Annotated in this window: 45 protein-coding genes, 5 tRNA genes and 5 pseudogenes (2 of these 55 cut by a window edge); 33 read left to right on the plus strand and 22 right to left on the minus strand. The window is 56.8% G+C overall.

Features of this window, described 5'->3' with window-relative positions; all coding sequences use genetic code 11:
- On the minus strand, positions 1–1,228 hold the 5' portion of the coding sequence (fusA, locus tag NY406_RS00360; protein WP_260534563.1) for an elongation factor G. Its footprint begins 851 nt before the window's first position; the window shows 1,228 of its 2,079 coding nt (coding positions 1–1,228); its start codon is at positions 1,226–1,228; its stop codon lies beyond the left edge, outside the window.
- Positions 1,229–1,479: 251 nt separating this feature from the next.
- On the opposite strand from fusA, the pseudogene eno reads away from it, so the two are divergent.
- The 16 genes and pseudogenes from eno (at position 1,480) to rpoC (ending at position 18,730) form a co-directional block, all read left to right on the plus strand.
- Positions 1,480–2,792: pseudogene (gene eno, locus NY406_RS00365) on the plus strand (phosphopyruvate hydratase).
- 87 nt (positions 2,793–2,879) lie between these two features.
- On the plus strand, positions 2,880–3,176 hold the full coding sequence (locus NY406_RS00370; RefSeq protein WP_260534565.1) for a septum formation initiator family protein: 297 nt from the start codon (positions 2,880–2,882) through the stop codon (positions 3,174–3,176).
- Between the two features lie 204 nt (positions 3,177–3,380).
- Positions 3,381–5,465 (plus strand): (E)-4-hydroxy-3-methylbut-2-enyl-diphosphate synthase, encoded by a 2,085-nt coding sequence (gene ispG / locus NY406_RS00375; RefSeq protein ID WP_260534568.1) that lies wholly within the window; start codon positions 3,381–3,383, stop codon positions 5,463–5,465.
- Positions 5,462–6,253 (plus strand): SDR family NAD(P)-dependent oxidoreductase, encoded by a 792-nt coding sequence (locus NY406_RS00380; protein ID WP_260534570.1) that lies wholly within the window; start codon positions 5,462–5,464, stop codon positions 6,251–6,253. Before ispG ends, NY406_RS00380 begins: the two co-directional genes overlap by 4 nt.
- A gap of 169 nt (positions 6,254–6,422) precedes the next feature.
- Positions 6,423–6,495: transfer RNA gene (locus NY406_RS00385), tRNA-Thr, on the plus strand.
- A 16-nt stretch (positions 6,496–6,511) separates the two neighbouring features.
- A tRNA-Tyr gene (locus NY406_RS00390) sits at positions 6,512–6,593 on the plus strand.
- Positions 6,594–6,613: 20 nt separating this feature from the next.
- Positions 6,614–6,686, plus strand: a tRNA-Thr gene (locus NY406_RS00395).
- A 23-nt stretch (positions 6,687–6,709) separates the two neighbouring features.
- Positions 6,710–6,782, plus strand: a tRNA-Trp gene (locus NY406_RS00400).
- 53 nt (positions 6,783–6,835) lie between these two features.
- Positions 6,836–7,027 (plus strand): preprotein translocase subunit SecE, encoded by a 192-nt coding sequence (secE, locus tag NY406_RS00405; RefSeq protein WP_260534572.1) that lies wholly within the window; start codon positions 6,836–6,838, stop codon positions 7,025–7,027.
- A 27-nt stretch (positions 7,028–7,054) separates the two neighbouring features.
- On the plus strand, positions 7,055–7,630 hold the full coding sequence (gene nusG / locus NY406_RS00410) for a transcription termination/antitermination protein NusG (RefSeq protein ID WP_260534574.1): 576 nt from the start codon (positions 7,055–7,057) through the stop codon (positions 7,628–7,630).
- A 54-nt stretch (positions 7,631–7,684) separates the two neighbouring features.
- On the plus strand, positions 7,685–8,110 hold the full coding sequence (rplK, locus tag NY406_RS00415; RefSeq protein ID WP_260534577.1) for a 50S ribosomal protein L11: 426 nt from the start codon (positions 7,685–7,687) through the stop codon (positions 8,108–8,110).
- A gap of 66 nt (positions 8,111–8,176) precedes the next feature.
- Positions 8,177–8,866 (plus strand): 50S ribosomal protein L1, encoded by a 690-nt coding sequence (gene rplA, locus NY406_RS00420; protein WP_411267094.1) that lies wholly within the window; start codon positions 8,177–8,179, stop codon positions 8,864–8,866.
- A gap of 24 nt (positions 8,867–8,890) precedes the next feature.
- Entirely contained in the window at positions 8,891–9,409 is a 519-nt protein-coding gene (gene rplJ, locus NY406_RS00425) for a 50S ribosomal protein L10 (protein WP_260633712.1), read from the plus strand.
- 55 nt (positions 9,410–9,464) lie between these two features.
- Complete coding sequence (gene rplL / locus NY406_RS00430; protein ID WP_260534581.1) at positions 9,465–9,845, plus strand: 50S ribosomal protein L7/L12; 381 nt, start codon at positions 9,465–9,467, stop codon at positions 9,843–9,845.
- A 415-nt stretch (positions 9,846–10,260) separates the two neighbouring features.
- Positions 10,261–14,166 carry a DNA-directed RNA polymerase subunit beta gene (gene rpoB / locus NY406_RS00435; RefSeq protein ID WP_260534583.1) on the plus strand — a complete coding sequence of 1,302 codons (3,906 nt, stop codon included), beginning with the start codon at positions 10,261–10,263 and terminating at the stop codon, positions 14,164–14,166.
- Positions 14,167–14,257: 91 nt separating this feature from the next.
- A complete protein-coding gene (gene rpoC / locus NY406_RS00440; RefSeq protein ID WP_260534585.1) occupies positions 14,258–18,730 on the plus strand; it encodes a DNA-directed RNA polymerase subunit beta' in 4,473 nt (1,490 codons plus the stop codon).
- A 616-nt stretch (positions 18,731–19,346) separates the two neighbouring features.
- Here the strand turns inward: rpoC and accC are convergent.
- From accC to efp, 3 genes are read right to left on the minus strand one after another with little or no spacing between them, the layout of a single operon-like run.
- Entirely contained in the window at positions 19,347–20,690 is a 1,344-nt protein-coding gene (accC, locus tag NY406_RS00445; protein WP_260534587.1) for an acetyl-CoA carboxylase biotin carboxylase subunit, read from the minus strand.
- Between the two features lie 19 nt (positions 20,691–20,709).
- A complete protein-coding gene (gene accB, locus NY406_RS00450; RefSeq protein ID WP_260534589.1) occupies positions 20,710–21,186 on the minus strand; it encodes an acetyl-CoA carboxylase biotin carboxyl carrier protein in 477 nt (158 codons plus the stop codon).
- A 51-nt stretch (positions 21,187–21,237) separates the two neighbouring features.
- The gene (gene efp, locus NY406_RS00455) at positions 21,238–21,804 is read right to left on the minus strand and encodes an elongation factor P (RefSeq protein WP_260534591.1); all 567 of its coding nucleotides are present in this window, start codon (positions 21,802–21,804) and stop codon (positions 21,238–21,240) included.
- A 233-nt stretch (positions 21,805–22,037) separates the two neighbouring features.
- On the opposite strand from efp, the gene NY406_RS00460 reads away from it, so the two are divergent.
- Entirely contained in the window at positions 22,038–22,313 is a 276-nt protein-coding gene (locus NY406_RS00460) for an HU family DNA-binding protein (protein WP_260534593.1), read from the plus strand.
- A gap of 95 nt (positions 22,314–22,408) precedes the next feature.
- Positions 22,409–23,413 (plus strand): acetyl-CoA carboxylase carboxyltransferase subunit alpha, encoded by a 1,005-nt coding sequence (locus tag NY406_RS00465; RefSeq protein ID WP_260534595.1) that lies wholly within the window; start codon positions 22,409–22,411, stop codon positions 23,411–23,413.
- A gap of 177 nt (positions 23,414–23,590) precedes the next feature.
- On the opposite strand, the gene NY406_RS00470 is transcribed toward NY406_RS00465, so the two are convergent.
- The 3 genes from NY406_RS00470 to NY406_RS00480 all read right to left on the minus strand — a co-directional run bounded on the left by NY406_RS00470 (position 23,591) and on the right by NY406_RS00480 (position 26,982).
- Positions 23,591–24,619 carry a 2-oxoacid:ferredoxin oxidoreductase subunit beta gene (locus NY406_RS00470; protein WP_260534597.1) on the minus strand — a complete coding sequence of 343 codons (1,029 nt, stop codon included), beginning with the start codon at positions 24,617–24,619 and terminating at the stop codon, positions 23,591–23,593.
- A 3-nt stretch (positions 24,620–24,622) separates the two neighbouring features.
- A complete protein-coding gene (locus NY406_RS00475) occupies positions 24,623–26,506 on the minus strand; it encodes a 2-oxoacid:acceptor oxidoreductase subunit alpha (protein ID WP_260534598.1) in 1,884 nt (627 codons plus the stop codon).
- Positions 26,507–26,718: 212 nt separating this feature from the next.
- Positions 26,719–26,982 carry a hypothetical protein gene (locus NY406_RS00480; protein ID WP_260534600.1) on the minus strand — a complete coding sequence of 88 codons (264 nt, stop codon included), beginning with the start codon at positions 26,980–26,982 and terminating at the stop codon, positions 26,719–26,721.
- 349 nt (positions 26,983–27,331) lie between these two features.
- On the opposite strand from NY406_RS00480, the gene alaS reads away from it, so the two are divergent.
- From alaS to NY406_RS00495, 3 genes and pseudogenes are all read left to right on the plus strand, one after another.
- A complete protein-coding gene (alaS, locus tag NY406_RS00485) occupies positions 27,332–29,989 on the plus strand; it encodes an alanine--tRNA ligase (protein WP_260534601.1) in 2,658 nt (885 codons plus the stop codon).
- Positions 29,990–30,014: 25 nt separating this feature from the next.
- Positions 30,015–30,507 (plus strand): annotated as a pseudogene (locus NY406_RS00490) (ferredoxin family protein).
- Between the two features lie 20 nt (positions 30,508–30,527).
- Positions 30,528–30,815, plus strand: a complete 288-nt coding sequence (locus NY406_RS00495; RefSeq protein ID WP_260534602.1) for a ferredoxin family protein — start codon at positions 30,528–30,530, stop codon at positions 30,813–30,815.
- Positions 30,816–30,899: 84 nt separating this feature from the next.
- On the opposite strand, the pseudogene NY406_RS00500 reads toward NY406_RS00495, so the two are convergent.
- The 6 genes and pseudogenes from NY406_RS00500 to NY406_RS11245 form a co-directional block, all read right to left on the minus strand.
- Positions 30,900–31,639: pseudogene (locus NY406_RS00500) on the minus strand (SDR family oxidoreductase).
- The gene (locus NY406_RS00505; RefSeq protein ID WP_260534604.1) at positions 31,639–32,946 is read right to left on the minus strand and encodes an FAD-dependent oxidoreductase; all 1,308 of its coding nucleotides are present in this window, start codon (positions 32,944–32,946) and stop codon (positions 31,639–31,641) included. The pseudogene NY406_RS00500 and the gene NY406_RS00505 overlap by 1 nt, the downstream one beginning before the upstream one ends.
- On the minus strand, positions 32,943–33,347 hold the full coding sequence (locus NY406_RS00510; RefSeq protein WP_260534606.1) for a GtrA family protein: 405 nt from the start codon (positions 33,345–33,347) through the stop codon (positions 32,943–32,945). The genes NY406_RS00505 and NY406_RS00510 overlap by 4 nt, the downstream gene beginning before the upstream one ends.
- A 16-nt stretch (positions 33,348–33,363) precedes the next feature.
- Positions 33,364–34,791, minus strand: a complete 1,428-nt coding sequence (locus tag NY406_RS00515) for a UbiA family prenyltransferase (protein ID WP_260534608.1) — start codon at positions 34,789–34,791, stop codon at positions 33,364–33,366.
- A gap of 148 nt (positions 34,792–34,939) precedes the next feature.
- Positions 34,940–35,716: a phosphoserine phosphatase SerB gene (gene serB / locus NY406_RS11240; protein ID WP_411267082.1), complete on the minus strand. Its 777-nt coding sequence runs from the start codon at positions 35,714–35,716 to the stop codon at positions 34,940–34,942.
- Positions 35,677–36,162, minus strand: a pseudogene (locus NY406_RS11245) (ACT domain-containing protein); the annotation flags it as partial. The pseudogene NY406_RS11245 and the gene serB, both read right to left, overlap by 40 nt.
- 240 nt (positions 36,163–36,402) lie before the next feature.
- On the opposite strand from NY406_RS11245, the gene NY406_RS00525 reads away from it, so the two are divergent.
- Both NY406_RS00525 and NY406_RS00530 read left to right on the plus strand, forming a co-directional pair.
- A complete protein-coding gene (locus tag NY406_RS00525; RefSeq protein ID WP_260534610.1) occupies positions 36,403–36,648 on the plus strand; it encodes an addiction module protein in 246 nt (81 codons plus the stop codon).
- Complete coding sequence (locus NY406_RS00530) at positions 36,635–36,946, plus strand: type II toxin-antitoxin system RelE/ParE family toxin (RefSeq protein ID WP_260534612.1); 312 nt, start codon at positions 36,635–36,637, stop codon at positions 36,944–36,946. The genes NY406_RS00525 and NY406_RS00530 overlap by 14 nt, the downstream gene beginning before the upstream one ends.
- A gap of 548 nt (positions 36,947–37,494) precedes the next feature.
- Here the strand turns inward: NY406_RS00530 and guaA are convergent.
- The 3 genes from guaA to NY406_RS00545 form a co-directional block, all read right to left on the minus strand.
- A complete protein-coding gene (gene guaA / locus NY406_RS00535) occupies positions 37,495–39,045 on the minus strand; it encodes a glutamine-hydrolyzing GMP synthase (RefSeq protein WP_260534614.1) in 1,551 nt (516 codons plus the stop codon).
- A gap of 30 nt (positions 39,046–39,075) precedes the next feature.
- Complete coding sequence (locus NY406_RS00540; RefSeq protein ID WP_260534616.1) at positions 39,076–41,310, minus strand: penicillin-binding protein 1A; 2,235 nt, start codon at positions 41,308–41,310, stop codon at positions 39,076–39,078.
- A 90-nt stretch (positions 41,311–41,400) separates the two neighbouring features.
- Positions 41,401–42,324 carry an alpha/beta fold hydrolase gene (locus tag NY406_RS00545; protein ID WP_260534618.1) on the minus strand — a complete coding sequence of 308 codons (924 nt, stop codon included), beginning with the start codon at positions 42,322–42,324 and terminating at the stop codon, positions 41,401–41,403.
- A 237-nt stretch (positions 42,325–42,561) separates the two neighbouring features.
- Here NY406_RS00545 and NY406_RS00550 point away from each other — a divergent pair, with 237 nt between their 5' ends.
- From NY406_RS00550 to NY406_RS00575, 6 genes and pseudogenes are all read left to right on the plus strand, one after another.
- On the plus strand, positions 42,562–43,227 hold the full coding sequence (locus tag NY406_RS00550) for a DedA family protein (protein ID WP_260534620.1): 666 nt from the start codon (positions 42,562–42,564) through the stop codon (positions 43,225–43,227).
- A gap of 66 nt (positions 43,228–43,293) precedes the next feature.
- Positions 43,294–43,367, plus strand: a tRNA-Pro gene (locus NY406_RS00555).
- Positions 43,368–43,430: 63 nt separating this feature from the next.
- Positions 43,431–43,907 (plus strand): GyrI-like domain-containing protein, encoded by a 477-nt coding sequence (locus NY406_RS00560; RefSeq protein ID WP_260534622.1) that lies wholly within the window; start codon positions 43,431–43,433, stop codon positions 43,905–43,907.
- Positions 43,908–43,975: 68 nt separating this feature from the next.
- Positions 43,976–45,457 carry a phytoene desaturase family protein gene (locus NY406_RS00565; RefSeq protein WP_260534624.1) on the plus strand — a complete coding sequence of 494 codons (1,482 nt, stop codon included), beginning with the start codon at positions 43,976–43,978 and terminating at the stop codon, positions 45,455–45,457.
- Between the two features lie 80 nt (positions 45,458–45,537).
- Positions 45,538–46,790 (plus strand): annotated as a pseudogene (locus NY406_RS00570) (putative DNA modification/repair radical SAM protein).
- Between the two features lie 5 nt (positions 46,791–46,795).
- Positions 46,796–47,533 (plus strand): TIGR03915 family putative DNA repair protein, encoded by a 738-nt coding sequence (locus NY406_RS00575; protein ID WP_260534626.1) that lies wholly within the window; start codon positions 46,796–46,798, stop codon positions 47,531–47,533.
- A gap of 6 nt (positions 47,534–47,539) precedes the next feature.
- Here the strand turns inward: NY406_RS00575 and NY406_RS00580 are convergent, their stop codons facing one another.
- Positions 47,540–48,385, minus strand: a complete 846-nt coding sequence (locus NY406_RS00580; protein WP_260534628.1) for an ABC transporter permease — start codon at positions 48,383–48,385, stop codon at positions 47,540–47,542.
- The gene (locus NY406_RS00585; protein WP_260534630.1) at positions 48,321–49,130 is read right to left on the minus strand and encodes an ATP-binding cassette domain-containing protein; all 810 of its coding nucleotides are present in this window, start codon (positions 49,128–49,130) and stop codon (positions 48,321–48,323) included. The genes NY406_RS00580 and NY406_RS00585 overlap by 65 nt, the downstream gene beginning before the upstream one ends.
- A gap of 153 nt (positions 49,131–49,283) precedes the next feature.
- Here NY406_RS00585 and glpK point away from each other — a divergent pair, with 153 nt between their 5' ends.
- From glpK to NY406_RS00600, 3 genes are all read left to right on the plus strand, one after another.
- Positions 49,284–50,735, plus strand: coding sequence for a glycerol kinase GlpK (gene glpK / locus NY406_RS00590; RefSeq protein ID WP_260534632.1), 1,452 nt, complete (start codon positions 49,284–49,286; stop codon positions 50,733–50,735).
- A 19-nt stretch (positions 50,736–50,754) separates the two neighbouring features.
- The gene (locus tag NY406_RS00595) at positions 50,755–50,967 is read left to right on the plus strand and encodes a cysteine-rich CWC family protein (RefSeq protein ID WP_260534634.1); all 213 of its coding nucleotides are present in this window, start codon (positions 50,755–50,757) and stop codon (positions 50,965–50,967) included.
- A gap of 184 nt (positions 50,968–51,151) precedes the next feature.
- Complete coding sequence (locus NY406_RS00600; RefSeq protein ID WP_260534636.1) at positions 51,152–51,481, plus strand: cytochrome-c peroxidase; 330 nt, start codon at positions 51,152–51,154, stop codon at positions 51,479–51,481.
- On the opposite strand, the gene NY406_RS00605 is transcribed toward NY406_RS00600, so the two are convergent.
- Genes NY406_RS00605 through NY406_RS00620 form a run of 4 tightly spaced genes read right to left on the minus strand, consistent with a single transcriptional unit; the run spans position 51,468 to position 56,741 of the window.
- Positions 51,468–53,309, minus strand: coding sequence for a B12-binding domain-containing radical SAM protein (locus NY406_RS00605; RefSeq protein WP_260534638.1), 1,842 nt, complete (start codon positions 53,307–53,309; stop codon positions 51,468–51,470). The two genes, NY406_RS00600 and NY406_RS00605, sit on opposite strands and share 14 nt — an antisense overlap.
- A complete protein-coding gene (locus NY406_RS00610; RefSeq protein WP_260534640.1) occupies positions 53,306–55,102 on the minus strand; it encodes a YcaO-like family protein in 1,797 nt (598 codons plus the stop codon). Before NY406_RS00610 ends, NY406_RS00605 begins: the two co-directional genes overlap by 4 nt.
- Before the next feature lie 7 nt (positions 55,103–55,109).
- Positions 55,110–56,459 (minus strand): radical SAM protein, encoded by a 1,350-nt coding sequence (locus NY406_RS00615; protein WP_260534642.1) that lies wholly within the window; start codon positions 56,457–56,459, stop codon positions 55,110–55,112.
- A 60-nt stretch (positions 56,460–56,519) separates the two neighbouring features.
- Positions 56,520–56,741: a hypothetical protein gene (locus NY406_RS00620; RefSeq protein ID WP_260534644.1), complete on the minus strand. Its 222-nt coding sequence runs from the start codon at positions 56,739–56,741 to the stop codon at positions 56,520–56,522.
- A gap of 302 nt (positions 56,742–57,043) precedes the next feature.
- Here NY406_RS00620 and NY406_RS00625 point away from each other — a divergent pair, with 302 nt between their 5' ends.
- Positions 57,044–57,671 carry the 5' portion of an SDR family oxidoreductase gene (locus tag NY406_RS00625; RefSeq protein WP_260534646.1) on the plus strand. The gene runs 212 nt beyond the window's last position, so 628 of the gene's 840 nt are visible here — the first part of the coding sequence; the start codon lies at positions 57,044–57,046; its stop codon lies off the right edge, out of view.

The following is a 57,671-nucleotide window of genomic DNA, read 5'->3' on the forward strand; positions in this document are numbered from 1 at the left end:
TGGCCGAGGAGAGTACCGGTTCCGGAAAGATGATCGGGCTGATCCGGCAATCCACCCCTTTGTCGGCGAGCGTGTCGTTGGTGTGCGAGTTCTTTAGCTTGACCACCATGCCGATGTCGCCTGCCAGCAGCTTGTCCACCGGAATCTTTTTCTGTCCCAGCATTGTGTAGACCTGCCCGAGCTTTTCGAGTTGACCGGTCTGGACGTCGATCAGTTCGTGTCCGCTCTCAACGTGCCCCGAATAAACGCGAATGTAGGAGATTTCGCCCACTCTCGGCTCCGACATGGTTTTGAAAATAAAAGCGATGGTCGCGCCGTCGGGATCGGGAGGCAGCAGCTTTTCGTCGTTCATGACCGAGCAGAACGCATGTTCCGGGCCGCGCTCGATGGGAGAGGGGCAGATGTTGACGATGGCGTTCAGGAGTCTTTCGGAGCCGATGAGGTGGAGCGGGGAGGTGCAGAACACGGGGAAGAAGGTTCGGGTGATGAGGGCCGATTTGATGCCGGCCCGAAGCTCGTCTTCGGTGAGCGTGCCGACCTCGAAAAAGTGGTTCATCAGCTCCTCGTCGGTTTCGGCGACCGCTTCGACCAGTTGCTGGTGCAGCTCTTCGGCCTTTTTGCGGTACAGGTCGGGAATCTCGGAAACCACCATGCTGTCGGGCTTGTCGGGGTTGAATTCGAGCTGCTTCATCAGAAGCACGTCGATCAGGATGTGGTGTCCGAGTCCCTCCTCAGCCGGAAACTGGATCGGCGTGACCTGGCTACCGAAGTGGTCGCGCAAGGCGTCGATGGTCGTGTCGTAGTCCGCGCGGTCGGCGTCAAGCTTGGTGAGCACGAACATGGTCGGCTTGTAGTACTCCCTGGTGTACTCCCATACTGTGTCAGTGCCGACCTCTACGCCAGTTGCCGCATTGACCGTGATCAGCACCGTATCGGCGACCCGCATGGCCGATTTGACGTCACCGTGGAAGTCGAGCAGTCCCGGGGTATCGATGATGTTGATTTTCTTCTCATTCCATACGCCGTGAATGAGGCTGGTGTTCAAACTGTGCATTCTCTCTGTCTCGTCGGCAGCGTAATCTGACAGAGTCGTACCCTCTTCAATGCTGCCGAGCCGGTTAATGACTCCCATGCAGAGGGCGAACGATTCGCACAGCATGGTTTTTCCGGTGCCGGAATGGCCGGTAACGACAATGTTCCTCAATTGATCCATTGGAACAGCTTGCATGTCTTTACTCCTTTCTTGGATTGGTTTAACGGAGCCGCCTGCTTTTGGCGATTTCCAGACTGACAGAGCGTCGCGCGGAAGAGTCAGTCTCGGGCAGCATTTGAAAACTTAGTGAAAAAAAGTGGCCTTCGCTACCCGGCGGGAGGGAAACCTATTTTGTTATCGATAAAATGAGATACGATTTCCGAACAATGAGCACCATTGCGTATCTTTTCAGTTCTGTTCTTCATTCAATTCTAAATACCCGAACCATGTCAGTCATCACCAGGATTCACGCTCGTCAGATCATGGACTCGCGCGGCACCCCGACCGTTGAAGTCGATGTCTATACCGAAAGCGCTTTTGGTCGCGCGGCCGTGCCAAGCGGCGCTTCGACGGGGGTTCACGAAGCGGTCGAGCTGAGGGACAAGGACAAGAGCGTTTTTCTCGGCAAGGGGGTGCTCAAGGCTGTCGAGAACGTCAACACCCTGATCAACGATGCTTTGCTGGGTATGGACGTGACTGAGCAGGAGGCTATCGACGCGAAGCTCATCGAGCTTGACGGTACGCCGAACAAGTCGAAACTCGGCGCGAACGCCATTCTCGGCGTTTCACTCGCCTGCGCCAAGGCCGGAGCCGAATATTCGGCCCTGCCGCTCTATCGCTACATAGGCGGCACGACGGCTAAAACCCTGCCGGTGCCGATGATGAACGTGCTCAATGGCGGCGCGCACGCCGACAATACGGTCGATTTTCAGGAGTTCATGATCATGCCGATCGGCTTCGAGCGCTACTCCGATGCGCTCCGGTGCGGGGCAGAGGTGTTTCACTCACTCAAGTCACTCCTACACGATCGCGGCCTGAGCACGGCGGTGGGTGATGAAGGTGGATTCGCTCCGAACGTCGAGTCGAACGAGCAGGCCATCGAGCTGGTGATCGAGGCCATCGGTCTGGCCGGTTACAAAGCGGGAACTCCGACCGACAAGGGCGGACTTGGTGACGGTCACGTGATGATTGCGCTCGATCCGGCCAGCTCCGAGTTTTACGACGCCGAAAAGAAAAATACGTTTTCAAGAAATCCTCCGGACGCGAACTTTCGTCAGAAGAGATGGCGAGCTACTGGGCCGACTGGGCGAGCCGCTATCCGATCATCTCCATCGAAGACGGCATGGCCGAGGATGACTGGGAGGGCTGGAAGATGCTCACTGAGAAGATCGGCGGTCGTGTCCAGCTTGTGGGCGACGACCTGTTCGTGACCAACAGCAAGCGCCTCGCCGAAGGCATCGGGAAGGGCGTTGCCAATTCGATCCTCATCAAGGTCAATCAGATCGGCACGCTCACCGAAACACTTCAGGCCATCGAGCTGGCCAAGCGCAATGGCTACACCTCGGTCATCAGCCATCGCAGTGGTGAAACCGAAGACATCACCATCGCGCAGATCGCCGTGGCGACCAACGCCGGGCAGATCAAGACCGGCAGCATGTCACGCTCCGACCGCATGGCCAAGTACAACGAGCTTCTCAGAATCGAGGAAGCGCTTGGCAGCACGGCGGTCTATCCTGGGATTACGGCCTTCCGGGTCTGACGGCGGCGGATTGCTGTTTTTGGAACCATTTCGAGGCGCCATGCCTGTCGATCTGGCAGGCATGGCGCTGAAAACTGCTACTGGCTCATGACAAAATACCTGACGGAACTCTGGGACCTTATCCGGCTGAATCCGAAAAAGTCCGTGATTCGGCTCCTCCTCGCGCTTGCGGCCATCGGGTTCGTCTTCGGAGACTACGGCCTTGCGACCCGCATCAGTATGGAGCTGGAGAACCGGAAGCTCGAAAAGCTTCAGGCCGAAGAGCAGGAAAAGATCGTTGAACTTCGCAGCACGATCAAAAATGCCTACCAGCCTGACAGTGTCGAAAAGGTCGCACGGGAGCGTTTCAACTTCCACAAAAAGGCGAGACCGTTTTTATTATAAGGGAAAAGTGACGCTGGACATGGACTGAGAGTGGACGTTGTGGCCAGATAGTGAACCCAAAGGCATAGCCTGCCCGGTTTTCATCTTTTATTCACAATTCGGCATTTATTGTTCTCTTTTCCCCCGTCTTTCCCCCGGTTTTTATTTATCCCGGCCATTGGCTACCTTCAGGATCATCTTCAATCACTTTCAACCAGCCTTCTTATGAGCGAAGAGCGCCTTGTTTCGGGCAATGTCATCGATTATCCGACACCGGTGTACAGTTATCGCCGGCGAGTTACCAGGGAAGTGCCCTTCGGGACGATCTCCCTTGGCGGATATTTGCCGATTCGGGTGGAGTCCATGACCACCGCTCACACGATGGATACGGCGGCTTCGGTGGAGCAGTGCCGGCGCTTGTACGAGGCGGGGTGTGAAATCATCAGGTTAACCGTGCCGACCGAGAAGGATGCGGAGAATCTCAAAAACATCCGTGAGCAGCTCCGGCGGGATGGTATCGATACTCCCTTGGTGGCTGATATTCATTTTTCAGCCAAAGCTGCAATGAAGGCGGTGGAGTTCGTCGAGAACATCCGCGTCAATCCGGGCAACTACGCTACCGGCGCGAAGTTTTCGAGCGAGGAGTACACCGATGAGGAGTATCGCGCCGAACTTGACAAGGTGCGCGAGGAGTTCACGCCGCTGGTGCGGAAGGCCAAGGCGCTCGGCGTTTCGATGCGCATTGGCACCAACCACGGCTCGCTCTCCGACCGTATCGTGAGCCGCTACGGCAACTCGCCCGAAGGCATGGTCGAGGCGGCGCTCGAATTCTCCCGAATCTGCGAGGACGAGGGCTATTACGACCAGCTCTTTTCGATGAAGTCCTCGAACGTCCGGGTGATGATCCAGGCCTACCGGCTGCTCGTCGCCCGCGCGGATGCGGAGCTGCGTTACGCCTATCCGCTGCATCTTGGTGTGACCGAGGCGGGCGATGGCGATGAAGGGCGCATCAAGTCGGCGATGGGCATCGGCGCGCTGCTCGAAGATGGCCTCGGCGACACTATTCGCGTGTCGCTGACCGAGGATCCAGTCAACGAAGTGCCGGTCGGTTTCGCTATCGTCAAGAAATACAACGATATGCTGCTGGTGCGGGGTGACCGGGCGCATCTTCCGGTCAAGCACGTGGTCGAGCACGAACGCAAGAACGCCGGGCATGTGCAACTGCCGTTCGAGCCATTCAGCTACTCGCGGCGCCCTTCCATCAGCATCGATGGTGCGGGCATACCGGTCGGAGGCGATGCCTTGCCCGGGGTTGAAACTGCCGCCCATGCGCCAATTACCGATACGGAATCGCTCCGCGAAGAGATTCTCGGGAGGCTCGATCCGGACAAGCCAGCGGACGCGATCCGCTCGGAGCTGGTGAGCGTTGGGGTCGGCAGCGCCGAGGATATTCCCCTGCTTGAGGGGCTGCTCGATTCGCTTGGTGGTTTGCGCGAAAAGATCGTCGTTTCGACTGCCGATACCTCGATTGTCCCGGCGCTGTTGCCGCTCTGCGGACGGGTGCGGGTCGATATTGTCGAGGGTGAAACGCTTGGCACCGGCTTGATTGAATCGCTCCACGATCGGAACGCCGCTATCGAGTTCTGCTTTATCCACGAAAAATCTTCGGAGAATGTGCCTGCCGAGGTGCTGGTGCGTCTCGCTGCCAAGCTGAAAGCGAGAGGTTTGCAGCGGGTCATGCTCTCTATCGTTTCCGATGCGCCGCTCTATTCTACCAGAAAGCTCGCGCTCGAGCTGAAAAAAGCCGGGATCGACTATCCGCTCGCCGTGCGTTACCGTCGGCTCGACGGGGAGCGTTCCGGCGTGCTGATCCAGAGTTCCATCCAGGCGGGCACGTTGTTCTGCGACGGCATCGGCGACCTCATTGCGCTTGAGACAAATATGCCGGCCAGCGAAGAGGTGAGTCTCTGCTTCAACATCCTTCAGGCGGCCAGAATCAGGATGTCCAAAACCGAGTTCATCTCTTGCCCCGGATGCGGCCGAACCTACTTCGAGCTTGAAAAGATCACGGCGCTCATCAAGCAGCGGGTCTCTCACCTCAAAGGCTTGAAGATCGGCATCATGGGCTGCATCGTCAACGGCCCCGGCGAAATGGCCGACGCCGATTTCGGCTACGTCGGCTCCGGCAAGGGGCGCGTCAGCCTCTACGTCGGCAAAGAGTGTGTCGAGGAGAACATGCCGGAGGCAGAGGCGCTTGAGCGGCTGATTGAGCTGATCCGGCAGAACGGCAAGTGGGTCGATCCTGTATGAGCTTTTATACGCTGATTACGGGCGCGTCCACCGGTATAGGCAGGCGACTTGCCGAAGAGTTTGCCCGAATGGGTGACAACCTCGTGCTGGTTGCCCGCTCGCAGGATAAGCTCGACACGCTGGCTGCGGAGTTGCGTCGCTCATGCGATATTGAGGCGCAGGTCTGCTGCCAGGATCTTGCTGAGGCTGGCGCGGCGTCGAAGGTTTTCGGATTCTGCGAGGAGAGAGGGCTTGCCATCGACAAGCTGGTCAACTGCGCCGGGTTTTCCATAGCGGGCAACTTTGAGCGGATGGACGAAGAGGCGTTCGTGCAGATGGCCTCGGTCAATATGGTCGCCGTGGCCGCGCTGATCCGCCGGTTTCTTCCGGCGATGCGCGCCCGCCGCCGGGGCGCGGTGGTCAACATCGCCTCGCTGGCAGGATTCCAGGGCGTGCCGGGCATGGCTTGTTACTCCGCCAGCAAGGCGTTTGTGGTCAATCTGACCGAAGCGCTCTCTATCGAGCTTCAGGGCACTGGCGTCCGAATCTTCGCTGTCTGTCCCGGCTTCCTCGACAACGATCTCTTTTACAGCCGTGCCGGCCACGACCGGAGCCGCATCGTCACGCCGGTTTCCAGTCCGGAGGTGGTCGTGAAGGCTGTCCGCACAGGGCTTGCCGGTAAACAGATGCTGATTATGCCGACTGTTCTGGATCGTCTCATGATTTTTTCCCAGCGTTTCGCACCACGGAAAATCGTGGTGTTGCTGGCCGATATCTTCGCCGGAGCCAGGGAGAGGGGGGGAGAGTAATGAGTGATGACGGTACGTGCCGTGTGGTTTTCCTGTCGCGATTTCCGTCATTTATGCTCATTCCGTCAATTAAGTTCACTTTAGCCGCGGCTTTTCCTGAAATTTTATTTTTCCTTTTGCATTTTTTTATCGGGCTGTTATATTACCAGCCCTGTATTTTTAGTGAGCTGCTGGTGTAGCTCAATTGGTAGAGCAGCTGACTTGTAATCAGCAGGTTGCGGGTTCGAGTCCCATCACCAGCTCGACGCGCCAGTACATGGGTAGGTAGCGAAGCGGTCAAACGCAACAGACTGTAAATCTGTCGACATATGTCTTCGGAGGTTCGAATCCCCCCTACCCACTTGCTTTTGTTGGTGACAAGCTGATGTAGCTCAGTCGGTAGAGCACTTCCTTGGTAAGGAAGAGGTCATCGGTTCAAGTCCGATCATCAGCTCCGGTTCCTGGAGGAGCGGTTATACGTCAGTAGCTCAATTGGTAGAGCAGCGGTCTCCAAAACCGCAGGTTGGGGGTTCAAGTCCCTCCTGACGTGCAGACAGGCTGGATTCGAATGCTGTTCACGATCTTTTACCTCGTTGCTCAATCATGAAGAAATATATCGAGAAGGCTGATAAGTACTATCGTGATGTTGTCGGCGAGATGCGCAAGGTGTCGTGGCCGACAAGGGAAGAGGTGACGGATATGACGGTTGTTGTGTTGACGGTTTCAGGCATTCTTGCTTTGTTTACCTTTGCAGTGGATTGGGTCATCAGTACGGTGATGGGAAAATTATTGTAAGATTAAGGAGATTTTCGAGGTAACGAGATGAGCGCCAAAAAACAGGTGGTGAAAGAACAGCATCCCCCGCAACTTCATTGGTACGCTCTCAGGATCTATTCTGGCCATGAGCGCAAGGTCAAAGAGAGTATCGAGATGGAGGTCGAGCGATGCGGTCTTTCCGAAAGCATCAAGCAGGTTTACATCCCCTACGAACGTTTCGTCGAGGTTAAAAACGGCAAAAAGCGCAGTCTGACCAAGAACGCGTTTCCCGGCTACGTGCTGATCGAAGCCGTGCTCGACAAGCAGACCCGAAACCTGATCATGGATATTCCATCGGTCATGGGCTTTCTTGGCGTCGATGATAATCCCACTCCTTTGCGTCCCGATGAGGTAGAGAAGATTCTCGTCCCCGATGGAGCGGTAGAGCACCGTGCGGTGGTTGAGGCTCCTTTCAAGGTTGGCGATTCGGTCAAGGTGATCGACGGGCCATTTAGTTCGCTGACCGGGATTGTGCACGATGTCTGCACCGAGCGGATGAAGGTCAAGGTCATGATCAACTTCTTCGGCAGGAGCACCCCGACCGAACTCGATTTCTCCCAGGTCAAGCCGGTTTCGCAGTAACAGGGAGCACAGAACTCGTAATATTCATTCAAGCTGTTGAAAGAGAGATAATTTATGGCAAAAAAGATAACAGGGTTCATCAAGTTGCAAATTCCTGCAGGAGGTGCGAATCCTGCTCCCCCCGTCGGTCCGGCGCTCGGTCAGAAGGGTGTGAATATCATGGAGTTCTGCAAGCAGTTCAACGCCAAGACGCAGTCTGAGGCTGGCATGATCATCCCCGTGGTGATCACGGTCTACTCCGACAAGTCCTTCACCTTCGTCACCAAGACTCCGCCTGCCGCCGTGCTTCTGCTCAAGGAAGCCAAGCTGCAGAAGGGTTCCGGCGAGCCGAACCGCAACAAGGTTGGTACGGTCACGATGGATCAGGTGCGCAAGATCGCTGAGCTGAAAAAGCCCGATCTGAACTCCGTTGATCTCGAAGGTGCGACCCGGATGGTTATGGGCACGGCCCGCAGCATGGGTATCGTCGTCGAGGGCTGAGAAGCAAGTTTTTTTTCGTGGGAGGCCTGACAAGCCGCTTTTACAACCACTAATATCATAATGTCAATGGCAGGAAAGAATTACAGAAACGCAAGTGCGAAGGTGAGCCGCGCTCAGGAGTATGAGCTCGCGGAAGCCATCGAGAAGGTCAAGGAGATCACCACCACCAAATTCGACGCTACGGTCGATGTCGCCATGAAGCTCGGGGTCGATCCCCGTCATGCCGATCAGGTCGTTCGCGGTACGGTGATGCTTCCACACGGTACGGGTAAAACCGTCTCCGTCCTGGTTGTCTGCAAAGAGAACAAGGCTGAAGAGGCTCGTGAGGCTGGTGCCGATTTCGTCGGATTCGAAGACTATATCGAGAAAATCCAGAACGGCTGGACCGATGTCGATGTGGTCGTTGCGACTCCCGATGTCATGGGTCAGCTCGGCAAGGTTGCCCGAATCCTCGGCCCACGCGGCCTGATGCCGAATCCGAAATCGGGTACGGTCACGATGGATGTCGCCAAAGCCGTCAAAGAGGTCAAGGCCGGTAAAATCGAGTTCAGGGTTGACAAAGCGGGCAACATCCACGCCCCGGTCGGCAAAGTCTCTTTCGACAGCGCAAACCTTGCCGCTAACATCACCAGCTTCATCAAAGAGGTTGTTCGCCTGAAGCCATCGGCTGCAAAAGGCCAGTACCTCCAGGGGATCACCATTTCGAGCACTATGTCCCCCGGTGTGAAGGTGAAGAAAGATAAATTTGTTGCCTAACATTAAAGACTGTGCACTGATATGATGAAGCGTGATACAAAAGAGCAGATCGCTCAGGAAATAGCAGAGAAGTTCCAGAAGTCGCAGGGCTTCTACTTTACCGAGTTCCAGGGACTCGATGTCCAGAAGATGGGCCAGCTTCGCCTCGAATTTCGCAAGGCTGGTATCGAGTACAGGGTTGTCAAGAACACCCTGATCAAAAAGGCGCTCAAGGATGCCGCCGATGCTGACAAGCTGGCAGCCGGTCTGAAGAACACCACTGCAGTGGCGTTTGCTTACGATGATCCGATTGCTCCGGCAAAGATCATCAAGAAGTTCAGCAAAGATAACGACGCGCTGAAGTTCAAGATGGCCTCGATCGATGGCGCGGTGTTCGGCCCCGATTCGCTGCCGCAGCTCTCCGAGATGCTCAGCAAGACCGAGAATATCGGTCGCCTTGCCGGCCTCGTGAACAACATGGTTGCTTCTGTGCCGATGGTCATGAATGCGGTGATGAGAAACCTCGTTTCCGTGATCGATCAGGTCGGAAAGCTCGAGAAATAAACGAATTACGCACTCAAAGCTTCAATATTTTCAATTCAAACTGAGAGAGGAAATAATGTCATCTATCGAAACCCTTGTAGAAGAGATTGGTAAACTTACCCTTACCGAAGCTTCAGAGTTGGTGAAAGCACTTGAGGAGAAGTTTGGCGTGAGCGCTGCTCCTGCCGTTATGGCTGGCGCCGTTATGGCCGCTCCTGCCGGTGAAGCTGCCGCTGCAGAAGAGAAGACCGAATTCGACGTCGTGCTCAAGTCTGCCGGTGCCAACAAGATCAACGTCATCAAGGTTGTCCGTGCCATCACCGGTCTGGGCCTGAAAGAGGCCAAGGACATGGTTGACGGTGCTCCGAAGACCGTCAAAGAGGCTGTCTCCAAGGACGAGGCCGAGAAGATCGCCAAAGAACTGAAAGAGGCTGGCGCTGAAGTTGAGCTGCAGTGATTCTTCACCAGGCGAAATGACAGACAAGCTCCGTGCCGACCCGGGACGGAGCTTTGTCCGTTTGTGTAAATGAATGCATATGTTTTCCGTCCGGCGGCACCATATCCGCGGATGGATATCCACTCCGGAAAGGGTATTTGCGAATCTTGTAGTGACCAAAGGGTACCACTGATTACTGTCGTGAGCGATTCGATTGACGCCGGAGTGCGGAGCCTGAATGTGCCGTCCTGTCGGAACATGAGGAGTGCAGCGCCAGGCGACAGTACCGGTTGGAGCGCGGAGCAAAGAGGGCGCGAGGCTGATGCCGCTGAAGTGTGATGTGGCGGAAACCGAGCGGAAAAAGCCCGAAAGAGAGAATTGCCCATAAACTGTTAAGTACTCCCTGCAATTGACTAAAAGCGAGGTGCATGTGAAAGTGGCTGATGCAACACCAACACCCTGTATTGACTTTTCTAAGATCCAGAGTATCGTAACCCCCCCCGATCTTCTCAAGGTACAGCTCGATTCGTTTCATAATTTCATCCAGGACAGCGTTCCCCTTGAAAAACGCAAGGATCAGGGCCTTGAAAAAGTGCTCAGGAGCGCCTTTCCCATTACCGATACCAGGGGGCTCTATCTCCTGGAATATATTTCCTACAGCTTCGACAAGCCCAAGTACACCGTTGAGGAGTGCATCGAGCGCGGTCTGACCTATGATGTGTCGCTCAAGATCAAGCTCAAACTCTCCTACAAGGACGAGGCTGATGAGCCGGACTGGAAGGAGACCATCCAGCAGGAGGTCTATCTCGGCAGGATTCCCTACATGACCGAAAGGGGTACCTTTATCGTCAACGGCGCCGAGCGCGTCGTGGTGGCGCAGCTTCACCGTTCGCCGGGCGTGGTGTTCAGCGAGGCGGTGCATCCCAACGGCAAGAAGATGTACTCGGCCAAGATTGTGCCGACCCGCGGTTCCTGGATCGAGTTCCAGACTGACATCAACAACCAGATTTTTGTCTATATCGACCAGAAGAAAAACTTCCTGGTCACGGCGCTGCTCAGGGCGATCGGTTTTGCCAAGGATGAGGATATTCTCGGACTGTTCGATCTGGTCGAGGAGGTCGAGGTTTCGTCCAAGAGCTCGAAGCGCGAACAGCTTCTGGGCCAGTATCTGGCTTCCGATATCATTGACATGACGACCGGCGAGGTGGTTCCTGCAAGGGCAGCCATCACCGAGGAGATCATGGACCAGATCGTTGCGGCTGGCTACAAAACAGTCAAGGTGATGAAGACCACCTCTCCCGAGAAGGGTGTGGACAAGTCGGTCATTATCAACACGATTCTCAATGACAGCTCCGCCACCGAGGAAGAGGCGCTTGAGATCGTCTACGAAGAGCTTCGTTCCAACGAAGCGCCGGACATCGATGCTGCCAGAAGCTTCCTCGAACGCACCTTCTTCAACCAGAAGAAGTACGATCTCGGCGATGTCGGACGCTACCGCATCCAGAAGAAACTCCAGACCGAGCTTTCCGATTTCACGAACTATCTCGCTGGAAAGCCAGAGCTGAAGGAGCTTTCTGATGCCATTTACGCACGCATTCTCCAGACGATCAGCACCTACTCCGAGGAGCCGATCGGCGACGATATTCTCGTGCTGACCCACTACGATATCATTGCGGTTATCAACTATCTCATCAAGTTGGTCAACGGTATGGCCGAGGTCGATGACGTCGATCACCTGGCCAATCGCCGCGTGCGCTCGGTGGGCGAGCAGCTTGCCGCGCAGTTCGTGATTGGTCTGGCGAGGATGGGCAAGAATGTCCGCGAAAAGCTCAACTCGCGCGACACCGACAAGATTGCTCCGGCTGATCTGATCAACGCCCGTACCGTATCCAGTGTGGTGTCGAGCTTCTTCGCCACCAGCCAGCTCTCGCAGTTTATGGACCAGACCAACCCTCTGGCCGAAATAACCAACAAGCGTCGCGTCTCGGCACTTGGTCCAGGGGGTTTGACCCGCGAGCGTGCAGGCTTCGAGGTACGTGACGTTCACTACACCCATTATGGCCGTCTCTGCCCGATCGAGACCCCTGAAGGTCCGAACATCGGTCTGATCTCGTCGTTGTCGGTCTATGCCGAAATCAACGACAAGGGCTTTATCCAGACCCCGTACCGCGTGGTCGATAAAGGTCTGGTGACCGACAAGGTGCTGATGCTTTCCGCCGAGGATGAGGAGAACAAGATCACCGTGCCGGTCAGCATTGAACTCGACGAAAACAACCGGATCGCCGCCGAATCGGTGCAGGCCAGAACCAAAGGTGACTACCCGCTGGTGCTTGCCGAGGAGATCAACTACATGGACGTCTCTCCGGTCCAGATTGTCAGCGCGGCAGCTGCGCTCATTCCGTTCCTTGAGCATGATGACGGTAACCGGGCGCTCATGGGCGCGAACATGCAGCGCCAGGCAGTGCCGCTGCTTGTGCCCGACGCCCCGGTCGTTGGCACTGGCATGGAGGCCAAGGTGGCCCGTGATTCTCGCGCGGTGATCGTAGCCGAAGGCCCCGGCGTGGTGCAGTGCGTCACGGCGGATCGCATCGAAGTGCGCTACGACCTCGATCCGGAAAACAATACAGTCTCCCTTCTTGATCCCAACGAGGGCGTCAAGGTTTACACGCTCATCAAGTTCAAGCGCTCCAACCAGGACACCTGCATTTCGCAGCGTCCGCTGGTACGTAACGGTCAGAGGGTCAATACCGGCGATGTGCTGGCCGACAGCTCCTCGACCGACAATGGCGAGCTGGCGCTTGGCAAGAACGTGCTGGTGGCCTTCATGCCCTGGCGCGGCTATAACTTCGAGGATGCCATTGTGCTCAGCGAAAGGCTGGTTTATGACGACGTCTTCACCTCGATCCACGTGCACGAGTTCGAATCGAACGTGCGTGATACCAAGCGTGGCGAGGAGCAGTTCACCCGCGATATCTACAACGTCAGCGAGGATGCCCTGCGCAACCTCGACGAGAACGGCATCGTGCGAATCGGCGCCGAGGTCAAGGAGCGCGACATTCTGGTCGGCAAGATCACCCCGAAAGGCGAGAGCGACCCGACACCGGAAGAGAAACTGCTGCGTGCCATCTTCGGTGACAAATCGAGCGACGTGAAAGACGCCTCGATGCACGTGCCGGCTGGTATGAAGGGCATTATCATCAAGACCAAGCTCTTCAGCCGCAAGAAGAAGATCGGCATGGACGTCAAAGAGAAGCTCGAGGCCATCGACAAACAGTTCGATCTGAAAGAGGCCGATTTGCGCAAGCGCTTTGCCAAATGGATGAAGCAGCATCTCGACGGCAAGAAGAGCGCGGCGATTACCAGCGATAAAGGCAAAGTGCTCGTGCCGGAAGGCACGGTCATTGGCGACGAGCTGCTGGCCAAATTCAACGGCCTGCCGTTCCTCGAATCGATCGATCTCTCGAAAGGCATTGTGAGCGGAGCGAAGACCAATGAAAACGTTGTCCGCCTGATTCGCGAATATCGCCTCAAGCTGAAAGATTTGTCCGATGAGCGCGAGAACGAGAAGTACAAAATCAACGTCGGCGACGAATTGCCGCCCGGCATCGAGGAGCTGGCCAAGGTCTATATTGCCCAGAAGAGGAAAATCCAGGTGGGTGACAAAATGGCCGGCCGTCACGGTAACAAGGGTGTGGTCGGCAAGATTCTGCCGATCGAGGATATGCCCTTCATGGCTGATGGAACTCCGGTCGATATCGTGCTTAACCCGCTCGGTGTGCCGAGCCGTATGAACATCGGCCAGCTCTATGAAACCTCGCTTGGCTGGGCTGGCAAGAAGCTCGGTGTCAAGTTCAAGACCCCGATCTTCAACGGTGCGACCTACACCGAGGTGCAGGAGTACCTTGAAAAGGCCGGTCTGCCTAGGCACGGCAAGGTCAAGTTGTTCGACGGACGTACCGGCGAGCAGTTCCATGATGAGGTCACGGTTGGCTACATCTACATGCTCAAACTGAGCCACCTGGTCGATGACAAGATTCACGCCAGGTCCATCGGCCCATACTCGCTCATCACCCAGCAGCCGCTCGGCGGTAAAGCGCAGTTCGGCGGCCAGAGGTTTGGTGAAATGGAGGTGTGGGCGCTCGAAGCCTACGGCGCGGCCAACATTCTGCGCGAGATGCTCACGGTCAAATCCGATGACGTTATCGGCAGAAACAAAACCTATGAAGCGATTGTCAAGGGACAGAATCTTCCGGAACCCGGAACGCCTGAATCGTTCAACGTTCTTGTCAGGGAGCTGCAAGGTCTTGGCCTCGAGATCAGGATCGACGACAGAGTGCCCTGAACAGATTAAACGGCGCGCCGGAGCTGTGCTCCGGCAAGCGCATAACAGTTACGAGGATAATTTCAAGGTTGTTTTAACAGGGATATCGACCATGATATTTTCACAGGGATCATCACCGCTCAAGGGTGATTTTTCGAAGATAAAGTTCAGCATCGCCTCTCCGGAGAGCATTCTGGCCCATTCGCGTGGCGAGGTGCTCAAGCCGGAAACCATAAACTACCGCACCTTCAAGCCGGAACGTGACGGCCTGATGTGCGAAAAAATATTCGGCCCGACCAAAGATTGGGAGTGCTACTGCGGCAAGTACAAGAGGGTGCGCTACAAGGGCATCATCTGCGACCGCTGTGGCGTGGAAGTCACCACCAAAAGCGTGCGCCGCGAGCGCATGGGCCACATCTCGCTGGCCGTGCCAGTGGTGCACACCTGGTTTTTCCGCTCTGTGCCGAGCAAGATCGGTGCGCTGCTTGACCTCTCGACCAAGGAGCTCGAGCGCATTATCTATTACGAAGTCTATGTGGTTATCAACCCTGGCGAGCCGGGCGAGAAACAGGGTATCAAGAAGTTCGATCGACTCACCGAGGAGCAGTACTTCCAGATCATCACCGAGTACGAGGACAACCAGGATCTCGATGACAACGATCCGGCCAAGTTCGTCGCCAAGATGGGTGGTGAAGCGATTCACATGCTGCTCAAAGGGCTGAACCTCGACGAGATCGCGGTGAATCTGCGCAAGGTGCTCAAGGAGAGTGGCTCGGAGCAGAAGCGCGCCGACGCCCTCAAGCGCCTCAAAGTGGTCGAGGCGTTCCGTAAAAGCTATGAGCCGCAGAAGCGGATCCGCAAGAAGTCAACCGGCCTGTTCCTCGAAGAGGAGTCGCCGGAGCTGTATATCTACGAGGGCAACAAGCCCGAATACATGGTGATGGAGGTCGTGCCGGTCATTCCGCCGGAGCTTCGTCCTCTTGTGCCGCTTGAAGGCGGCCGCTTCGCCACCTCAGATCTGAACGATCTGTACCGCCGCGTGATCATCCGTAACAACCGTCTCAAGAAGCTGATCGACATCCGCGCTCCCGAGGTGATTCTGCGCAACGAGAAGCGCATGCTGCAGGAGGCTGTCGATGCGCTGTTCGACAACTCGCGCAAGGCCAATGCGGTGAAGACCGGCGAGTCCAACCGTCCGCTCAAGTCGCTCTCCGACGCCCTCAAGGGCAAGCAGGGCCGTTTCCGCCAAAACCTGCTCGGTAAGCGTGTTGACTACTCCGGCCGTTCGGTTATCGTGGTTGGTCCGGAGCTGAAGCTGCACCAGTGCGGTTTGCCGAAGAGCATGGCTATCGAGCTGTTCCAGCCGTTCGTCATCCGCCGCCTCGTCGAGCGTGGCATCGCCAAGTCGGTCAAGTCGGCCAAGAAGCTCATCGACAAGAAAGACCCGGTGGTCTGGGATGTGCTCGAAAAGGTGATCGACGGTCGGCCGGTGTTGCTGAACCGCGCACCGACCCTGCACCGTCTCGGCATTCAGGCGTTCCAGCCGACCCTCATCGAGGGCAAGGCGATCCAGCTTCATCCGCTCGTTTGTACGGCATTCAACGCTGACTTCGACGGTGACCAGATGGCCGTGCACGTGCCGCTCTCTGAGGAGGCGCAGCTCGAAGCGTCGCTTTTGATGCTCTCGTCGCATAACCTCATTTTGCCGCAGTCCGGTAAGCCGGTTACCGTGCCTTCGCAGGACATGGTGCTCGGTATGTACTACCTCACCAAATCCCGTCCTGGCGACAAGGGCGAAGGCCAGCTCTTCTATTCGATGGAAGAGGTGATTATCGCCTACAACGAGGAGCGTGTGGGGCTTCATGCGCAGATTTTCGTGAAGTACGACGGCAAGGTCGATCAGGTGTTCGACCCGGTGCGCCTGGTCGAGTCGATGCTTCCGGAAAATCAGGAGGAGAAGAAGGCGTGGCTGAAGAGTCAGATCGAGCAGAAAAAGCTGCTGGTCACCACGGTTGGCCGAGTGATCTTCAACCAGCATGTGCCTGAAAAGATCGGCTTTATCAACAAGCTGATCAACAAAAAGGTGGCCAAGGAGCTGATCGCCCAGCTTTCCAGCGAAGTTGGCAACGTCGAGACGGCGCATTTCCTTGACAACATCAAGGAGGTCGGTTTCGGCTACGCCATGCGCGGCGGTCTCTCTATCGGCCTGTCCGATGCGATCGTGCCTGAAACCAAGGTGAAGCATATCAAGAACGCCCAGCGCGACAGCGCCAAGGTTATCAAGGAGTATAACCGCGGTACGCTGACCGACAACGAGCGTTACAACCAGATCGTTGACGTCTGGCAGAAGACCTCGAACCTGGTTGCCGACGAGTCGTACGAAAAACTCAAGAAGGATCGTGACGGCTTCAACCCGCTCTACATGATGCTTGATTCGGGTGCCCGAGGCTCCCGCGAGCAGGTGAGGCAGCTCACCGGCATGAGAGGTCTGATCGCCCGTCCGCAGAAGTCGATGTCCGGCCAGCCGGGCGAGATTATCGAGAACCCGATCATCTCGAACCTCAAGGAGGGGCTGACGGTGCTCGAATACTTCATCTCGACGCACGGTGCGCGTAAGGGCCTTTCCGATACCTCGCTCAAGACGGCTGACGCCGGTTACCTGACGAGGCGTCTGCACGACGTGGCGCAAGACGTGATCGTCACCATCGACGACTGCGGCACCACCCGTGGTCTGCACGTGGAGCGCAACATCGAGGAGGAGACCAGCGGCCAGATCAAGTTCCGCGAGAAGATCAAAGGCCGCGTCGCCGCTCGCGACATCGTCGATGTCACCACCGACAATGTCGTGGTGAAGGCTGGCGAGATCATCACCGACGAACTGGCCGACCTGATCCAGGACACGGCGGGCGTCGAAGAGGCGGAAATCCGCTCGGTGCTTACCTGCGAATCCAAGGTGGGTATCTGCTCGAAGTGCTACGGCACCAACCTTTCGGTGCACAAGCTGGTCGAAATCGGTGAGGCTGTCGGCGTGATCGCGGCGCAGTCCATTGGCGAGCCGGGTACGCAGCTGACGCTCCGTACGTTCCACCAGGGCGGTGCGGCGCAGGGCGGTATCTCTGAAACCGAGACCAAGGCGTTCTACGAAGGTCAGGTCGAGCTTGAAGATGTCAAGAGCGTTGAGCACTCCATCATTACCGAGGACGGCGTCGAGGAGACCCGGCAGATTGTCATCCAGAAAAACGGCAAGCTCAACATCATCGACCCCGATTCTGGCAAGGTGCTCAAGCGTTACGTCGTACCGCATGGCGCGCACATCAATGTGATGCATGGCCAGATCGTGCGCAAGGATCAGGTACTCTTCAGCAGCGAGCCGAACAGTACCCAGATCATCGCCGAAATGCCGGGTATCGCCAGGTTCATCGACATCGAAAAAGGCGTTACCTACAAGGAGGAGGTTGATCCGCAGACCGGTTTTGCTCAGCACACCATTATCAACTGGCGCTCCAAGCTGCGTGCATCCGAGACTCGTGAACCGCGCATCGCCATTGTGACCGAGTCTGGAGAGATCAGGAAGACCTATCCGGTGCCGATCAAGTCTAACCTCTATGTCGAGGACGGCCAGAAGATCGTGCCTGGCGATATTATTGCCAAGGTACCGAGGAACCTCGATCGCGTCGGTGGTGACATCACGGCCGGTCTGCCGAAGGTGACCGAGCTGTTCGAGGCGCGTATCCCGACCGATCCGGCTATCGTCTCTGAAATCGACGGTTACGTGAGCTTTGGTTCGCAGCGCCGCAGCAGCAAAGAGATCAAGGTCAAGAATGACTTTGGCGAAGAGAAGGTGTACTATGTACAGGTAGGTAAGCACGTGCTTGCCACCGAAGGGGACGAGGTCAAGGCGGGTGATCCGCTGACTGACGGCGCGGTCTCACCGCAGGACATCCTGCGCATCCAGGGCCCCAACGCCGTGCAGCAGTATCTGGTCAACGAAATTCAGAAGGTGTATCAGATCAACGCTGGCGTGGAGATCAACGACAAGCACCTTGAGGTGATTGTCCGCCAGATGCTGCAAAAGGTGCGCGTTGAAGAGCCGGGTGATACCGATCTGCTGCCGGGCGACCTGATCGACCGAAGCACCTTCATCGAAGCCAACGAAGCCGTGGCCGAAAAGGTCAGGGTGATCGACCGTGGTGACGCTCCGGCAAGGATCATTGAGGGCCAACTTTACAAGCAGCGAGACATCACCAAGCTCAACCGCGAGCTGCGCAGGAACAACAAGTTGCTCATCACCGTCGAGCCAGCGCTTCAGGCAACATCGCATCCTGTGCTGCTGGGTATTACCAGCGCCGCGTTGCAGACTGAAAGCGTCATCTCGGCGGCCTCGTTCCAGGAGACCACCAAGGTGCTGACCGACGCTGCTGTCGCGGGCAAGGTTGATCACCTCGCTGGTCTGAAAGAGAATGTCATTGTCGGCAAGCTCATTCCGGCCGGTACGGGTTTGCGCAAATACCGCTCAATCCGGCTTCGCAACAACGGAGCTGAAGAGGCTAAAGCTGTTGAGTCAGCATCAGCCGAGGAGAACTGAGTGTAAGGCGAGAGAAATAACGGCATCTTATTTAGAGCAATGCCGCCCTGTAACTCAAACAGGGCGGCATTTTTTTTGTGCAATGTTGAATCTTGAATGCAACAACTTTTGTTCTTGAAACCCTCGGCGACCGAAGCTTCCTGTAACGGAATCCGCTTGGACGCAGCTTCAAGCCGGCGGATCGGAGCAGTGGCCGCGAGTATTCCCTGAGAATGCTTCGTTGTTTTCTCGAAAGCTGAAAAGTCCCGAAAATCCCGGCAAGCTTATCAGCAAGAGAGAGCAGCGAACTTCAATACCAGCCGTAAGCTGAAGGTTGGGGTTGGCGGAGGGCAATACCTGAATCGTCGAATCGATACCATGACGGAAGTGTAGCAGGCTATGTGCGCTAAGGATCGAAGAAAATCAAGCCGCAGCCTCAAATGGCCCTTCGCCACGGCAGAGGCTTGGATAAAATTGAGCCTATGGACAAGTCAGGCATAGGGTTGGTTGCTTCGGGGATTTTCTACCGGAAACATAATGATCAAACCCTGTAGCCATTCAGTAAATAAATGGCTACAGGGTTTGAAAATGGTCGGGTGCAGTATGAAGAGAGGTTATGAGTTCTCTTTGTTCAGGGTTACAATTTTTCGAACCTGAAGCTATCGAGGAAGCTCGTGTCAAACTCTCCACTTCGGAACACAGGGTCGTGCATGACCTGTTTGTGGAAGGGAATGGTGGTTTTTATCCCCACGACGATGAACTCATCGAGCGCTCTGGACATGCGGGCGATCGCTTCGTCCCGGTTATGGGCGGTGACGATGAGCTTGCCGATCATGGAGTCGTAGTTCGATGGCACGACGTAGCTCGCGTAGCAGTGCGAATCGATCCGGACACCAGGGCCGCCGGGCGTGTGAAAGACCTGGATTTCGCCGGGCGAAGGCCTGAACAGGTGTTCGGGGTCTTCGGCGTTGATGCGGCATTCGATGGAGTGGCCCCTCGGCTCAAAGCTCCTTCCGGCAAGACTTGCTCCATCAGCGATACAGATCTGCTCGCGGACAAGATCGACGTCGTAGCGCTGCTCGGTCACGGGATGCTCCACCTGGATTCGCGTGTTCATCTCCATGAAATAGAACTTCTTGTGCTTGTCGAGCAGGAACTCGATGGTGCCGGCGCCTTCGTAGTTGATCGCTTTGGCTGCTGCGATGGCTGCCGCTCCCATCTCCGCCCGAAGCTCTTCGCTGACCACCGGCGACGGGGTCTCCTCGATCAGCTTCTGGTGGCGGCGCTGCACGGTGCAGTCGCGTTCGCCGAGGTGCACCACGTTGCCGTGCTGGTCAGCCAGAATCTGGATTTCGATGTGGCGTGGATTTTCAAGGAACTTCTCGATATAGACGCCGCTGTTGCCGAAGGCCATGCCGGCTTCGCTCTGGGCGGTTTTGAGATTCTTTTCGAGCTGGCTTTCTTCGTGAACCACCCTCATGCCTTTTCCGCCGCCCCCAGCCGTCGGTTTGATAATGACGGGATAGCCGATCTTTTTGGCGGTCTTGATGGCGTGAGCCACATCTTCGACCAGCCCTTCACTTCCCGGAACGACTGGCACGCCTGCCGCGATCATGGTCGATTTGGCGGTGTTTTTGTCGCCCATCCTGTTGATCATGTCAGCCGAGGGACCGATGAACTTGATATTCGAGGATTGGCAAACTTCCGAGAAATCAGCGTTTTCAGCAAGGAAGCCGTAGCCGGGATGAATGGCGTCGGCGTTGGTGACTTCAGCGGCGGCGATGATTCGCGGAATATTCAGGTAACTCTCTCTCGAAAGTGGCGGCCCGATGCAGACCGCTTCGTCGGCATACCTGACATGAAGGGAATCGGCATCGGCGGTCGAATAGACGGCCACGGTGCAAATGCCCATCTCGCGGCAGGTATGCATGACCCGCAAGGCGATCTCCCCACGGTTGGCTATGAGTATTTTCTTGAACAAGGTGCAGTGAGTATTGAAGTTATGGCTTGACTCGGAACAGAGCCTGATTGTATTCGACCGGCTGGCCGTTTTCGACGAGAACCTCGACAATGGTTCCTGAAACCTCCGATTCGATCTCGTTCATCAGCTTCATGGCTTCGATAATGCAGAGCACATCACCGGCTTTGACCTTGTCGCCTTCGTTGACAAACGGAAGAGAATCCGGGGATGGTGAGCGGTAGAAGGTGCCCACGATAGGTGAATGGATTTCGATCAGATCACTCGCGGCAGGCTCGGCGGCAGCCGGAGCCGGTTGTTCCTGCACGGCCTGAGGCACTGCGGGCTGAGGAGCCTGAACGGGTTGTTGCGCGATGACAGGCGCGGTCGGCAAAACAGCTGACACTTTCGAGTTGTTTCGTCTCAGCGTGATTTCGGATTGCCCATCCTTGATGATGACCTCATCAAGAGAGGAAATGTTGACGATCTCAATAAGCTGCTGAATTTCCTTGAGGTTCATGATTGTGGTCTTATGATTTTACGCGCAATTCGGTAACAACAGTCAAAATAATCACTTCTTAACTCTGTCCATGTACTCGCCGCTACGGGTGTCGATGCGGATGATGCTGCCGGTCTGGATGAACATTGGCACGTTCACCTCGGCGCCGGTTTCGACGATGGCCGGCTTGGTGCCGCTGGTGGCGCGGTCATCCTTGCTTGCAGGGCTGGTTTCAGTGACTTCGAGTTCGACGAAGGTCGGCAATTCAACTTCGAGGATCGAGCCGTCATCGGCAAAAACGATATCGACCATAACGGAGTCCTTGAGGAAACGAGAGGCCGAACCGATGGCCACTTCTGGCACATTGATCTGATCGAAGGTTTCGGTGTCCATCATGACATAGTCTTCACCATCACGATAGAGGTACTGGTATTTCTTTCTCTCGGTGACGATGACATCGACCTGTTCGGAGGCGCTGAAGCGGTATTCGACGTTGCGGCCTGTCTTGAGGTTTTTCATGCTGGCCTGGTAGAAGGCGCGAAGGTTGCCAGGTGTACGGTGGACAAGGCTTTCGATGCTGTGCGGCACCCCATTCCAACGGATGATGGCACCTCTTGAGACGTTGCTGATTGAAACCATGACTTGACTTGCAGATAGGCGATACAGTACTGAGCCTGAATATCGAGGTTGAAAAGTTAAAGATATGTAATATAACACAGCCAGAACTGAATAACAATGACAAGCCAAGACCCGCTTGGCACAAGGGAGAAAAACAAATTGGATGTTTGTTTGGCAGTCTTTAAATTGAATTATTGTAGTAATTGGAAATAGGTAACCTGATTTTCCTCCAATATTTAAACGGTAAACTACTTATGTCGAAAGCCGAGTTAGTAGAACAGATTGCAGAGCAGACCGGTTTGACCAAGGCTGATTCTGAAAGAGCGGTCAATGCATTCATCAATGTGGTGACCTCAACCCTGAAGAGCGGTGATGATGTGACTCTGGTGGGTTTTGGTACTTTTACCACTGGCGACCGGGCAGAGCGACAGGGCCGCAATCCCCAGACAGGCAAGACCATCACCATTGCCGCCAAGAAGGTTGTCAAGTTCAAACCGGGCAAAGCGCTGAAAGAAGAGGTCGGTTGCTGAGCCATTACCGGAGCTTACAAGCCCATCGAACGATTTTTCAAGGTCCATCATTCGCATGAGCAGTGATGGACTTTTTTTTAAGGAGCAAGCATACTATGGCGGCGAAAGTAGTTCTCGATTTTGAAAAACCCCTTTATGAGCTTGAAGAGAAGCTCAATGAAATGAGGGTTTATCTGAAAAGCGGCGAGGTCGATTCAATGTCGGAAGGCCGCGCAGGCCTGAAGCGCGAGATCGAATCGCTTGAAGCAAAGGTCGAATCGCTTCGCAAAACGATCTACAAGAATCTGACCCGCTGGCAGAGGGTGCAGCTGGCCCGGCATCCGGAACGTCCCTATACGCTTGATTACATCTATATGATGATGAAGGATTTCGTCGAGCTGTCAGGTGATCGTAACTTTGGCGATGACAAGGCGATCATCGGCGGTTTTGCCCGGCTTGAGGACGAATCTGCCGGTTTTTCGCAGAGCGTCATGGTGATTGGTCACCAGAAGGGGCGCGATACCCGGTCGAATCTCTACCGGAATTTTGGCATGGCTCAGCCTGAGGGTTATCGCAAAGCGCTCCGCCTCATGAAGCTCGCGGAAAAATTCCGTAAACCGGTCATTACGCTGATCGATACTCCGGGGGCCTTTCCCGGCATCGAGGCTGAGGAGCGCGGACAGGCCGAGGCCATTGCTCGCAACCTTTATGAAATGGCTGCTCTGAAAGTGCCGGTCATCTGCGTTATTATTGGTGAAGGTGCCAGCGGAGGCGCTATCGGCATTGGTGTTGGCGACCGCATTCTCATGGCTGAAAATGCCTGGTACTCGGTCATCTCGCCCGAAAGCTGCTCCTCGATTCTCTGGCGGAGCTGGAACTACAAGGAGCAGGCGGCCGAAGCGCTCAAGCTCACGGCGGACGATCTGTTGGCCCAAGGCATTATCGACCGGATCGTGACCGAACCGCTCGGTGGAGCGCATCACAATCCCGAAGCAATGGCAGCGGCGCTCAAATCGATTCTGATCGAGGAGTTGCAGGGTTTGCTCACAAAAGATGCTCGTACGCTGGTGGACGAACGAATCGCAAAGTTCTCCTCAATGGGAGTGTGGGAAGAGAGCTGACAGTCTTTCAAAGCGAAACCCAAAAAGCAGTCTCTACTTGTCAGGTCTGCTTTTTTTACGTCATCGTTTTTTCGTCCTGTTCACGCCGTTTACCAAGTCCACATCGTTCATCGAAGTTTTGGCCCCAAAAAACCCCGGCGATGAACCGGGGTTTTCTGCTGGTATGTCGCAGTACGATCAGTTGATCGTCCAGGTGCTGTTGCCGGCGAGCAGCTCTTCGAGCGTGCCTTCGCCTTTTTCCTGCGCCTTGCCGATCTGGGCGTCGAGCGCCTGTTCGTAGGTGAAGCGGTCTTCCACATAGAAGATGCCGAACGGCCTCGGCAGGAACTCCTCAGTGCTGTTCGGGTCGTCGAAGAAGCGCGACAGGATGTTGGCCTTGATGAGGTCGTTTTCGTTGTGAATCCAGAGATCATCTTTCGAAATGCCCGATTTTTCGAGGTCAATCACTGTCGGCTTGAAGCCGTCGAGGCGAATGCCCTTCGAGCCGTTCGCACCGAAGACCAGCGGCTGACCTTGTTCGAGGTAGAGGGTTGTGTCGTCCTTCCGCTCCTTGTCGCTGAACGGACCAAAAGCGCCGTCGTTGAAGATCGGGCAGTTCTGATAAATCTCGACGATCGAGGTGCCTTTGTGGGCGTGGGCGCGCTTGAAAATTTCCTTCATCAGCTTGCCGTCGCGATCCATGACGCGGGCCACGAAGGTGCCGCCCGCACCGAGAGTCAGGGCGATGGTGTTGATCGGATAGTCCACCACGCCGGTCGGAGAGGTGACGGTTTTCAAACCCACTTTCGAGGTCGGCGAGTACTGTCCCTTGGTCAGGCCGTAAATCTCGTTGTTGAACAGCACGACGTTGATGTCGAGGTTCCTTCTGACCGTGTGGATGTAATGGTTGCCGCCGATGGAGAGGGCGTCGCCATCGCCAGTGCCGACCCAGACGCTGAGATCAGGGCGGGCAGCCTTCAGACCGGAAGCCATTGCCATGGCGCGCCCGTGGATGCCATGCACACCGTAGGTGTTGATATAGTACGGCAGCCTTGACGAGCAGCCGATGCCCGAGACCACGACAACCTCTTCGGTTTTCAGGCACAGTTCGGCCATCGCGTTCTTGAGTTGCTGGAGAACCATGAAGTCACCACAGCCGGGGCACCATTTCGGTTCCTGGTTCGACGTGAAATCCTTGGCGGTCAGACAGGTATGTGTATCGGTCATGATTCAGAGCTCCTTTAAGATATCGGTGATTTTTTCTTCGATTTCCATCTCGTTGAACGGCAGGCCCTGAACCTTGCTGAAGCCGACCGGTTCGATGAGGAACTTGTCTCTGATGAGGCTGAGCAGCTGCCCGCAGTTGTTTTCGGGAATCAGCACTTTCTTGAAGTTTCCGAGCATCGTGCCGAGATTTTTCGGGAACGGGTTGATATAGCGGAGATGCGCGTGGGCGACGTCGAGGCCGCATTCGCGAGCCTGCTCGACGGCTTTCTTGATGGCTCCGTAGGTCGAACCCCAGCCGAGGATGAGCAGATCGCCTTTTTCCGGGCCGTTGTCGATGGTGAGATCGGGAATAATATCGGCGACCTTTGCAACCTTTTCAGCACGCAATCTGGTCATGAGTGCATGGTTTTCCGGATCGTGCGAAACGTGGCCGGTTTCATTCTGCTTTTCGAGACCGCCGATGCGGTGTTCAAGGCCGGGTGTGCCGGGGATACCCCATGGCCTGACGCCGCGCTCGTCACGTTTGTACGGCAGATATGCGGGATCGTCGGCTTTCCGTTCCGGTGAGAAGACGGGAGTGATCGATGCGAGCTCGTCCGGTGACGGCACCAGCATCGGCTCGGAGCTGAGTGCGAGGTAGCCGTCGGTGAGGCAAAGGACGGGGGTCATGTACTCGACGGCGATCTTCGCGGCTTCGTAGGCTGCATAGAAGCAGTCAACCGGCGACATGGCCGCGATGACCGGTATCGGAGCTTCGCCGTGGCGTCCGTACATGGCCATGAGCAAGTCCGACTGTTCCGGCTTGGTCGGCAAACCGGTTGACGGGCCGCCGCGCATGACGTTGATGATGACCAGAGGAATTTCGAGAATGACCGCAAGGCCCATGCCTTCGGTTTTGAGCGCAAGGCCAGGGCCGGAGGTGCTGGTGGCGGCAAGCGCGCCGCCATAGGCCGCGCCGATGCTGGTCAGGATGCCGGCAATTTCGTCTTCAGCCTGGAAGGTTTTGACGCCCCACTTCTTCAGTCCGGCAAGGGTCTGGAGAATTTCGGAAGCCGGGGTGATCGGATAGGAGCCGAGAAAAAGTTCCAGTCCAGCCTTTTTGGCGGCAGCGGCAAGACCGATAGCCGAAGCTTCGTTGCCGGTCACGCGGCGATAGACGCCCGGCTTTTTCTGTGCCGGTGCAACGCAGAAGCGGCCATGTTGCGAGAACATTTCGGTTTCGTCACCAAAATTGTAACCCGCCTTAACGGCCTTGATGTTGGCGTCTGCAATGTCTTGCTTGTTTTTGAACTTCGATTTGAGGGTCTCAATCGTGGTTTCGAGCGGCAGGCTGTAGAGCCAGTACAGAACGCCGAGCACGAACATATTTTTGCAACGGTCGATGATTTTGACGCTCAGGCCGGTATCGGCAAGAGCCTTGCGGGTGAGGCTGACCACCGGGATTTTGAAGACGGTATAATCATTCAGCGTGCCGTCTTCAAGCGGATTGTTCGCTTCGCCGTAACCGGAAAGGTTCAGGTTCTTTGCGTCGAAGCCGTCACTGTCAGCAATGATGATGCCGCCATGGTGCAGGTTCTTCAGGTTCGCCTTCAGCGCGGCAGCGTTCATGGCGATCATGACGTCGAACTTTGCGCCTGGAGTATAGACGCCGGTTGTTCCGAACTGCAACTGGAATCCTGAGACGCCTGCGACGGTACCGGCCGGCGGTCTGATTTCCGACGGAAAGTTCGGAAAGGTGTTCAGATCCGAGCCGTAAACGGCCACCGTGTTGGCGAACTGGGTGCCGGTAAGCTGCATGCCGTCACCGGAGTCGCCGGCAAAAAGCACTGACACGCTGGTTTTTGATATTACCATGTCATTTTTGTTTAAGATTGCGGTGTCACTCATGGGTAGCCCCTCTTCCTTTTTTCAGAAAAAAAGTTCTGGACGACAAAAAAACTCCCGCACATGACCTGGTCACTGCAAAGAGATGATGTCGTGGTTGTATGGAGAAATTCTCTTAACGGCGGGTTCGGGCAGACAATACTTAACCCAAGGCAATTTTTAGCCTAAATAAAAATATACGGCACGACGGCTGTCGATGCAAGAGTATGCGAGGGTTATTCTGCTTTTTTCTTCTCGACCACCATGTTGTTTTCTTTCAGCCAGGCCTGCCACTCCTCCTCCTCCCTGACGGGGCACTGATTGCTCAGGTCGCAGATGTCGCAGCGCATCAGGCCGTAAATCTGGTCCATCCAGCAACCATTGGTGCTTTTGGGTACCTCGTTGACATAATTTAGATTGGCCATGGTTTTTCTGACGCCAATATCCATCAGGTCGAGGATGTCTTTCCTCTTTTTCGGATTTTCGATTCCCCAGCTCATAATGCCTCTTGCGCTTTAGGGTTGAAGAGAAGAATAGGTTTTATAAGTCCTACAGGCCCTATAGGACTTATAAAACCCACCACGAAGTTCACCAGCTCTGCTCGTCTTCGATTAACCAACCAATATAGCTTCTTTATTCAATAAGACCAGTTGTCGTGGCCAATATTCTCGGGGTTTCCGGTCGGAGCAGCTCCTCATAAAATCCGTTGGCATCGGGGCTGAAAAACCGTAAATTTCGAGCCGAAAAACGCTGCAGTCAGCTCTTTGGCGTGCACCGCAGCTCAACCCACAAGGGTGTCGCCGGATTTCCGTCACTGATTTCCCCGATGCCCGCAAGCTACAGATACCTATGAATTCACGAGAGATACGGCAGTCGTTCCTCGATTTTTTTGCTAGCAAGGAGCATCGCATCGTGCGTTCCGCGCCGGTCATTCCGGCGGAAGACCCGACCCTGTTGTTTACCAATGCCGGCATGAACCAGTTCAAGGATGTTTTTCTCGGCAAGGGCCAGAGGGAGTACGTCCGCGCCGCCGATACGCAGAAGTGCATCCGCGCTTCGGGCAAGCACAACGATCTCGAAGATGTCGGCCGCGACACCTATCACCACACCTTTTTCGAGATGCTCGGCAACTGGTCATTCGGTGACTACTATAAAAAGGAGGCGATTGGCTGGGCGTGGGAGCTGATGACGGAGGTCTGGAAGTTGCCGAAAGAGCGCCTCTACGCAACGGTCTATCAGGACGACGACGAGAGCCTCGAACTCTGGAAAACAGAGACCGACATCGATCCGTCGCACATCCTGAAGTTTGGCAACAAGGACAACTTTTGGGAGATGGGTGAGACCGGCCCGTGCGGCCCCTGCTCGGAAATCCACATCGACCTCACGCCCGACGGTTCGGGCGGACCGCTCGTCAACGTCGGTGATCACCGCGTTATCGAACTCTGGAACCTCGTTTTCATCCAGTACGACCGTCAGGCCGACGGCACTCTTCAACCGCTGCCGCAGAAGCATGTCGATACCGGCATGGGCTTCGAACGCGTGGCTGCCGTGTTGCAGGGCAAATCCTCGAATTACGATAGTGACGTATTCGCGCCGCTCTTCGAGCGCATCACTGAGCTGACCGGCGCGGTGTACACCGCTTCTCTCGACAGCCCGACCGACATCGCCATGCGCGTGATCGCCGATCACTGCCGCACCCTCACCTTCGCGCTCTCCGATGGCGCGATGCCCGGCAACGAGGGACGTGGCTACGTGCTGCGCCGCATTCTGCGCCGCGCGGTGCGCTACGCGGGCACGCTCGGCTGCCACGAGCCGATCATGTATAAAATGGTCGAGGTGCTGGTGCGCACAATGGGTGACGTTTTTCCCGAACTCGAAAAGCAGCAGGCGACGGTCGAAAAGATCATCCGCGCCGAAGAGGAGAGCTTCTTGGTCACCCTCGGGCGCGGCACTGAAATTTTCAACGCGGTAGTCACCGGGATGAAAACTGCCGGAAGCGCCACCATCTCTGGCGCGGACGCCTTCAAGCTCTACGACACCTTCGGCTTTCCGCTCGACCTGACGCGCCTGATGGCCGCCGAAGTGGGCCTCGGCATCGACGAGGAGGGCTTCGAGCACTGCATGACGGAGCAGAAGACCCGCGCCCGCATGGATCGGAAGGACAAGATGCAGGTGCCGGACGACGGCGGTGAGTGGCAGCGTTTCGCGGAGGTGCAGCCGACCGTGTTTGTCGGGTACGAGACGCTCGAAATTGAGGCGAGGCTCGCGGCGGCAAGAGGCAGCGGCGACAGGTTGCTCGTGGTGCTCGACCGCACACCTTTCTACGCCGAAAGCGGCGGCCAGGTGGGCGACCACGGTACGCTCGAAACCGCCGGATACCGTCTTGATGTCACCGACACGCGCAAGGATGGCGAGCAGATCGTCCATGTCGTCACCTCGGCGCATGACAAGGTGCGCGATTGCGCCATAACACCCGCCGACGTGAGCTTCGATGGCGTGGTTTCCGTCGAGGCCGCCGTTGACCGCGACCGCCGCGTCGCCACCGAGCGCAACCACACCGCGACGCACCTGCTTCACGCCGCCCTGCGCAGGGTGCTCGGCGAGCACGTACAGCAGAAAGGATCGCTGGTTACGCCCGAGCGCCTGCGCTTTGACTTCAGCCACTTCTCGAAGGTCAGCGCTGACGAACTGGAGCAGGTCGAGCACGAGGTCAACACTGAGATCCGCAAGGCGGTAGCCGTCACCAAGCACGCCGACGTGCCCTACGAAGAGGCGCTCGCTCTCGGTGCGCTCGCCTTCTTTGGCGACAAGTATGCCGACCGCGTGCGCGTGGTCGATGTGCCGGGCATCTCCATCGAGCTCTGCGGCGGCACCCACGTCGGCAACATCGGCCAGATCGGCATGGTCAAGATCGTCAGCGAATCGTCAGTCGCCGCCGGTATCCGCCGCATCGAGGCGGTCACGGGCGCGTCAGCCGAAGCGCTGCTCTGGCAGGAGTACCGCAACCTTCAGGAGATCAAGCATTTGCTGAAGCTCAAGGCGGACGAAGAGGCTGGCCCGAAAATCAAGGAGTTGCTCGAAGAGAAAAAGTCGCTCGACAAGCAGCTTCAGGAGAGCCGCCTCGCCGGATTGCTCGACCGTTTGGCCGCGTCGCTGGCGGGAGGCGAGGAGATCGCCGGATGCCGAGTCATGACCGAGAGGCTCGACGGCGTCGGCGGTGACGAGCTTCGCCAGGCCGCAGTGGCGCTTCGCGAGCGCGTGCCCTGCGCGGTCGGCCTGCTGTGCAGCGTTGCGGATGGCAAGGTGTCGCTGGTCACGTTCGCGTCGGACGAAGCGGTCAGATCGCTGAAACTCGATGCGGGCAAGCTGGTGCGCGAAGCTGCGGCGTGCGTCAAGGGCGGCGGCGGCGGAAAGCCCGAACTGGCGACTGCGGGAGGCAAGGAGCCTCTGGGAATCGACAAGGCCATCGAGGCTTTCGTCGCGTCGGTCAAGGCCGCGTTACAGTGATGAACGGTTTGAAAATGAATGAGTTATGTTGATTCTTGATTGTTTTTCGGACGATGTGAAAAGCCCTCATGCGATGGCTGTCGCTTGGTGCCCATCCGCAATTTGCGGCGTGCGCTCAAGTCGCGCTCGATGAATAAAAACGAGGAGTCGTGCGTTGATCCGGACGAGTCGTGGAAAAAAGCGGTTGAGACGACGCTTGCCGGAAAGTCGCCGGCAGGGAACAAGGCATCGGCGAAACGCAAAAAGCGCCTGCTCGTGCCGCGCGAAGAGATTCCGTGGTATCCGATCATCAAGCCAGAGCTTTGCAATGGCTGCGGTGACTGCAAGGTGCTTTGCAAGCCCGGCGTCTTCGAGCTTGGTGAGCCCGATCCGACTGGCATCCACCGCCCGAAACTCATCGTTGCTCACCCCATGAACTGCCTCGTTCTCTGCGACCGCTGCGTACCCATCTGCACCTCCGGCGCAATCGTTCTGCCAAAAAGGAAGATTTCGAGAAGTACGTGGAGTATCTTGATTAATTGATAATGGGAGTGTGGGGATGAAGAAAAGACTGCTTGTGCCGAGGGAGGAGATTGCATGGTATCCCACCATCGATGAGGATCTTTGCAATGGCTGTGAAGCCTGTGCTGAGTTCTGTCGCCCCGGCGTGTTTGCGCCCGGCGTTCCTGAGCCGGACGCAGCAGTGGTGAAACGCCCGAAAATGCAGGTGGCCAACCCCTACAACTGCCTCGTCCTCTGCACTCGCTGCGAGCCCGTCTGCCCTTCCGGCGCGATCACGCTGCCCGATCCGCACGAGTTCGAGTGTTTCGTGGAGTATGTTGAGTAGTCAGCGGGAAGACACTGGTTTGACAGGAGTTGCAACCAGATTCTCGGCAATTTTCTGATATGTTCTGGAATATGGTCTTGAGGATTATAACGAAGACTTTTTGAATATGGTATTCGGGATATGAATGATGGCCGTCATGATATATTTCCAGAACCACGGGGTATAAAGAACGTCCTTTTCTTTTCAATTGCATTGATAATATCGCTGGCGATCTGATCTGGCTTTGCTAAAAGAATGTCCGGTGCGGAAATGCCTTCTGTCATAGGTGTTTCGACCATGCCGGGCTTAATGGTCAGCACGTGAACACCGCTTTTGTGAAGGCGGGCACGAAGTCCCTCGCAGAAGGTCGTGACGGCGGCCTTCGCTGTTCCATAGACATAGTTGGATGGCCGTCCCCGATCACCCGCAACAGAACTGATCACGGCGATTGTGCCATGGTGCTGTTGTTCCATGATGTTTGCTATGTAGGTAAGTAACGATATCGTGCTCAGTGCATTGGTCTGAAGTTCTTTCAGCGCCAGCTCAGGGTCGGTTTCACACTTTTTTTGATTGCCAAGAGTGCCGTGGGCAATAAGAACTGTGTCGAAAGAACCTATCGTAGCCTTTGCTTTTTCGAGTACAGTCCGGTGGTTCGCTGTGTCGTTCGCATCAAACAGGGCGGTTTCAACAGCAGATGCGCCTCTGACAAGCAGATCTGAAGCGATGGTCTTCAGGCGCTCTTCATTGCGGGCGAGCAGATAAAACCGATGGCCGTTTGCTGCAAATTGTTGCGCCGTCGCTTCAGCGATAGCGGATGTTGCGCCGATGATAAGGATATTCTGCATCAGTCAAGTCCCAGGCGTTGTGATTGCATTGAGAGGAATGTATGTCGGGCACCATATTGCTGCCTGATATTCTGAAACTCTTCCCATTTCGGGTAGCATTTTCTGAAGGTTTCAGTGTTCATCCTTGCGTCTTTTGTCAGATAGAGCCTGCCCCCATGATCGAGTACCATGGCATCAAGCCGGTCAAGAAGCGGAAACAGATTCGGTTCGATTTTAAAGTCGAGAGCGAGGGTATAACCTTCCATCGGAAAGCTCAGCAGGTTACGGTTCTCTTTGCCGAATGCTTTGAGCACGGCAAGAAATGAACCTTTTTTCGAGTTGACAATGGTACGAAGAATCAAGTCCATGGCTTGTAGGCCGGCCTCTTTCGGAATAACGAACTGATATTGGGTAAAGCCGTTTTTGCCATACATCCGGTTCCAGTGACCAATTCCGTCAAGCGGATAGAAAAACGGATCGTAATGAACCGTTGCATGCGTTTCCCGTTGCCTTACTTTGTGATAGTACAGTGTATTGAATGCTTTTATGGAGTATGGGTTCAGGATGAACGACGGCAGATCGAGAGGCACCGAAAGCCCAGGATTATGATGAGCGGCAAGTGCTCCATGTTCTGCGTGCTTGCCGGTCATGAGCAGTGATCGGCCAAGCTTTTCGCCGCTGGAGATGCAATCGATCCAGGCTACGGAATAGGGCTGTTCAGCCTGTTTTTCAAAGAGTTCAAAGCTTTCTCTGAGGTTGGCTGATTTGAAGGTGACCTGGTCGATGTAAGCGCTTTTTATCGGTGTGAGGCGAATCGCTGCTGAAAGGATGATTCCGGTAAGTCCCATACCGCCACAGGTCGCATGGAAGAGTTGCACCTGCTCATGAGGAGAGCAGCGGATAATCTCCCCTGAGCCGGTCAGGAGATCAAGAAAATCAACGTGATCACAGAAACAGCCGTCGATGTGGTGATTTTTTCCGTGGATGTCACTGGCGATAGCCCCGCCGACAGTCACCTGTTTTGTGCCGGGTGTTACCGGTAAAAACCAGCCACGCGGTACGAAAACTTCCAGAATCTCGGCAAGGCTGACGCCTGACTGGCAATGAAGCAGACCCGACTGCGGCTCAAAAGAGAGCATATGGTTCAGACGGAGCGTTTTTACCATCCGCTTGCCAAGTGAGCTGTCGCCATAGCTCCGGCCAAGCCCTCTCGGAGTAACGCAATCATAACTCTCGGTTCCGATGAGGTCTTGTAGTGCTTTTTCGGTAGAAGGTGTCAGTGCCTGTGCTTCAATTTCAGGGTATTTTCCCCATCCGGACATTTTCATGCAGCGATCTCCTGTTTAAAAACAAATCGCTTGTCGAGCTGGTATTTTGATACGTATCCGATTGCCAGGCCGATAACAGCACCAAGATATCTTGATTCTCTCGTATGGTAAAGATGGTTGAACCCAAACTCAAAGCTCCAGAAGATCAGTGTGGTAACCCCTCCCATCATGCTATAAAGCAGGAATGTCTGGGTGTCATGAATCGGGTTTTCAGCTTTAAACAGAAAGATATAGCGCTTGTCAAGCATGTATTTGAGCAATAGACCTGCAATAGTGCCGAGACCAACTGAAATGGCTATGGCATACGGGCCGGAATAGTATCGGATAGCTATATCCTGAACCTCTATATTCGCGGCGGTCGCCAATATTGCAAAAAGAGTGTATAACGCAGAGATTTTCATTGCGCATCAAAATATCTTAAACAAGAATGGCCAGGAAAAATACAAACGCGAAAAGGGCGGCGGTTACCAGGCTTGTGCGATCTTTGATGGCAAACAGGACAGGGTCATCGTGCATCTGGCCACGGTGAGTGAGCATCCACATACGGCTGATCCAGAAAAGCAGGATAGGGCAGGCAAGCCAGATCAGCTCATGAGTTTTGTACATCGCAATGGTTCTTGCATCCTGGATGTACAGCGCAAGCACCAGTATTGACAGGTATCCTGAGGCCGTGCCGAGACTGGCGATGATTTGAATATCACTCGGGTAGTAGCCACGACCGCTGATTTTTGCCGTATCACCTTTTGCCTGCAGGTCCAGTAATTCAGCATAACGTTTGAGCATGGCAAGGCTAAGGAAAAAGAAGACGGAGAATGCGAGTATCCAGAATGTCGGTACAATAGAACAGGCGAATGCGCCGGCAAGAATCCGCACGGTATAGAGGCCTGCCAGCATGATGGTGTCAACCAGAGGGATCTTTTTCAGGTACTGGGAATAGAAAACAGACAGCAGATAGTAGGTGACGAGTGAAATCGTGAATGCCGTGGATAACAGCATCAGCGACGCGGATAATGAAACCAGGAAAAGCAGCGGAGCTGCAATCAGTCCGGTCAGAATTGGCAGTTCGCCCGAGGCGAGCGGCCGGTTGCGTTTTCTGGGATGGTGCCGGTCACATTCCAGATCGAGCAGGTCATTGATCAGGTAGCCGCTCGATGCGGTCATGGAAAAAAGGACGAACGCCAGCAACGCATCGGCGATAAGGGTGATATTGCTGAGCTGATGCGAAGCGATGAGCGGAATGAAGAGCAGAAGATTTTTCAGCCACTGGTGTGGGCGCAAGGCTCGGAAAAAGGTTTGCAGGGCGTTTTGCCTTGTTTGGAAGACACGGGCAACACTCCCTTGCAGGTCCATCTTTTTTTTGACTCCGGGTTCAGGATCGGCAAGGTAGGTCTTGTCAGCCGCATTCCAGACGACCACATCGTCATGGGAATTTCCAATGTAGTCAAATCCCTTTTCCCCGAACTGATCGATCAGGCAGTCTCTTTTTGACCGCGACGACAAATTGATGCCGTTTTCAGTGGCAATGACAAGATCGAACAATCCTAAATGTTCGGCGATCTTCTCGGCAAAAGTCCTGTGCGTGGCGGTGGCAAGGACGATCTGGCGCTGTTCCCGCTTTGCCTGTTTGATGAAATCGATAACCTCTGTGTTATAGGGTAGCGCCTCAACCGACAGGTCAACCCTTTCGGCAAGCCGGGTTTTCAGGATCGCTTTTCCTTCCAGCAGCCAGAACGGGATGTGAAACACGGGTCTGATGCCCTTTTTCGAATAGGCGAGCACGGACTCGATGAGCATGTCCGAACGTAACAGGGTTCCGTCAAGATCCACAACCAGCGGTTTGTTCATGGGAGCAAAACTCTGTTATAGATTGAGGATAGAGAGCCGATAAGCTGCTTTCATGAACAATATATCATAAAAGAACTGTTCTTCGGGAACATGAGGGGGTACTGACGGCAGGCCTCGGGATTTCGGCACGCCGGGAACGATGGATTCTCTACACCTCCAGCGAATCCCGATCCCTGAACCCCATTAAATAAAGAATCGCGTCGAGACCCAGCGTCGAGATCGACTGCCGCGCGGTTTCGCGCACGATGGGCTTGGCGCGGAAGGCGATGCCGAGGCCCGCTTTGCCGAGCATGGGGAGGTCGTTGGCGCCGTCGCCGACCGCCACGGTCTGTTCGAGGCGGATGTGCTCCGTGGCGGCGATCTGTTCGAGCAGCGCCGCTTTGCGCTTGCCGTCCACCACCTGGCCGATGACGTTGCCGGTCATTTTGCCGTCCACGATCTCCAGCTCGTTGGCGAAGACGTAGTCGATGTTGAGCTTTTTCTGCAAATAGCGCCCGAAGTAGGTGAAGCCGCCGGAGAGGATGGCGGTTTTGAAGCCGAGTCGGTGCAGGTTGTGGAAGAGGTGCTCCGCGCCTTCGGTCAGTTGCAGGCGCTCGGCCACCTTCTGCAACGTCGATTCCTCAAGACCCGCCAGCGTGCCGACGCGTTTTTCAGACTTTCGGTGAAATCGAGTTCGCCGCGCATCGCCTGCTCGGTGATTGCCGAGACCAGCTCGCCCGATCCGGCCTCTTTGGCCAGTTCGTCGATCACCTCTGACGTAATCAAGGTCGAGTCCATGTCGAACACCACGAGCCGCCGCGTCCGCCGGAAGATGTTGTCCTCCTGGAAAGCGATGTCGATGCCGAGGCTGTTGGTGATTGCCAGCATTTCGGCCCTGAACTGCTCTTCGTTTGCGGGCGCGCCCCGCAGCGAAAACTCGATGCAAGCCTTCGTGTTGCCCGAATCGCGCTCCTCTTTGAGCGGCAGGCGGCCCGAGAGGCGGCTGATGGTGTCGATGTTGAAGCCGTGGCTGGCGACCAGCGTGGTGACCCGTTCGAGATGCTCCGATGTAATTTTCCTGCCGAGCAGCGAGAGCAGGTAGCGCGGCTTGCCCTGTTCGCCGACCCATTTGTGGTAGTCGCGCGTCGTGATGGGCGAAAAATCGATTTCGAGCTTGAGCGTGTGCGCCGTGAAGAGCAGGTCTTTCAGGATCGGCGCGGAGACTGACTCTTTCGGCACTTCGATGAGCATTCCGAGCGAGAGGTGGTTGTGAATGACCGACTGGCCGATGTCGAGTACCGGCACGTCGTAGCGAGCAAGCACTTCGGTGATCTTGGAGGTCAGGCCCGGCTTGTCCGGCCCGGAAATATTGATGAGCAGCAGTTCGCGCATGGTGCTGGAAATCTCGGTTAGCCCCTCGTTGAGCGGAGGGAGAGCGGCAAGGCATTGTCTTGTAATGGCTTATGGCGTCGCCCGGTTTGCGGGAGAAGCACGGGGAAAGATAGCGTTGTTTTGCGAACCTGCAAAAAGAGGGGGAGAGGGCGGGGCTGGGTTTTTGACGAAGTGCGAACGTTGTTTACATTTTTAAAATGAATCAGATTTCTGATGAAATGAGCAAAGTGAAGGAGTCGAATGATGATTAAAACCGAGGCGGACAGGATACTGAGCAATGCGCTCAGGCAAACAGATACCGAACGGGCGCGGATAGCGGAGGCTTTGATCGCCAGTCTCGATGCGCCAGTGGATGAGAACGTAGATCGAGCCTGGCAGATCGAGATTGAGAGGCGAATTCACGATCTCGACTCGGGTGTTGCGAGAAGCATTCCGTGGGAAGAGGTTCGGGACAGACTTTACCGAAACGCTAATGTACAGCGTTGAAGTCCATCACGAGGGTTATGCTGAACTGGAGTACTTCCGCTTATGGTACGAAGAGCGAGCAGTAAATCTCGGGACAGAATTCATCATCGACGTTGATCGGGCCATTGAGAAAGTACGGGAATCTCCTTCGGCTTGGCCTTTTCTCTACGAAGACCGCAGCATCAGACGCTACCTTGTTTACCGCTTTCCGTATGGCGTGATTTATCGTGTCAAAGATCGGCTTATTCAGATCATTGCCGTGATGCATCTGCGCCGCCATCCTGATTACTGGCGAGGGAGAGTGCTGAAAGGGGAATGAGATTGACAAATGACACTAATAGAACCTGCCGCTAAAAGAAAGCTTGAGTAAACACTTAGATATTATACGCATGAGCCGCTTGGAAAACAGAAAACGCAGCGACTTCAATTATTGGCTTGTTAGTGCAGGACTCATGGCAGTCGCGTTGTTTGTTTCCCAACCATTCAATGTTCTCATTTTTCTTGCGGCTATATTTGCAATATGCTGGGAAATATCCGATCGCCTTCGTGAGCAGTACTACATACACGAATCAGTGAATGAAAATTTGGAGAGACTTGTGGAGTTGCTTGAAAGAACAGAGCGAAATACAGAGGAAGTCTCAGGATACCTGTATCAGAAAACTCCTCAGTACCAAGAATATTTAGCGGAACTAGAACGGTAGCCGGTAGCGCCTATAACAACTTTACCCAACGGTTAACCTAATGCCCAATAAAGCGTTGCAGAGTTTAGTTTTAACTTGGCTATCGTCCTCCAATTCGTTTTCTTTCCAACCAAAAACCCCGCCGAAATCGACGGGGTTTTTTCATATCTAACAATCTTTTTCCTTCTCACTCCCACTCAATCGTCGCCGGGGGCTTGGACGAAATATCGTACGCCACGCGGTTGATGCCTCTTACTTCGTTGATGATGCGATTCGAGACTTTGGCGAGGAAGTCGTGCGGCAAGTGCGCCCAGTCGGCGGTCATGCCGTCGGTGGATTCTACGGCTCGCAATGCCAGCACGTTTTCGTAGGTGCGTTTGTCGCCCATCACGCCCACCGACTGCACCGGCAGGAGCACCGAGAAGGCTTGCCACACTTTTGAGTAGAGGCCGCTCTCCTTCAGTTCGTCGATGAAAATCTGGTCGGCGTCGCGCAGTATGTCGAGGCGTTCCCTGGTCAACGAGCCGAGCACGCGCACGGCGAGGCCGGGGCCGGGGAAGGGGTGGCGCATCAGAATGTCCTCGGCGATGCCAAGCTCGCGTCCGACGGCGCGGACTTCGTCCTTGAACAGCTCGCGCAGCGGCTCGATCAGCTTGAGCTTCATGCGCTTCGGCAGGCCGCCGACGTTGTGGTGCGACTTGATCGTTTCCGATGGCCCCTTGACGCTGACGCTCTCGATGACGTCCGGATAGAGCGTGCCCTGCACGAGGAACTTCTCGTCATGGATATTCTCTTCGAACACCTGGATGAAGGTGCGCCCGATGATCTTGCGCTTCTTCTCCGGCGAGGCTACGCCCTTGAGTCGTCCAAGGAAAAGATCGGAGGCGTCGGCGAGCGAGATGTTCAGACCGAGCGGCTTGAGGAACTCCATCACCTTGACGGCTTCTTCCTTGCGGAGCAGGCCGTTGTCAACGAAAACGCAGTGCAGCTTTTCGCCAATCGCTTTGCTGACCAGCACGGCGGCCACGGTTGAATCGACGCCGCCGCTGATGCCGCACACCACGGTCGAGTTGCCCGCCACTTTGCGAATCTCCTCGATCTGGTGCTGGATGAAGCTTTTCGGCGACCAGTCCGGCATGATGCCCGCGATGTCGATCAAAAAGTTCGAGAGGAGCTGCTTGCCGTAGAGCGAGTGCTGCACCTCGGGGTGGAACTGCAAGCCATAGACTTTCAGCGCGGCCTTCTGGCCGAAGCTCTCGATGGCGCACATTTCGGCGTTGGCCGTGCTGGCCGTGATGCGGAAGCCGTCGGGCAGTTTCGTTACCTTGTCGCCGTGGCTCATCCAGACATCCGAATCGGGAATGTCGCGGAACAGCAAACTTTCTCTCTCGTCATGACTTACCAGCATTTTGGCGCGTCCGAACTCCTGCTTCGGCGAACTCTCGACGTTGCCGCCGAAGTGCTTGGCAATAGCCTGCAGGCCGTAGCAGATGCCGAGCACCGGCACGCCGAGGCTGAACACCTCCGGGTCGGGCATGAACGCCTTTTCGTCGTACACGCTGTTCGGACCGCCGGAGAGGATGATCGCTTTCGGCTGATGCTCCCTGATAAGGTCGGCCTTCGTGTGGTAGGGAAAGATTTCGGAGTAGATGCCGATCTCGCGGATGCGCCGCGCGATGAGCTGGGTGTACTGCGATCCGAAGTCGAGCACGATGACCGATTGAAGGGATGTTGCCATGGTTAATCTTGAAACCGGGTAATGTATTGGTTAAAACTGTTGTGGCGGTGCTGGTGCCGGTGCTGGCATGTTCTGCGTGCCAGTGCTGTCCTGAAGCTCGATCGCGCCCGAGTTGACCGGTGTCGAATTGCTGTTGAAGTCGCCGGCGTGGTAGCGGGAGTAGCCTTTCGGCGTGTAATATTCGACAGAGACGTTACGGTTCAGCACGTCGGACGGCTCGCTCGATGAGCCTGCAGTCGGCACGGCAATAACGTTGTCGGGCATCGGGAAGTAGGTTTTTTCAAGCTTGAGCGCCGGATCGGCGTAGCAACTTTTCATGAAGTTTGCCCAGGCAGGTAGTGCCGCTCTGGCGCCCTGTCCATACTCCATCGAGGTGAAATGAACCCGTTCGTCATCGAATCCTGCCCAGACTACCGCAACGAGCTTGGGGGTAAACCCTGCGAACCAGGCATCCCTATGGCTCTGTGTCGTGCCGGTTTTGCCGGCAACCTCCATGTCGAGGCCGTATCTGGCCCTGGCGGCGATACCCGTGCCACGGTCAATTACATCCTTGAGCATGGTGACCATGATGTAGTTGGTCGCCGGGTCGAGTCCCAGATGGCTGCTTGGCTGGTGTTCGGCAATCACCCGGCCGTGCTTGTCGAGCACTTTGGTTACGGGAAGCACGTCGCACCAGGTGCCGTTATTTGCAAAAGTGGTATATGCTCTGGCCAGTTCGAGCGGCGAGACTTCCGATGTGCCGAGGGCGATCGACAGGTTGGGCTGCATGGGAGAGCTGATGCCCATGCGGCGGGCATAGCTGATGATTTCCGACGGGCTGAGGAACTCGTACGCCAGCCTGACCGTGACCTGGTTCAGCGAATAGGCCAGCGCGTCACGCAGTGTTGTCATGCCGCCGGAGCCGCCTTCGGCGTTGCGGGCTACCCACATGCCGCCATTGCCGCTTTTCAGCGCGAGTGGCTGGTCGAGAATCCGATAGTTTGCCGGGATGCCCTTGTCGATGGCCGCCGCATACACGAATGGCTTGAAGGCGGAGCCGGGCTGGCGCTTGGCCTGCCAGACATGGTCGAACTGGTAGCGGTAGTCGTCTGGCCCGAAATTGGTGCCGCCAACCCACGCTTTGACATGGCCGTTCGACGGGTCAAGGGCGACGAGAGCCATCTGCACCCTCGTTTTGTTATACAGCAGATTCTTGACCCAGGTGGCATCGGCTCTCAGGCGGGCCAGCGCTACATTTTCAGGAATGCCCTCTTCGCCAACCATCTCCTTGAATCTATCGCTCTCCTTGATGAACTGTGTCTTGAGAGACTCGGGGCATCTCCAGCTTCTGTCGAACTGCCCCTGCAGGAATGCCGCCTGGGCGGCGATGGCCTGCTGCGCGTATTGCTGCATCCGGCTGTCAAGCGTGGTCTGGATGGTCAGGCCGTCGCTGTAAACGTTGATGCCTTCGAGCATCGAGGCTGTCTTGATGGTCTGGCGGAGGTATTCGGTGAAATAGGGGGCAAGACCTTGATGATTGACCGGAGTGTAATGCAACAGCAGCGGTGTGGCCTTGGCTTTGACGGTCTGGGCATGGGTGATGAAGCCCTCTTTTTCCATCAGGCCGATGATCAGGTTCCGTCGTGATAGCGAAGCGGATGGATACTTGGACGGATCGTATGCCGTCGGATTTTTCAGCGTAGCGATCAGGGTGGCGCTCTCGGGGATGGTCAACTGGCTGGCCGGTTTTCCGAAATAGGTCTGGGCCGCCGACTCGATGCCGTAAGCGCCGGATCCGAAGTAGACGGTGTTCAGGTAGAGCGCGAGAATTTCGTCTTTGGTATAGGTGCGTTCGAGCTGAACCGCCGTGACGAGCTCTTTGGCCTTGCGGCTCAGGGTGCGCTCCTGGGTCAGGAAAAGGTTTTTGGCGAGCTGCTGCGTGATGGTGCTGGCCCCTTGCCAGCGGGTGCGTCCCTTGATGATATTTTCGCCGAAGGCGATGGCCAGACGCCGCAGATCGACGCCCCAATGCTGGTAGAACGTCACATCTTCGGTGGCGATCAGCGCCGCCGGAGCCCAGCGCGAAATCGACCTGAGCGGCACAAAGGTTCTGTTTTTCAGGAAAAACTTGTGCAGAAGCTTGCCATCTTCCGAATAGACCAGCGAGGCAAGCTCCGGCTTGGGATGTTCAAGCTCTTCGACACTCGGAAGGCCTTTGAAAAGGTCGATGCCGAACAGCGTGCCGGTACCGAGAAGGGCAACAAGAATAAGACCGGCAACTTTCATGACACTTTTTTTACTCACGTTAACAAAGTTTCAGGATAGTAAATCATAACCATCTGCTTTCAACAGTGGCAGTTGCCCTGTTGAGTGCTTTCATTGAATCTGCACCCGTTCGGCCAGCGGCGCGGCGGGCTGAGTCTTTTTATAAAAATGTTGTGCAAAATCAAAATGTTTTTTCAGCTCGTCGACAAAACGCGGCGTATCTTCGAGCATCGGCAGGTGGCCGAGGTGCATGAACTGTACGAGCCTTGTCGGTGAAGTTGCTGACGCCTTGCGCTTTTCGAACAGCGTGACGGTGCCTTCGGGGGGAATGGTGTGGTCGGCCATGCCTACGCAGCAAAGCACCGGCGAGGCGATCTCGATGACGCTCCTGGTGTAGGTTCGCAGCGCTTCGGGATCGATTGAGAAATGGCCCACCGCGTTGGTGGCCGCTTTGTCCGAAGTGGTGAAATCCTCGATGATAATGTCACTGTATTCCTTGCTGATGTGCCCGGTGGCCGCCCGCTTGATGAAGAGTGTGCGCAGCGGCTCGACCTGAAAAATGTTCCGGAAGTTCATCGATACGTCGATCAGACCGCCGAGGAACATCAGGCCGAGCGAGGTGAAGGGGGTCTCCTCGAAAATGCCACAGGCCAGAATGGTCGATGAGAGCAGCGCATCCTTGTACCGGAGGCAAAGCTCAGTGGCAACCATGCCGCCCATCGAGTGGCCGACGATATGCAGATTGCGGCTTTTGTCGAGCCCGAGATGCTCGATCAATGCACCGGCCTCATCGGCGAATCCGCCAATCGTCAGGTCGGGACGGCACCCGTCGATGGAGGTTTTGCCCGTGCCGCTCTGGTCGTAGGTGATGCAGCGGAAATCCTGCCTGAGCAATTCGATGGCAGGCTTCCAGTACCGAGACGAAATTGCCCAGCCGTTGACGAAAAGGATCGCCGGTTTCTCTTGCTGCGAAGGATCGTTCTCCGCCGTATCCTCATAGAAGAGACGGCAACGCGATGACGTAAGGTAGCTCATAGGTTCGCATGGTGGTTTGCGTGCTCTGCGAAAAACTGAGCTGAAATATACCATATAGAATGCTGAATTATGAATGAACATCAGGTTATGGCTCATGACAATTGCGATACCTGTCTGCTTCAGGCTCGACATTGCTTTTATAGCGGTATATTATCGCTTGCTGCACGGATTTCGTCAATCAGACAAATCCTGTTGTAATGCGCTTATTTACAAATACTTCCCATAGATTTTACTTCCATGGAGCTTTTCTCGAAACTTGCCGATTTTATTCTGCACATTGACGGGCATCTTCAGCTTCTCGCTTCAGAGTACGGTCTGTGGCTTTATGGAATCCTTTTTCTGATCGTATTCTGCGAAACCGGTCTGGTGGTTTTTCCGTTTCTGCCAGGTGACTCGCTGCTCTTCGCCGCCGGATCGCTCGCCGCGATTCCGATGTCGCAGCTCAGCCCGCACTGGCTCTTCGTCATCTTCACGGCGGCGGCGCTTTTGGGCGATACGGTCAACTACTGGATCGGCAGAAGTCTCGGGCCGAAGGTGTTCCATTTCGAAAAGTCGGCCTTTTTCAACCCGGAGCACCTGCAAAAAACGCACGGCTTTTTCGAAAAATACGGAGGCAAGACCATCATCATCGCGCGTTTCATTCCCATTGTCCGCACCTTTATGCCATTTGTGGCTGGCGTCGGGGCCTTGCCTTATCCGAGATTCATCATGTTCAGCATTGCGGGGGCATGGCTCTGGGTCGGGATTTTCAGCTATGGCGGGTACTTTTTCGGACAACTGCCGGTAATCAAGGCCAACCTGAAACTGATGATCGTGGGCATTATCGTCGTATCGCTGATGATTCCAGCCATCGAGTTCGTGAAGCATCATTTTCGCAGCAAGGCCAGTCTGGATGCGGATTGAGGAGTTTTCCGGTTAAAAAAATAATTATGGTAATTTCCCGAAACTTCTTATAATCCAGTCCTTAATCGGCGTATAGCGCAGCCTGGTAGCGCACTACCTTGGGGTGGTAGGGGTCGTGGGTTCAAATCCCGCTACGCCGACAAGTTTTCCCCTCCTTCAGTATCCGGAAGAGTTCCTTTCTCAACAAAAACCGGAAATCATTTATGGACTTTGAATGCCAGTTCGTGTGCGAGCTGAAAGAACTTGCACCGGTTCCAGCCCTGCTTATCCGCACGCATACCACCATGAGCGAACTCGGTTCGCTGTTTGAGACCGGTTACCATGAGATTTTGCAACTGCTTGCAGGCCAGGGCAAATCGCCGTTGGGGCCGCCCTTCGCGCGCTACTATGGCATGAGCACCGGTTCGTTCGAAATCGAATTCGGCTTTCCTGTCGAGGGCGAAGTCGAAGGCAAAGGCCGCGTTGTTGCCGGTTCGACTCCCTCGGGCAAAGCCGCGAGCAGCCTCTACATCGGCCCGTACGGCGAGATCGAAGGGGTGTACGATGCGCTCATGAAGTGGGTTGACGATAATGGCTTTGAGCTGAGTGGTGAGGCGTATGAAATCTATCTCGACAATCCTGCCGAAACGCCGCCAGATCAACTCCGAACGCGAGTCTATCTGATGCTGCACGAAGGCTGACGGGAATTCTCTTTCCGTCACGGCGATTATCAAGAGAGAAATCTTTTAATCTTCGCCGCTTTTCCCGCATGAAGTTGTCTGATCTGCACTGCATCGTCATCGGTGCCGGAATCGGCGGGCTTGCCGCCGGAGCGCTGCTTGCCCGCAGGGGTATGCAGGTGGTGGTGCTCGAAGCGCAGCGCTATCCCGGTGGCTGTGCGGCGACGTTTTCGTCCGGAGCCTACCGGTTCGATGCGGGTGCGACCGTCGGCTGCGGATTCCACTCCGGTGGGCCGCTCGACCGGCTTGGCCGCGAACTCGGCATCGACTGGCCAGTGCATCCCGAGCCGCTGGCGTGGCAGTACCGCCACCGTGGCCTGCGGCTTGATCTGTTCTCCTCCCGCGATAACATTATTGACCGATTCCCTCGCTCGAAAGCTTTCTGGGGCGAACAGGCCCGGCTTGCCCGCACGCTCTGGCGTTTGTCCGCCGCCGCCCTGCCGTGGCCGGCCTCAGGCTTGCCGGATATTGCCGCACTTGCCGCTCGGGCATTTGTTAGCCTGCCGGACTCCGTTTTTCTCCTGCCCTTCATGCAGCGCACCGCACTTGACTGGCTCGCTTCGTATGGACTCGATTCCGATGCGGATTTTGTGCGCTTCATCGACGCCCAGCTTCTGATCTCCGCGCAGACCACCTCGTGCTACACCAATGCACTCAACGCCGCGATTGCGCTTGACCTGCCGGTTGCCGGAACATGGCGTGTCGAGGGCGGCATCGGCACCGTGGCCCGGCGGCTTGCCGACTCCATCGAACGCGATGGAGGGGCGGTGCTGTATGGCAAGAAGGTGACGCGGCTCGACACCATCAACCGCGATGCGCTGGGCGTTGAAACCGCCGATGGCGACGCTCTGTCAACCGATGCAATCGTGGCCAACCTTACCCCTGATTCACTCGAAATTCTCGATGACTTTCGTCGGTCGGGTGAGCGGGAAGCGCCGGTCTCCAACGGCTGGAGCGCATTCATGCTCTACCTCGGCGTCGATGCGTCATTTTTCGAGCACGCCGGAGCTGACCACCTCCAGATCGTCGCGCCGGAGGGCGAGCTTGGCGAGTGCCGCAGCCTCTTCGTCTCGGCCTCCCCCGCGAGCGACGCCGGGCGAGCGCCTGAGGGGCAGCGAGCGGTGACTGTCTCAACCCACACGAGGCCCGAGCGGTGGTTCGCGGCGTTGCAGCAGGGGCGCGAGGCGTATGACGCGCTGAAGCGGGAGTACACCGAGCAGGCGCTGGCGCTGCTTTACGAGCAGTTGCCGGAAGCTCGTGGTGCAATTCGATCGGTTACAGCCGCTACGCCATATTCGTGGGAGGCATGGACGGGCCGTCGCTATGGATTGGTCGGCGGCTACGCGCAGACCTCGCTTTTCGGCGTGCGCGGCCCGGCCACGAAGTACGACAATCTGTTCCTCGTCGGAGATTCGATCTTTCCCGGCCAGTCTCTGCCGGGGGTGGTCACCGGAGCGCAACGGACGGTTGAGCTTCTGCTGCGGCGTGCCGGGAAGCTTGGGCGGTTATAGCGGAGAGTTCAGGGCAACCGCAAGGGTTGCTCCTGCACGTTGCTTGTCACTTTTCTGCTCCTCCTTTATATATTCGATCTATGGAGCTTCAGGAAAAAATCACCATCCTTTCGGGAGCTGCGCGATACGACGCTTCGTGCGCTTCGAGCGGGTCCAGCACCGATACGCCGCGCGGCGGAATGGGCAACACCTCGCAGGGGGGCATCTGCCACTCGTGGGCGGATGACGGACGCTGCATTTCGCTCCTGAAAATCCTGCTTTCCAACGACTGCCGTTACGACTGCGCCTACTGCGTCAACCGTTCGTCCAATCCCGTGCCGCGCGCCTCGTTCACCGCGCGTGAGGTGGTCGATCTGACGATGGATTTCTACCGCCGCAACTACATCGAGGGCCTGTTCCTCAGCTCTGCGGTCAACGTGAGCCCCGACCATACGATGGAACAGATGGTGCGCGTGGCGGAAATGCTGCGTAACGAGGAGCGCTTCGGCGGCTACATCCATCTCAAGGTCATTCCGGGAAGCAGCCCAGAACTGATCCGCCGCGCCGGGCTTGCCGCAGACCGCATCAGTGTCAACATCGAGCTGCCTTCGAACGAGTCACTGCGCAGGCTTGCGCCGCAGAAGAGCAAGGAATCGATTCTGACCCCTATGAAGCTTATCGGCGCGGAGGCTGGCGTGAGTCTCGTCGAACGCTCCAAAAGCAGCAACGCTCCGCGCTTCGCCCCGCCGGGCAGAGCACGCAGATGATTATCGGCGCGAGTCCCGAAACCGACCTCCAGATCCTCCAGCTCTCGCAGGGGTTGTACCGCAAGATGAACCTCAAGCGCGTCTATTACTCGGCCTTCGTGCCGGTCAACGACGACAACCGCCTGCCGGTGCTCTCCGCGCCGCCGCTCCTGCGCGAGCATCGCCTTTACCAGGCTGACTGGCTCTTGCGCTTTTACGGCTTTTCGGCGGAGGAGATTCTCTCCGATGACGCGCCGAACCTCGACGAATCGTTCGATCCAAAAACCGCCTGGGCGCTCCGCCATCCGGAGTTCTTCCCGGTCGAAATCAACCGCGCCGACTACGCTACCCTGCTCCGCGTGCCCGGCATCGGCATCACCTCGGCCAGGCGCATCATCGCCGCTCGCCGCTTCGCGCCCGTCACGCACGAGGGGATGAAGAAGATCGGCGTGGTGATGAAGCGGGCAAAGTATTTCATTACCTGCTCGGGCCGTCCGTTCGAGAAGATCGACCAGCAGCCCGCTCGCCTCCGCCAGCGGCTGCTGCTTGGTGACGGAAGTGAGCAGAAACAGCCGCGGCAGCTCGTGTTGCCTGGGCTTTTCGCCTGATTGCCATGTACAGGTATCTCTACGATGGAACGCCTGAAGGACTGGTATCGGCCATTGGCGCGATTCTCGAAAGCGGCGATGATCCTGAAATGACTGTGCTTTCCGTCCGTCAGGACACGCTGTTCGAGGAGGGGCTGTTCCTGCGCACCGATCCCGCCGTTGCCGAAGCGCTTTTCCAGCGGCTCCGGCAGCGAGCGCCCGACGCTGTGCAGACGCTGTGGTACTTCACGATGGCCGAAACCAGCGAGCTGGAGACGAGTCTGTTGCGCTACATCGCGCTCGCCTTCGAGCACGGTGACCGGGTCAATGGCTATCTGACGCATCCTGACGTCAAGGCGGTCGTTGCAATCGCCCGCAAGGCCAGTCGCGAGCTGCACCGCATGAAGGGGCTGCTGCGCTTCGAACAGCTCCGCGACGGCAGCTGGCTGGCGCGGATGGAGCCCGACCACAACGTCATCCAGCCCCTTGCCCGCCACTTCAGCCGCCGCCTGCGCGCGCAGGAGTGGTTCATTTACGACGCCCGCCGCCACAGCGCTGCCCACTGGGACGGCCACGCGCTCAGCTTCGGTACTCTCGAACAGTTCAGTCGCCCGGAACTCTCCCCGGAGGAGCAACAAGTGCAGCAGCTCTGGCAAGCCTTTTTCAAAACCATCGCCATCCCCGAACGCAAAAACCCCCGCCTCCAGAAGTCCAACATGCCTGCGAAGTACTGGAAGTATCTCACCGAAAAGCAGGGGGAGTGAAGGGTGTCACTGCACAATCGTCGGATACAATTTCGATGTCACGACGATCAGCGCGATGAGCATTCCGGTCAATATCAGCATATCCATCCCGATGCCGAAGGTGCTGGTGCCGCCTACTACCATCAACGCACGGAGGAGGTCAACCTGGTATGAGAGCGGGTTGATGTGGGCGACGATTTTGAGCCAGGTGGGCATAATCGAGATCGGGTAGATGGCGTTGCTGGTGAAGAAGAGGGGCATGGTCATGACCTGGCCGATGCCCATGAAGCGTTCGCGCGATTTGACGAGGCAGGCGATCATGAGCGAGAAGGTCGAAAAGAGCGCCGCGCCGAGCATGACGGCGAGCATCACGCCGCCAAGCGCCAAGGGCGACCAGTTGAGCCGGATGCTCATGGCGGCGGCCATCAGATAGACGATCACCCCCTGCGCCAGCGCGCGCATTCCCGCCGACACCGCCTTGCCGAGCACCAGCGCCCCGCGCGGTGAGGGGCTGGCGAGCAGCTTTTGCAGAATGCCGAGATCGCGCTCCCAGATCACGCTGATGCCGAAAAAGATCGCGATGAAGAGCACGCTCTGCGCCAGGATGCCCGGCGCGAGAAAGCTGAAATAGTCGAGCTTGCCGGTCGGCACGGCGTGGAGCCGCCCGAAGACCTGGCCGAACACTAGCAGCCAGAGCGCGGGCTGGATCGAGCGGGTCAGGATTTCCGACGGGTCGCGGCGCAGCTTGACCAGCTCGGTGGCCACGATGGCCGCCGTGCCGCGCAGGAACTCCGCCGGGCTGTACCGTTCAGCCCAGCCGTTTCGCGGTGCGGCGGGCGCGGTCGATGTCGCGGAAATTGGTCGCGTGGTCACTGAACTCTCCTGCAAAGTGAATGAAAACCTGATCCATCGAGTCGGTTCCCGCCTGCCGCTTCAGCTCGTCGGCTGACCCTTCGGCGGCGATGACTCCCTCCTTCATGATGGCGATCCGGTGGCATAACTCCTCGGCCTCCTCCATGTCATGCGTGGTAAGCAGAATCGTGGTGCCAAAGGCGTGTCGCAGCTCCTTCAGCCGTTTCCAGACCTGGAGGCGGGCGGCGGGGTCGAGGCCGATGGTCGGCTCGTCGAGGAACAGCACCCGCGGACGGTGGAGCATCGACTGGGCGATTTCGAGCCGCCGGATCATGCCGCCGGAGTAGGTGCGCACTAGCTTGTCTCGCGCGTCGGTGAGACCCATGAAGGCGAGCGCTTCGTCGATACGCTGCGTGCGCTCGCGGCGCGGCACGTTGTAGATGCGGGCGAAGAGCAGGAGGTTCTCGAAGCCGGTGAGCCCTCCGTCCGCCGAAATCATTTGCGACACGTAGCCGATGCGCTTGCGCACGCCGATGCTCTCGCCGTGGATGCTGCATCCGGCCACGGTCGCCGCGCCGCTCGACGGCGGCAGCATGGTGGTGAGCATCTTGATGGTCGTCGTCTTGCCAGCCCCGTTTGGCCCCAGCAGCCCGAAAATCTCGCCCGACCGCACCGTCAAACTCAGCTCCTTGACCGCTACGAGCGAACCGAACGAGCGGGTGAGCCGGTCGGTCTGGATGGCGATGTCGGTCGTCGGTTGCGGCATGGTCGAGATTTGTCGGAGTATAGTTTGGACGCGCCTTGAAAGTAAGATTTGGCGACGCTTTGCGCAATTGCCGCATTGTCCGTGGATCGGAATTTTTCCTTTAATCGGTATCTTGTTTTTCAACAGCACGTTGAACCTTTCCTCGCAAATCCTATGGCCATTCTTTCCATCGACCAGGGCACGACCGGCACCACCTGCATGATCTACGACCGTTCGGGCAACGTGCTCGCCCGCGCGTATCGAGAGCTGACGCAATGCTACCCGCAGGCGGGATGGGTTGAGCACGATCCGGAGGAGATTTGGCAAACGGTGGTCGAGTGCGTGGCCGAGGTGCGGGGCGCGTGCTCCGAGCCGGTCGAGGCGGTCGGCATCACCAACCAGCGCGAGACCACCGTAGTGTGGGATCGGCGGAACGGAGAGTCGGTGCACCGTGCCATCGTCTGGCAGTGCCGACGGACGGCGGAGCTGTGCCATCGCTACCGAAGCGAGGAGGAGGCGATTCGCGCGAAGACCGGGTTGCCGGTGGACGCCTACTTCAGCGCCACGAAGATTCGCTGGATTCTCGATGCGCATCCGGAGACCGATCCGTCGAATCTCCTTTTTGGCACCATCGACACGTGGCTCATCTGGAAGCTGACCGGTGGAGAGGTTCACGCGACCGATTTGACCAACGCTTCGCGGACGCTGCTTTTCAATATCCACGAGCGGCAGTGGGATGCGGAGCTGTGTGAGCTGTTCGGCGTGCCGGAGTCGATGTTGCCGGAGGTGCGGCCGTCGATGGGCGGGTTTGGCGCTGTTCGGGCGATTCCGGTGCTCGATGGCGTGCCGATTGCGGGCGTGGCAGGCGACCAGCAGGCGGCGCTTTTCGGGCAGTGCTGCTTCGCGCCGGGGTCGGTCAAGAACACCTACGGCACCGGCTGCTTCATGGTGATGAACACGGGTGAGAAGTGCGTGAGTTCGAACCACGGTCTGTTGACCACCCTCGCGCTCGACGGCGCGGGGCGGAGCTGCTACGCGGTGGAGGGGTCGGTGTTCATCGGCGGAGCGGTGATGCAGTGGCTGCGCGATGGCTTGCAGCTCATCCGGAGCGCCGCCGAGTCCGAAGCGATTGCCCGTTCGGTCGAATCAAACGGCGGGGTTTACGTCGTGCCCGCCTTCGTCGGCCTCGGTGCGCCGCACTGGAACATGGAGGTGCGGGGTACGATTACCGGCCTGACGCGCGGCTCGTCGCGGGCGCACATCGTCCGCGCGGCGCTGGAGTCGATCGCCTACCAGTCGCACGACGTGTTCCGCGCGATGGTGACCGACACCGGCATTCAGCCACAGTCGCTCACGGTCGACGGAGGCGCGGTGAGCAACGAGTTCCTGATGCAGTTCCAGGCCAACCTGCTCGGCGTTCCGGTGCACCGCCCGCGTAACATCGAATCGACCTCGCTCGGCGCGGCCTGCCTCGCGGGCCTCGAAGCCGGAGTGTGGAGCTCTACTGACGAACTGCGCGTGCTCAACAGCGTTGAGCGGGTCTTCACTCCTGCGATGCCAGAGGCGGAACGTGACGCGCTGCTGGCGGGATGGCAAAAGGCGCTGCGGCAGACGCTCACATCGTAAACCATTCAATCCAGAGAAGATGACACACAACGATCATCCCGGCGAAGGCACGCCGAAAACTGTCGTTTGTCCGATGTGCGGCGAGCAATTCACCTGCGGCATGTCCACCTCATGCTGGTGCGCCACGCGCGTGGTGCCCGATTCGGTCAGAAACTACCTCGCCGAGCGCTACGAAACCTGCGTGTGCAGCGCCTGCCTCGACCGGCTCATCGCTGAGGCGAAAGGGGAATGAGGGGTTCTGCAGGGTGCAAATAGACGGAGTGGACTTGATGACAAAGTAAAGCCTTTTTCAGATAATTACCCCTCAGCGGGTGTGCGGTTTTCATCCCGTCGGTATTGTTGGCTATATTGGCAGGAGTAGTGCCCCCTAGTGAAAGGCTTTTCCTGGAAACAATAATCAACAAGGAGCATTTCAAATGATGAAGTCACTGAAAGCGGCGATGCTTGCCACGGCTATGGTGGTTATGGGTCTGACTGCCCATGCGGCGGAAACTCCCTCCGTGGCGCTGGGCAAAAAACTGTTCAACGATCCATCGCTTGGCGGCGCTACCGGCGCCAAAACCTGCGCGAGCTGCCACCCATCGGGCAAGGGGGTTGAAAATGCGTGGAAGAATCCGAATCTGGTTCAACAGATCAATACCTGTATCGTTGGCGCACTGAAGGGGAAACCCCTGCCGCTCGAATCGGTGCAGATGAAGTCGCTGGTTCTCTATCATCAGTCGCTCAAGCCGGTCACTTCCCGGTGATCCGTGCAATACCTCTCACATAAAGAAACAGCACGAAATTGCTGACCGAACCGGCCGATTCCTGGTCGGCGCGGTCTGTTGTTTTGCCTGCGATCTCCTGTAGCGTCTCGCCTTTGGCCAGCAGCCTGATGACTTGGGATTGCCGGTCATCGAGCTGGAATTCTTCTCGATAGTCGTGCAGGACGAGTCTGTTTTCCGAAGCGGGGCGGTTTAGAACGACATGCGGTGAGAGTGTGAACTGGTGCTTTAGCGGGTCGATGAGCGACGAGATTGCGGCAGCCTGCCGCTGGTACTGCTCGTCGCTCAGGTGCCAAGGACGGGGGTTTTTTGAAAATCCGGAGAGCAGGTAGGCATTCCACTCCAGCTGTTCCGGACTGTCGGACGAGCACCACTTTTTGGCCAGTCGGACAGTTTCCCTGCCGAGCTGCGTCCATGGCGCTTCGAGCGGTTCCATTCGGATGCCGTAGCGCTCGGGGTGCATGAAGATGGCCGAGGCGGGTTCGAGCCGGAAGCGGTTGCTGAGGCTTCGTCGGGGCAGGTGCGTCGCGGGCAGATTGTCATCAGCCAGCTTCCGGTCGATCTGTCGGAAAAACCGGATCGTGTCGAGCGCGTCGCCTGTCTGTTCGCCCGGAAAGTTGATGATGGTGGAGACATGGACCGACAGGCCGTTTCTCGACGCTTCGACGATGTTCTCGCGGGCGAGGTCGAGGTCAAGCTTTTTGTGCATTTTCGTCAGCACAGCTTCGGACGCGCTTTCGAGTCCGAAGGTTATCCTCGTGAATCCTGCCGCGGCCATCTTTGCGGTCAGTTCCGGGCGGAGGTGCTTCAGGTCGCAGAAGGCGAAGGTGAAGAGCGGTTGCAGATCGCTCGACACAACCAGGTCGCAGAACTCCGACAGCCATGCTTCGCTGAAGTTGATAAGGCTGTCGCAAACGTAGAACAGGCTGATGCCGAAGCGCTTTTTGTATGCCCCAAGCCGCTCAACGGAGGTTTCGGGTGAGAGGTGGCGGAAGCGCTTCCATATCTGCTTTTCCGAGCAATAGATACAGCCGTTGACGCAGCCTCGCGAAAAGGAGACGGGGAGCCCTTCAAAGCGTCTGTTGAGGTAGGCGTCGAAAGGCATGTCGGCAAACGGGAAACCGCGGAAATCGGGCATCGGGAACTTCTCGGGCTTCAGCCACTCCCGGTGCGGCTCGTACCGGAACTCGCCATCGACCATCTGCGCTGCGCCCGCCACCGGCCTGCCGTCTGCGCGAATCAGCTCTCGAGCAGTTAGCTCTCCCTCGCCCACGACGACCCTGTCGGCCAAGTTGTTGCCGAGCAGGAAACGCTGTACCTCTTCCGGAAAAACCGCCGGGCCCCCGAACACGATTATCGCCTTCGAACGTTCACGCAGTTTCCGCGCGGCGAGCATCGAAACCCATAGATTGCTGATGTAGGTAGAGAGCCATATCTGCTCCAGTTCAGTTGCGAGCAGGCGGGCGGCCGCGTGTTCGAGGAACGCATTGAGCTGGTCGAAAAGCTCTTCCAGCCCATCCGCCTCGAACCGTTTCCGCGCCTCTTCGGGCGGGCTGAAGAGCGCTGTGAGGGTGAGGTCGGGACGATAACCGATGAAGTTGATCATCCGGTCGTCGAGCGCAGTGCCGGGATCGGCTCCGAGGCGATGGAGCTGGTAGTAAAGCGCCGGGTCTTCGATGCTCAGCAGGAGGTCGAAATCGAACACTTCGGTGGCTGCGCCTTCATCGTCGAGCACGGTTTTGATGCAGGCCAGACCGAGCGGGAGCGTTTTGTCCGAAAAGCAGGGGAAGATGCTGAGGGCGATGGTCATGGCTGCTCCTGTTTCCCGGTTGCGAAGAGTTCAGCCAGATGGCGCTGATCGGGCAGATTTGCGCGGTAGCGTTGCTGAAGCTGCCTCGTCGTTGCAACGGTGCGCAGGAACGAGCAGTCATCGCAAGCCGCCTCATCTTCGGGAAGTTCGATTTTTTGCAGCGTCTCTTCGATGATGGAAAGCGGGGCTTGCTGGCATCTGGCGGCAAGATCGACCACACTGTCCGGGTAGAGTCGCCGCAGTCGCAAGTCGACGGTTTCGTCTGAAAAGCCTTCATCCGAAAGCCGGTTGCCGTCACTGATGCATCGATCCAGCATCGATCTATCTCGTGGCGTTTCGTCGCCGAAAACCTGGCCGAGTGCGGCGAGCAGCGTTGCTTCCCGCCGGCGGGTGCTGCTAGGGAGGTTCTGGCACGCAAAGCCGTTCAGCAGCCTGAGTGGCGCTGGCAGGGCGATGCGTTTCAGGCTTCGGTGAAGCTCCATGATTCGCCGCAACCGTTTCATCTCCACGTCTCCGGGGCTTTGCAGGCGTTCGCTTTCGGCTCGTAGCTCAAGCAGCATGGCAAGTTCATTGCGGCCCGTGGCGTAGTTCACCTCGCTCAGGCCGGGCGCGTAGCAGTAGACCGACGGAATGCCAAGCCACGAAACGTCGCGGATGTAGAGCGCTGGCGTCCAGCTCGCGAAGCGTTCGAGCAGGGTTTCGAGCGGGTGGGCGGCAAGGACGTCGCTCCAGACTTTCCGGAGTTGCTCCGGTGCGGACTCGCGGCTGGCGAAGAGCGATTTCGGCCACAGGCCGGTACTTGACGCCTTGGCTGCGTAGTAGTTACCAAAGCGCAGGTTGTGGCGCTCTTCGGTGGTCGCCGCCTCGAACGGATCGCCGAGGCCGGAGAGCTGTAGGCTGTGGAAGTCGTCGCAGCCGTCGTACAACTCTTTCAATGCTCCGGTTATTGCCTCCGGCAGCGTCGTGGCAGAGCCAAGGTTGCAGTTGTAGCGCTGCCGCTGGCGGTCGATGAGCAGCACGGCGACGACCGGAAATCCCTTGCCGAGCGAGCTGTCGAGAAGGGTGACGCTTGTGCCGCGCTGTTCGATGGCTTCGATGATCCGCGCGGCCTCAGTGTTTTGCAAAAGCTGGCGGGGGATGAGCGGCAGCGGTGGTTCATCCATGAAAATCCGGCGAAACACGTGCCGTTCGCAAAGCTCGAACAGCGCTTTTGCGATGGCCTGTTCGAGTGTCTGCCCGGCCGCGCAGCTCGTGCTGCCGCTGGTGAAGAGCATCCGCTCGATCGGGCAGAGTCGTGCCGAATCGTCGAACACCGAGTAGAATGGCACCGTCAGGAGCGTCTCGCCGGCACATGCACCGCTGGCGGACATCTGTTCGCCAGGCATGAAGTCGGCGGAACCGGAGCGTTCTCCGGAAACGAACGACTCTGCTGTCACCCACACCTCATCCGGCGCGATGAAGAACTCCAGCGGTCCGCCGCGCTCGTCGAGGCGCTTCCGGCAACGCTCGGGCAGCCGCTCGTAGCCCCCTTCCGATACGCAAGCGTGGCGGTAGCCGGAGAGGAGGAAGTTGTTCTGGAGCCGCTCGAATAGTTCACCATACGCACTCAGAAGCGAGGCTTCGGCGGTGATGCCTTGCCCGGAGACCAGCGGTAAGGAGTCGCTCTCCGGAGTTTCGCCAGCGAAGAGCATGGTGGTGACAAACGGCAGTTCACTGCCCTGACGGGTTTTTTCGCAAACCTTCATGCCGGTTGAGCGCAAGGCAGTTCGCATCCTTTCAGGGTCGCTCTTCATGGCGGATTCAGCCCTGCATGAAACAGGCGGTGACGGCCTGCATGTTTTCGTGCATCAGCTCGAACAGCCCCATCATCATCTGGCGGCGGTATGCGCAGAAGCGCTTGGCCAGCGGCAGATAGCAGGCTTCAGGCTGGCCGTGGCGGTAGCCGGGGATCACGGCGGGGCAGAACGACAGGCAAATCGAGCTGACCGGACAGTTGGCGCAGAAGCCGTAGCGATCTTTCGAGGCCTGCTTTACCGCTTTATCCTGCTGATTTTTCAGATGGGCGCACCACTGCACTGAGCCGTCGCAATTGATGCTCTTGTAGCGCTCGTTGCTGCCGCACGATGGCGTTCTGATGCAGCCGTCGTTGTAGAACGAAGGAGTGAACATCTTGCCGAGTAGGGTTTTAAGCATCTGTTCGTGAACCCGTTTTCCCGGCGTGGTGTGAATACGGATCAGTTCCCGCATCAGCTCGAGTTGATGGTCGGCCAGCTTGCCGTAGTAGGCGGAGAATTCCTCGCTGCTTTCCGCGCCGGAATCGGCGAACTCCAGTGGCTTGAGGTAGAAAGAGTTAAGCCCGAGTTTCTCGCGGTTGAAGCGGAACAGTGCCATCAGTTCGTCCGGATCGCGGATAACCGACAGCACGCCACAACGCACGTTGCTTTTTTGTAGCCGTTCGAGATTGCTTGTGATCGTCGTAAAGCTCCCTTCGCCGTTTTTGAACGGGCGCGCCAGGTCGTGCCGGCTTGCAGGGCCGTCAATGGTGATGCCGACTGTGATATCGTACTGTTTCAGCGTCTCCAGAATGGCGTCATGCAGCAGGGTGCCGTTGGACTGGAGGGCGAACGAAAACTCGATTTCCGGAAAGCTGCCGGTCAGAAAGGCGCAGATCTGGTCGATCTCGCGGTGCATGAGCAGCGGTTCGCCCCCCTGAAAGGTGATGGCGATGCGCCTTTTGCCATCAATCAGCTCTCCGAGCGTCCGGCAGATGTTCCCGACATCGGTGCCGCGCACATCCGAGACCTGCGTCAGGTCGGCGTATTTGCAATAGACGCACCCAAGATTGCAGCGGTCGGTGATGAAGATGACCACCTCCAAGAACTCATCTGACTCTGGTGGAACCGGGGTTGGTGACTCTTTCAGGCTGGTCGCGATTTCAGCTTTTTGCGCTTCGGACGCATTGCCGTCGAACATCTGCCATCGGCCGCAGCGGTTGTCGAGCGCGACGAAGAATTTGCCTGATGACGGCTGAAGGAAGGTTACATCGCCCTTCTGTTCAATGGCGTATGCGGGCATTGCGGAGTCCGCTCCTTTTGCTGTTGTCTGGGTGGTGGATCGGGAAAGAGGTGATGGCTGAAGCACCGTTGTCATAACCAAACGTTGCCTGCGGCAAGAAGCTATTCCAGCTTCTTGCCGCAGGTGTCGGAATGATTACTTGTCTCCCTCTTCGGGTTCGGGTACCCAGGTATCGCAATGCATGGAGATCCTGCCGGTGCGTTTTGACGGTTCGTCAGGCGTCCAGGTGTCGCAGTGCATGGAGATTTTGCCGGGCTGCGCTGTCGGTTTGTCCGGATCCCACGTGTCACAGTGCATAGATGGCATTGTTTCTGGTGAGAGCGCAAGTGTGCTGCTGTCGAAGGTAGGGGTGTTCATGATCCTTCAGTTTATAGGTGAGGGAAAAACGACAACTACATTTTTAATGTATAGAAATATAGACGTAGTTGAAATTCGTTTTGCTGGTTTGACGTTTTTTATCACTAGTTGCAGGAGCACAACAATTTGATGGGTTCGTTTTTCAATGCACATTTGGAACGTTTCTTGAGCAACGGTAATGAGGCAACAAGGATTCTGCATAGCTCAGAATTGACGAGGAATGAATACATTGTCCAGACAAAAAGCCGGCATGAAACCTGGCCGCCGTCACGGGCGATTCTGAACTTCTGAAATTCATCATTATGTCTGAAAAACAACCCATCAGCATTCTCGGTTGCGGGTGGCTCGGTTTGCCGCTGGCCCGTTTTCTGGCTGGCGAGGGGTATGCCGTCAAGGGTTCGACTACCAGCGAGGCGAAAATCACCAAAATGAAAGAGGCCGGTGTCGAGCCATTCCGGATTGCCATCGACGAGAGCATCGAGGGTGATATTGCCTTGTTTCTGGACTGCGACATCCTCGTGGTGAACATTCCGCCCAAGCGGCGTGAAGATGTGGTCGAGTACCATGTTGGCCAGATTTCGCTGCTGATTGACGCGCTTGCCGATTCGCCGGTGAAGCATGTGCTGTTCGTCAGCTCAACCTCAGTCTATCCCGCATCGGGTGGCGAGGTAGTCGAATCTGACGCCGCAGATCCCGACGCGGCGGACTCGCCCGCTGGGCGGGCGCTGATGTATGTCGAGGAGATGCTGCGCTCGGAGCCCTCTTTCAGCACTACAGTGGTGAGGTTTGGCGGGCTGATTGGTCCCGGCCGCAATCCTGCGGAGTTTATACAGCGCATGACGGAGATCGCTAATCCCGCCCAGCCGGTGAACCTCATTCATCTGGATGACTGCGTGCATATCATCGCCGAAATTATCCGGCAGGAGACCT

Source organism: Chlorobaculum sp. MV4-Y, assembly GCF_025244685.1.
Taxonomy (GTDB): Bacteria; Bacteroidota; Chlorobiia; order Chlorobiales; family Chlorobiaceae; genus Chlorobaculum.

What these genes read in the sequence shown, in the direction of transcription:
- NY406_RS00370 (WP_260534565.1), top strand. Translation starts at nt 2,880, where the DNA reads ATGACAAAATACCTGACGGAACTCTGGGACCTTATCCGGCTGAATCCG.
- ispG (WP_260534568.1), top strand. Translation starts at nt 3,381, where the DNA reads ATGAGCGAAGAGCGCCTTGTTTCGGGCAATGTCATCGATTATCCGACA.
- NY406_RS00380 (WP_260534570.1), top strand. Translation starts at nt 5,462, where the DNA reads ATGAGCTTTTATACGCTGATTACGGGCGCGTCCACCGGTATAGGCAGG.
- secE (WP_260534572.1), top strand. Translation starts at nt 6,836, where the DNA reads ATGAAGAAATATATCGAGAAGGCTGATAAGTACTATCGTGATGTTGTC.
- nusG (WP_260534574.1), top strand. Translation starts at nt 7,055, where the DNA reads ATGAGCGCCAAAAAACAGGTGGTGAAAGAACAGCATCCCCCGCAACTT.
- rplK (WP_260534577.1), top strand. Translation starts at nt 7,685, where the DNA reads ATGGCAAAAAAGATAACAGGGTTCATCAAGTTGCAAATTCCTGCAGGA.
- rplA (WP_411267094.1), top strand. Translation starts at nt 8,177, where the DNA reads ATGGCAGGAAAGAATTACAGAAACGCAAGTGCGAAGGTGAGCCGCGCT.
- rplJ (WP_260633712.1), top strand. Translation starts at nt 8,891, where the DNA reads ATGAAGCGTGATACAAAAGAGCAGATCGCTCAGGAAATAGCAGAGAAG.
- rplL (WP_260534581.1), top strand. Translation starts at nt 9,465, where the DNA reads ATGTCATCTATCGAAACCCTTGTAGAAGAGATTGGTAAACTTACCCTT.
- rpoC (WP_260534585.1), top strand. Translation starts at nt 14,258, where the DNA reads ATGATATTTTCACAGGGATCATCACCGCTCAAGGGTGATTTTTCGAAG.
- accB (WP_260534589.1), bottom strand. Translation starts at nt 21,186, where the DNA reads ATGAACCTCAAGGAAATTCAGCAGCTTATTGAGATCGTCAACATTTCC.
- efp (WP_260534591.1), bottom strand. Translation starts at nt 21,804, where the DNA reads ATGGTTTCAATCAGCAACGTCTCAAGAGGTGCCATCATCCGTTGGAAT.
- NY406_RS00460 (WP_260534593.1), top strand. Translation starts at nt 22,038, where the DNA reads ATGTCGAAAGCCGAGTTAGTAGAACAGATTGCAGAGCAGACCGGTTTG.
- NY406_RS00465 (WP_260534595.1), top strand. Translation starts at nt 22,409, where the DNA reads ATGGCGGCGAAAGTAGTTCTCGATTTTGAAAAACCCCTTTATGAGCTT.
- NY406_RS00470 (WP_260534597.1), bottom strand. Translation starts at nt 24,619, where the DNA reads ATGACCGATACACATACCTGTCTGACCGCCAAGGATTTCACGTCGAAC.
- NY406_RS00475 (WP_260534598.1), bottom strand. Translation starts at nt 26,506, where the DNA reads ATGAGTGACACCGCAATCTTAAACAAAAATGACATGGTAATATCAAAA.
- NY406_RS00480 (WP_260534600.1), bottom strand. Translation starts at nt 26,982, where the DNA reads ATGAGCTGGGGAATCGAAAATCCGAAAAAGAGGAAAGACATCCTCGAC.
- alaS (WP_260534601.1), top strand. Translation starts at nt 27,332, where the DNA reads ATGAATTCACGAGAGATACGGCAGTCGTTCCTCGATTTTTTTGCTAGC.
- NY406_RS00495 (WP_260534602.1), top strand. Translation starts at nt 30,528, where the DNA reads ATGAAGAAAAGACTGCTTGTGCCGAGGGAGGAGATTGCATGGTATCCC.
- NY406_RS00505 (WP_260534604.1), bottom strand. Translation starts at nt 32,946, where the DNA reads ATGAAAATGTCCGGATGGGGAAAATACCCTGAAATTGAAGCACAGGCA.
- NY406_RS00510 (WP_260534606.1), bottom strand. Translation starts at nt 33,347, where the DNA reads ATGAAAATCTCTGCGTTATACACTCTTTTTGCAATATTGGCGACCGCC.
- NY406_RS00515 (WP_260534608.1), bottom strand. Translation starts at nt 34,791, where the DNA reads ATGAACAAACCGCTGGTTGTGGATCTTGACGGAACCCTGTTACGTTCG.
- NY406_RS00525 (WP_260534610.1), top strand. Translation starts at nt 36,403, where the DNA reads ATGATGATTAAAACCGAGGCGGACAGGATACTGAGCAATGCGCTCAGG.
- NY406_RS00530 (WP_260534612.1), top strand. Translation starts at nt 36,635, where the DNA reads ATGTACAGCGTTGAAGTCCATCACGAGGGTTATGCTGAACTGGAGTAC.
- guaA (WP_260534614.1), bottom strand. Translation starts at nt 39,045, where the DNA reads ATGGCAACATCCCTTCAATCGGTCATCGTGCTCGACTTCGGATCGCAG.
- NY406_RS00540 (WP_260534616.1), bottom strand. Translation starts at nt 41,310, where the DNA reads ATGAAAGTTGCCGGTCTTATTCTTGTTGCCCTTCTCGGTACCGGCACG.
- NY406_RS00545 (WP_260534618.1), bottom strand. Translation starts at nt 42,324, where the DNA reads ATGAGCTACCTTACGTCATCGCGTTGCCGTCTCTTCTATGAGGATACG.
- NY406_RS00550 (WP_260534620.1), top strand. Translation starts at nt 42,562, where the DNA reads ATGGAGCTTTTCTCGAAACTTGCCGATTTTATTCTGCACATTGACGGG.
- NY406_RS00560 (WP_260534622.1), top strand. Translation starts at nt 43,431, where the DNA reads ATGGACTTTGAATGCCAGTTCGTGTGCGAGCTGAAAGAACTTGCACCG.
- NY406_RS00565 (WP_260534624.1), top strand. Translation starts at nt 43,976, where the DNA reads ATGAAGTTGTCTGATCTGCACTGCATCGTCATCGGTGCCGGAATCGGC.
- NY406_RS00575 (WP_260534626.1), top strand. Translation starts at nt 46,796, where the DNA reads ATGTACAGGTATCTCTACGATGGAACGCCTGAAGGACTGGTATCGGCC.
- NY406_RS00585 (WP_260534630.1), bottom strand. Translation starts at nt 49,130, where the DNA reads ATGCCGCAACCGACGACCGACATCGCCATCCAGACCGACCGGCTCACC.
- glpK (WP_260534632.1), top strand. Translation starts at nt 49,284, where the DNA reads ATGGCCATTCTTTCCATCGACCAGGGCACGACCGGCACCACCTGCATG.
- NY406_RS00595 (WP_260534634.1), top strand. Translation starts at nt 50,755, where the DNA reads ATGACACACAACGATCATCCCGGCGAAGGCACGCCGAAAACTGTCGTT.
- NY406_RS00600 (WP_260534636.1), top strand. Translation starts at nt 51,152, where the DNA reads ATGATGAAGTCACTGAAAGCGGCGATGCTTGCCACGGCTATGGTGGTT.
- NY406_RS00605 (WP_260534638.1), bottom strand. Translation starts at nt 53,309, where the DNA reads ATGACCATCGCCCTCAGCATCTTCCCCTGCTTTTCGGACAAAACGCTC.
- NY406_RS00610 (WP_260534640.1), bottom strand. Translation starts at nt 55,102, where the DNA reads ATGAAGAGCGACCCTGAAAGGATGCGAACTGCCTTGCGCTCAACCGGC.
- NY406_RS00615 (WP_260534642.1), bottom strand. Translation starts at nt 56,459, where the DNA reads ATGACAACGGTGCTTCAGCCATCACCTCTTTCCCGATCCACCACCCAG.
- NY406_RS00620 (WP_260534644.1), bottom strand. Translation starts at nt 56,741, where the DNA reads ATGAACACCCCTACCTTCGACAGCAGCACACTTGCGCTCTCACCAGAA.